This is a genomic window from Streptomyces sp. NPDC006458, assembly GCF_040612135.1.
Lineage (GTDB): Bacteria > Actinomycetota > Actinomycetes > Streptomycetales > Streptomycetaceae > Streptomyces.
Genome location: NZ_JBEXPR010000001.1, coordinates 492,479 through 550,149, shown reverse-complemented (window position 1 = coordinate 550,149; position 57,671 = coordinate 492,479). Strand labels below are relative to the sequence as shown.

Below are 57,671 nucleotides of genomic sequence, written 5' to 3'. Positions count from 1 at the left end.
CCTGCTCCAGCTGTCCCGGTACCTCGACGACGGACTGCGCTCCCGGTCCCGGGACGCGGCCGGGCATCTCGGCCACGCGCCCGACCGGGCCGAGGCCCTGGCCGCCGCCGTGGCGCTCCTGGCCGCCGTCGAGACCCGGCGGCTCCACCCCGACTGCGAGGGCAACGGCTCCGCGGACACCGCGTATCTGATGCGCGAGATCCAGTCCGTGTCGCTGGCCCTGCGCCGCCCCGAGGAGATCGAGGCGGTCCGCGTCCGTGCGACCGCCCCGGCAGAAAGTGCCCCTGCATGACCGAACGCGCCACCCCCGACGGCAGAACGGCCGTGGTTCTCGGGGGGTCCCACTCCGGCATGCTCGCCGCCCGCGCCCTGACCGCCGTCGCGGACCGGGTCGTCGTCGTCGAGCGTGACACCCTGCCGACCGGCCCCGCCCCCCGCAAGGGGCTGCCCCAGGCCCGGCACGCCCACATGCTGTGGTCGGGCGGTGCCCGGGCGGTGGAGGAACTGCTGCCGGGCATCACCGGCGTTCTGCGCGCCGCCGGGGCCCATCGCATGCCGGTGACCACGGGCATCGTGGCGCTGTCCGCCTGGGGCTGGTTCCGCCGCTGGCCCGAGTCGCACCATGTGATCCTGGCCGGCCGCGACCTGCTGGACGCCACGGTCCGCGCGCGGGTCCTCGCCGACGAGCGCGTCCGACTCCTGGACGGCACCGAGGTGTCGGGCCTGACCGGCACGGCCGCGGCAATCACCGGGGTACGGGTCCGGCCGCGCGACGGAGGCGAGGAGCGGGTCCTGGAGGCGGGCCTGGTCGTCGACGCCACCGGGCGCGGCTCGGCGCTGCCGGGCTGGCTGCGGTCCCTCGGGCTGCCCGCCCCCGAGCGCCGCGAGGTCGACTCCGGTCTCGCCTACGCCAGCCGCCTCTTCCGGGCCCCCGAGCAGGCACGCACCGGCTTCCCCATCGTCAACGTGCAGCCCGACCCGCGCGCCCAGGGCCCCGGCCGGGCCGGGTTCCTGCTGCCCATCGAGGACGGCAACTGGATCGTCACCCTCTCCGGCACCCGCGGCGGCACGCCCTCCCCCGACACGGCCGACTTCGCCCGCTTCGCCCGCGAGGAGCTGCGCCACCCGCTGATCGCCGACCTCGTCGAACGCGCCGAGCCGCTCACCGACGTGTCCTTCACCCGGACGACCGTCAACCGCCGCCAGTTCTACGAGCGCATGCCGCGCTGGCCCGAGGGCCTGGTCGTCCTCGGCGACGCGCTCGCCGCGTTCAACCCGGTCTACGGCCACGGGCTCGCCGCCGCCGCGCAGAGCGCGCTGGTCCTGCGGGACGTGACACGCCGTCACGGCTGGGGCACGCCGGGCGTCGCCCGCCGCGTCCAGCGGGCGGTGGCCCGGCCGGTGGGCGCGGCGTGGGACCTCGCCATCAGCCAGGACGTCTTCTACCCGGGCGCCACCGACCGCGGGCCCACACTGCGGGAGCGGCTGGTGGCCGAATACGTGGGGCGGCTGATGCTCACGGCCACGGGCAACGGCCGGATCGCGCGCCGGGTGACGGATGTGACGTCCCTGGAGCGCGGCGGTGCGGTGCTGCTGACGCCCGGTGTGCTGCTGGCGGCGGCGGTCGGCCCGCTCAGACCGGCGCTGAACGGGCCGCCGTTGACCGTGGCGGAGCGGAAGGCGGCGGGGCTGCCGTAGCCCGGCGGGCGGGTGTCGTGTACGGCGCCCGGCTCACCCCGCGAACGCGGGCTGCGCGATCCCCTTCCCCGCGCCCGGGACGACCAGCAGCGACCCCGAGAACGGGCTCGGCGCCGTGAGCCCCGTGCGGGCCGTGGTGATGTACAGGTCGGTCAGGTCCGCACCGCCGAACGCGCACGCGGTGGGCCTGCGCACCGGCAGCGCGAGGACCCGGTCCAGGACGCCGTCCGGCGTGTACCGGCGTACGGCACCCCCGTCCCACAGGGCGACCCACACACAGCCCTCGGCGTCGACGGTCAGCCCGTCCGGGAAGCCCGCGTCCTCCTCGATCGCGGCGAGGGTACGGCGGCCGGAGACCCGGCCGTCGGCGTGGTCGAAGACGTCGACGCGCCGGGCGTGCGAGTCGATGTAGTACATCAGGCGCCCGTCCGGGCTCCACCCCGTGCCGTTGCTGACGGTGACCGGGTCGAGGACGACGGACTGCCGCCCCTCGCCGGTCAGCCGGGACAGGGTGCCGCCGCCCGGAGCCTCGTCGTAGCGCATGGTGCCCGCCCACAGGGAGCCGTCGGGCGCCACGGCCGCGTCGTTGCCGCGGCGGCCGGGGACGGCCTCGCGGTGCAGCCAGCGGAAGGAGTCGTCGGGGTCGAGCAGGCCCACGCCGTCGCGCAGGTTCAGCACCAGGCCGCCGCCGGCCCGCGGCTTGGCAGCGCCCACGTGCTGCTCGGTGCGCCGCACGGTGCGCACGCCGGTGCGGGGGTCGTACGTGTGGACCCGGGAGCCCAGGATGTCGACCCAGATCAGCCGGCCGGCCGCGGCGTCCCAGGTCGGGCCCTCGCCGAGCTCGGCCTCCCCGCGTACCGCGATCTCGTACGCGCTCACGCCGCGCTCCGGTGGCCGAGCCGCTCGGACAGCTCGGCGGCGCCCTTGACGGCGAGCTGCTCCAGCTCGGCGCGGCGGTCCTCGCTCCAGCGGATCATCGGCACGGAGATGGACAGGGCGGCGACGACCTGGCCGGTGCGGTCGCGGACGGGGGCGGCCACGCAGGAGACGTCCGGGTTGGACTCGCGGCTCTCGACGGCGAGGCCGCGGGCCCTGATCCCGGCCAGGGCCTCGCGCAGCGCGGCCGGGTCGGTGATGCTGTTCGGGGTCATGGCGGCCAGCTCGGCGCCGTCGGGGACGCGCGCGGCGAGCTCCTGCTCGGGAAGGGAGGCGAGCAGCATCTTGCCCCCGGAGGTGCAGTGCGCGGGCAGCCTGCGGCCGGCCGCGGACACCATCCGCACGGCGTGCGTGGAGTCGACCTTGGCGATGTGGATGACGTCGGTGCCCTCCAGGATCGCCACGTGCACCGTCTCGTCGCAGGTCTCGGCGACCGAGCGGGCCACCTGCCGGCCCTCGGCGGCGAGGTCGAGCTGTTCGGCGTAGCGGCTGCCGAGCTGGTAGGGGCGTACGCCGAGCCGGTAGCGTCCGGGCCGGCCGGGCACGGGGACGATGTACGAGCGCGCGGCGAGCGTGGTCACCAGCTCGTGCACGGTGGTGCGCGGCAGTTGGAGCCTGCGCACGATGTCGGGGGCGGAGAGCGTGCCGTCCCCGTCGAGGAAGAGCTCGAGTATGTCGAGAGCCCGGGTCACGGCAGGCACGAGGCGTCCCACGTCGGCCCCCCTCCCTTGACGAGGCTGTGTTCGAAATTTCAACAGCCGATCGGAATGACGAACACAGGCTACGCAGAGGGCCTTTCGCCCGGCAATGCCCCCGCGCTCCGCGCACCGCCGGGCCCTCCAGCGCCTCCCCGACGGGCCCGGGCACCGCCGGCCCTGCCGCCTCGGCGGCGCACCGGGAGGACCGCGAGCCTCGGGATCTCGCCCGTGCCGCCCCGCCGGTCGGCCGCCACGACTGCGGACCTCGCCGTCACCACGGCAGGAACCGCCCGGCCCGAGGACCTTGCCGCCACGGCGGCCCCCGGGCCCGTTGCCATGGCGGCCCAACCACCGGATCGCGGAACCCCGCCGCCACGGTGCCCCGGGACCGCGGACCCGTCCGCCTTCGGCCGAACGCCGGGGACACACGGACGGCCGACGCCCGGGCGGGACACGGGTGCGCGACGATGGAGGGCATGCCTAGCCCCTTCACGCCGCTCGACTTCCAGCTGGTGCTGCTGCGCCGCATGGCCGACCACAACCCCGATCTGGTGGAGCACGCCCGGCGCGAGCTCGGGGTGTCGACGGGCGAGATGCGCGAGGCCAACAAGCGCTGGCAGGCGATGGCCCGTTCACCCCGCGCGCGAGGGGCCGCCGCGCGCTACCGCTCCGTCCTCGGCACTCCGGAGTCCTCGGCCGCGCGCCGCGTCGGGGACCTGGACTGCGAGGCCTGGCTGTGGCCCCTCCCGCTCTGGCCCGAGCTGCGCTTCGAGGTGCTGCTCGCCCCGAACGGCGAGGTGTGGAACGGGTGGCTGGTCCGCGCCCCGGGAGCCCCGGCACCCCGGCTGCGGACGCTGGAGGACCTCACCCCCTGGTCCTGCACGGTCGACGAGGCCGCCCGCGCCTTCGCCCCGGCCCGCCCGCTCCAGGGCACGGCCCCCACCCGCTGGGGCCTCGCCTTCACCGCCCCCGACGCGCACGCTGTGCGCCATGAGGTGGCGGCCGAGTTCACCTGGGGCCTGCTGCAGCGGACCGGGGTCAGGCAGCCGTAGCGGCGGCCAGGATCGCCCGCACCACCCGCGGCAGCGAGCCGGGGTGCAGCCACAGGAAGAGATTGGGCTCGACGAGTTCCAGCTCCATCAGCCGCGGCTCGCCGTCCTCCCCGTCGACCAGGTCCACGCGCGCGTACAGCAGATCCGGCCCGCCCGGCACGGCCGCCAGCGCCGCGTGCGCCACGGCGAGTTCGGCCTCGGTGGGCCGCCAGGGCGTGAGGCCCGGGTGCGGGTTGCGGTCGGCGTCGTACGGCGTGCCGGGCGCGAGGACGGCCTGCTTGCGGCTGGCGTGCAGCAGCTCACCGCCGAAGAACTGCAGCGCCCGCTCCCCCTCGGCGTCGATGCCCCGCATGTACGGCTGCACCATCGCGGTCAGCCCCTCGGCGTGCATGCGCTCCAGATGCCGTACGGCCGTCTCGTGCTCGGCGGGCGTGTACCGGGCGGCGTAGCGGGCGCCCGCGCCGGAGGCCGGCTTGAGGACGTACTCGCCGGTGCCGGGCAGGTCCGCGCTCTCGCCGGGCGCCAGGTACCGGGTGGGGACGGTGGGCACCCCGGCCGCGGCGAGCAGGCCGAGGTAGCGCTTGTCGGCGTTCCAGCGGACGACGTCCACCGGGTTGGCGAGCCGGGTGGCCTTGCCGCAGCGCTCCAGCCAGGCCGCGAACTCCTCGGCGCGCCAGCTGTAGTCCCAGGTGGAGCGGATGACCGTGAGGTCGTAGGAGGCCCAGTCCACGGCCGGGTCGTCCCAGGGCACGGCGTCCGCCCACGCGCCCGCCGCCCGCAGCCGCTCCACCAGCACGGGCAGATCCCGGTCGTTGCTCGGCTCCGGCCGGGGGTCGTAGGTGGCGAGGGCGATGCGGGGCACGTCGATGACTCCTCGGGCTCGGACCGCTGTGCGATGTCCGGGCAGGCTGACCGGCCGGGCGGGAACCGCGACACGCCATTTGACCTTCACCTTCGGGGAAGCCCCAGCATCGGTGGCGCAAGGACGAGGACGAGGCGAGGTGCTCATGGACATGCTGACGATCGGCGCCTTCGCGAAGGCGTGCCGGCTGACGCCGAAGGCGCTGCGGCTGTACGACGAACTGGAGCTGCTGCGCCCGGCGCGGGTGGACCCGGACACCGGGTACCGCTACTACGCGGCCGGGCAGCTGGAGCGGGCCCGGCTCGTGGCGTGGCTGCGGCGGCTCGGGATGCCGCTGGCGGCGATCCGCGAGGTGTGTGCCCTCCACGAGCACGACCCGGCGGCCGCCGCGGTGGAGATCCGCGCCCACTGGGCGCGCGTCGAGGCCGAGACGGCGGTACGGCGGGACCTCGCCGCGTTCCTCGTCGGTCATCTGTCGGCACCTTCACGGGAGGACACCGTCATGCTGGAACTCCGTTACGCCGCCCACTCCGACCGGGGCCTTGTGCGCCCCGCCAACCAGGACACCGCCTACGCGGGCCGCCGGCTGCTCGCGGTGGCCGACGGGTACGGGCCAGGCGGCGAGGGCGCGAGCGGCGCCGCGGTGCGCGCCCTGACCGCTCTGGACACGGCCGAGGTGCCGGCCGGGGGCGTCCTGGGGCTGCTGGAGGACGCGGTGCGCGGCGCCTCCGAGGCCGTCCGGGAGGCGTCCGGCTCCGGGGACGCGGGCACGACCCTGACGGCCATGCTCTGGACGGGCTCGGCCCTGGCCCTGGCCCACATCGGCGACTCGCGGGCGTATGTGCTGCGCGAGGGCGAACTGTTCCACATCACCCACGACCACACCCTCGTGCAGTCCCTGCTGGACGAGGGCCGGCTGACGCCGGAGGAGGCGGAGACCCACCCGCAGCGCCTGCTGCTGCTGAAGTCCCTCTCCGCCGGGAGCGAGCCGCTGCCGGATCTACGGCTGCACGAGGCCCGAGGGGGCGACCGCTATCTGCTGTGCTCCGACGGCCTGCCCACCTGCGTGTCCGACGACCGCATCCGGGAGCTGCTGGCCTCCGCTCCCACCCCCGACGACGCCGTCCGTGCCCTGACCTCCGAGGCGAACGCGGCGGGCGGCGCGGACAACGTCAGCTGTGTGGTGGCGGACGTGGTGGAGGCCGCGGCCTGAGCGAAGGCGACCGTGTGAGGGAGGCCGCGGCCTGAGCGAAAGGGACAAGGGAGGCCGCGGTCTGCGTGACAGCGCCCGTGTGATGGAGGCCGCGGTCCGAACCCGGCAGGATCGGGGCATGTCGCTGACCGGAACTGCCGCGCACGCCTCGGCGGGCGCCCTGCCCCCGCTGGTCGACCGGGCCGTGGCCACCGCCCGCGCCCACGGCTTCCCGTACTCCTGCCGTCCCGAACAGGGCCGCCTGCTGCACGCACTGGCGGGCGGCGCCCGGCGGGTCGTCGGGGAGACCGGGACCGGGCTCGGGGTCGGGCTGGCCTGGCTCGCCTCGGGGGCGGCGGCGCCGGTGCGGCTGGTGAGCGTGGAGCGGGATCCGGAGCGGGCCGGGGCGGCGAGGGCCGTGTTCTCGGACCGGCCGGGTGTCGAGGTGCTGACCGGGGACTGGCGGCGCATCGAGGAGCATGGGCCGTTCGACCTGCTGGTCCTGGACGGCGGCGGGCAGGGCAAGACGGACGGGGACCCGCCCGCCGATGTGGAGCGGCTGCTCGTGCCGGGCGGCACGGTCGTCGTGGATGACTTCACGCCTGCCACCGCCTGGCCGCCGCTGCACGGCGGCCGCCCGGACCGGGCCCGGCTGCACTGGCTGCGGCACCCGGCGCTGGACGCCGTGGAGCTACGGCTCGCGGCGGATCTGGCCGTGGTGGTGGGGACCCGGCGGCTGCCGGAGCGGGCGGGCGTCACGGCCGGTCGGTGACCGGGGTCACGGCTCGGGTGCGCCGCGCCGGGGCGGGCGTCGGGTAGGAAGTGGGTGTTGTCTCCCACGGTGTCCGACGGTCAAGGAGTGCCCGCGTGTCCTCCCTCTTTCCCGCACTCGCCCAGGGACCGGGCGAGCGCGTCGCGCTCCGGTTCGGTGAGCGGTCGCTGACGTACGCCCGGCTCGCCGCCGCGGCCGGTGCCCTGGCGGAACGGGTGCGCGGCGCGGACCGGGTCGCGGTGTGGGCGACGCCCGAGCTGGAGACGGCGGTCGGCGCGGTGGGCGTACTGCTCGCCGGGCTGCCGCTGGTGCCGCTGAACCCGAAGTCCGGCGAGAAGGAGCTGGGGCACATCCTGGCCGACAGCCGGCCGGAGATCGTGCTCGCCGCCCCGGGCGCCGAACTCCCCGCCGACCTCAGGAACCTGACGCGGATCGACGTCGACGTGCACGCCTCCGGAACACTCCCGGAGGAGACGGCCGAGGACGGCGACCCCGCGCTCGTCGTCTACACCTCGGGCACCACCGGCCCGCCCAAGGGCGCCGTCCTGCCGCGCCGGGCCGTCGCCTCGACGCTGGACGCGCTGGCCGACGCCTGGCAGTGGACGGACGCCGACGTACTGGTGCACGGGCTGCCGCTGTTCCATGTGCACGGGCTGGTGCTCGGCGTGCTGGGCCCGCTGCGGCGCGGCGGCGGCGTGCGGCATCTGGGCCGGTTCGACACCGGCGGCGTGGCGCGGGAGCTGGCCTCGGGCGCCACGATGCTGTTCGGGGTGCCGACGATGTACCACCGCATCGCCGAGACCCTGCCCGGGGACCCGGAGCTGGCGAAGGCCCTGGCCGGGGCGCGGCTGCTGGTGTCGGGGTCGGCCGCGCTGCCGGTGCACGACCACGAGCGGATCGCGGCGGCGACCGGACGCCGGGTCATCGAGCGGTACGGCATGACGGAGACCCTGATGAACACCAGCGTCCGGGCCGACGGCGAGGCCCGCGCCGGGACCGTCGGTGTGCCGCTGCCGGGCGTGACGCTGCGGCTGGTGGAGGAGGACGGCTCCGAGATCACGGCGTACGACGGGGAGAGCGTCGGGGAGATCCAGGTGCGCGGGCCCAACCTGTTCACCGAGTACCTCAACCGGCCCGACGCCACCGCCGCCGCGTTCACCGAGGACGGTTTCTTCCGCACCGGCGACATGGCGGTGCGCGAGCCGGACGGCTATGTCAGGATCGTCGGCCGCAAGGCCACCGACCTGATCAAGAGCGGCGGTTACAAGATCGGGGCCGGGGAGATCGAGAACGCGCTGCTGGAGCATCCGGGGGTGCGGGAGGCCGCCGTCACCGGGGAGCCGGACCCCGACCTCGGCGAGCGGATCGTGGCCTGGGTGGTGCCCGCCGATCCCCAGGCGCCGCCCGCGCTGGAGGAGTTGGCCGAGCACGTGGCCCGGCGGCTCGCCCCGCACAAGCGGCCCCGGGTGCTGCACCACCTGGACGCGCTGCCACGCAACGACATGGGCAAGATCATGAAGCGGGCGCTGACCCCGTGACCGGCCGTCTCACCGCGCGGCGGGCGATCGGGCTGGTCGCCGACGACTCGTCCTTCACCGAACTGCCGCCGCCCGGCCGCAGGTCCGCGCCCGACGGCCCGCTCGGCTGGCAGGGCTACGACGCCGCGCACGCGCGGGCCGCCGAGCGCACCGGGGAGTCCGAGTCCGTGGTCTGCGGCACCGCCCGCGTCGAGGGCACCCTCGCGGTGCTGGTCTCCTTCGAGTTCGGCTTCCTCGGCGGGTCGCTGGGCGAGCGCACCGGGGACCGGCTGGAGGCGGCCTACGTCCACGCCCGGAAACACCGGCTGCCGGTCGTGCCGTTGATCGCCACGGGCGGCAGCCGGATGCAGGAGGGCATGATCGCGCTCACCCAGCTCCAGCGCGTGGCCCGGCAGTCGGTGCTCACCCGTGAGGCCGGGCTGCCGCAGATCGCCGTGCTGCGCGACCCGACGACCGGCGGCGGCTGGGCCACCCTGGGCGCGGGCGCCGATGTGGTGCTGGCCCTGCCCGGCGCGCAGGTGGGCTTCGCCGGGTCCCGGGTGCGCCCGGCGGACGCCGACCCGGCCGCGTACACCGCCGAGGCGCAGGTGGCGGCGGGCGCGGCCGACGCGGTCGTCCGCCCCGAGGAGCTGCGCGGGGTGCTGGGGCGCTGGCTGCGGCTGCTGAGCCGGCCGTCCCGGGAAGACCCGCCTCACGGGGTCGCGCTCACCCCCGCGCCCCCGCCGGCGCCTCTCGGCGCGCGCGACCTGCCCGCGTCCGGCTGGGACGCCGTACGCCGTGCCCGCGCCACCGGGCGGCCGCGCGCTCGGGCCTATCTGGACGCCTACTTCACCGACCGGGCGGCGATCAGCGGCGACCGCTGCGGCGGCACCGACGAGGGCATGCTGTGCGGCTTCGGCGAGCACGACGGACGTACGGTCGCCTACGCCGCCCAGTGCGGCACCGCCACCCGCCCGGCCGGCTACCGCACGGCCACCCGGCTGATCCGGCTCGCGGACCGGCTGGGCGTCCCGGTGCTGACGCTGGTGGACACCCCGGGCGCGGCGAACGACGCGGAGGCGGAGCGGCAGGGGGCGGGCGCGGCGATCGCGGAGCTGTTCGCGGCGGTGGCGGGCGCCCGGACCCCGGTGACCACACTGGTGATCGGCGAGGGCGGCTCGGGCGGCGCGCTGGCGCTGGCCGCGCCCGGCAACACCTGGGCCACGCCGGACAGTTACTTCTCGGTGATCGCCCCGGAGCTCGCGGCCGCGATCCTCAAGCGGCCGGCGGCGGAGGTCGAGGCAACCGCCGGTCAACTCCGGCTGCGGCCACAGGACTTGGCGGAACTGGGCCTGATCCGGACAGCGGACGGGTTGTCCCCTGGAACAGGTGATCGTCACCCGTGAGGGCCACGTGGGGTCCGTGGGGCGGGAGACGCTCACCGTGCGCGAGCGACGGGCCGCAGACCATGGCTGAGGCGCAGGTCCCCCACGTGATACCGCAAGGAGTGAGCCGATCACGAACCTTCTCACCGACGCCCTCGCCCGCCTCGTCCAGGTCATCGGCCGGCTGGCCCGGGGGCCGGCTGGGGCGGCTGGGGCGAGGACGTCCGGGAAACGTCCGTGACCGCACGGCGGCGCCGTCTCCCCGTCCCGGGGAGGCGGCGCCGTCCGCGTCGCGGCCCCGGTTCTACCGCACACCCACCGCCCGGATGATCTCCTGGCGCACGGAACCGCCCCTGTCGTCCCGCGCCGACGCCCGCAGCGAGACGTACCGCGCGTCCGGCGGGACGCCCAGCGCGCCGCGCCCCGCGCGATCGAGCGCGACCTCCCGCCACGTCTGACCGTCGTCGTACGACACCTCCAACTCGGGCCCGCCGAGCGTCCCGGTGCCCTCCGCCCCCGCCACGTACGCGGCGCCGATCCCGACCGGCACCCGCCGCCCGCCCGGCACCTCGCCCGCCAGGTCGGTGGCGAGGTCGAAGGAGAGGTTGATCAGCGGCAGCAGGGTCTCCCGGTCCCCGTCGGCGGCCGCCGAGCGGAAGGTCCACTCGGTGTGGCCACGGACGGCCAGTTCCCAGCGGCCGGGGTCCAGCGCGGTGTCGGTGACGAGCCGGTAGGCGTGCTCGTCGGCGGGCGCGTCCCAGAGGTGCACGGCGGAGCCCCGCGCCCGGTCTACCTGTTCGCCGTCCAGGTACAGCCCGGTGTCCTGGCGCATGCCGCTCTCCTCGCTCCACACGTCGCCGACACCGGTGTGGTCGGGCCCGGAGTCGCCCCAGCCGGGGGCGTCCAGCGCCAGCACACCGCCGCGCCGCCGCTGGTCCGTGTCCAGCGCGGTGCCGAGCCAGGGGTGCCAGACCGGCCGGAACCACGCCAGGTCCCGGTGCGTGCCGCCCCGGTACCGGACGGCTCCCCCACGCTGTTCCAGCGCCCCGTCCGCCAGGGTCACCGACTCCTGCCAGCGCTGTCCGGGGCCCGTGGAGACGTGGTCGGTCCGCCGGGCCGGGAGGTCGACGCTCTCCTGGAAGCCGAGCCCGAGGGGGAAGGCGTCGGTGAGCGAGTACCGGAACTCGCCGCCGCGCACCGGCCGCACCGCGTGGAAGGAGGTGTCCAGCACGGCCAGTTCCCGCTCACCGGGCCGGTAGGTCAGATCCCGGTCGGGGATCGCGCCCCGGTGGCCCTGCGAAAGGTCGTACACATAGGGCGTGTTGCGGGTGCCGGTCAGGTCGACGACGGCGGTCTCCCGCAGCCGGGCCGCGTCGGCGGCGTCGAGCGTGGCGATCGGGAAGGGCCGGTCGGTGCCGTCGTCCGCGCCCCACCACGCGGTGAGCCGGCCGGGCCGGTCGTCGGTGACGAACAGGGCGGCCACGCCCGCGTCCTGGGCGGCTCGGGCCAGCTCGGCGGGGTCCGCGCCCTCGGTGAGACGGACCAGCACCGCCTTGCCGCGCACCCCGGTGAACGGCCCGGCCCCGGCATCGGCCAGCGGCAGCCGCCTGCGGCCCTCGGGCAGCGTGCCGCCGGGCTGCACGACCGCGTCGGCGACGCCCCGCACCAGAAGCTGCGGCCTGCCGAGCCGCCACACCGTGCGGTACTCGAACAGGCCCTGGGCGACCCGCGCGGTGGGCGCGGCGAACACGCTGTCGTACTTCACCGGCACCATCACCGCGCCGGACGCCCGCGAGCCGTTCGCCTCCCGGGCGTACTCCATGACGAGCTGGCGCCGCTCGGTACGCCGGTCGACCTCCGCGCGCAGCTCCCGCAACCGCCTCCCGTCCAGGGTGACTTCCCGGTCGCGGTCGAGGACGACCTCGGGCGCGGCGAGGAAGCCGAGGCCGAGCGAGTCGGCACCGCCGCTCCCGCGCACGTCGAGGAACGAGGTGAGGCCGTAGGTGCCCGGCGCGAGCCGCAGCCGGACCGTGCCCGAGTCGCCGACCCGCGCCGGGAACGGGTCGGTGCCCTCGGTGAGTCGCTGCACGGTGAGGTCGGCGGCACTCGCGTCACCGGCCCGGTCCCTGACATGCACGGTGAGGGTGTACCGCTCGTCCTCCTTGACCAGGCCGAACGCGGTGCGGGCGAGGGGCGTGCCGTCGTCCGCCGAGGCGACGATCCGGCCGCTGGTGGCGCCGATGGGTGCCGCGTCGCCGTCGCGGGTGACCGTGGTGGCGGCGGTGCCGTGGGCGGGCACGGTGAGAGTGGAGTCGGCGAGCACCGCGGCCCCGCCGGTGGCGGACAGCCGCAGCCGTACGTCATGGTCGGAGGAGTTGGCGTAGGTGACGGTCCGGGTCACCGGCTCGTTCGCCGGGTACGGCCAGCGCAGGAAGCCCAGATCGACGCCGCCGGTCGCGGTGACCACCGAGCCGACCGCGTCCGGCACGCTCACCCGGCCCGCGCCCAGTTCGTAGGCGGAGGCGTCGAGCGGCTTCGCCGTCGACATCAGCGCGTCCTTGAGACGGGCGCCGCTCCAGTCGGGGTGCCGCTCGGCCAGCAGCGCGGCGGCGCCCGCGACGTGCGGGGCCGCCATCGACGTACCGCTTAGGGTGGTGTACGGGCCGCTGCCGGGGGTGAGCCGTGAGCGCGCGGCGAGGATGTCGACGCCGGGTGCGGCGAGGTCGGGCTTGAGGGCGTTGTCGCCGAGGCGGGGGCCCGCGCTGGTGAACCAGGCGGCCCGGTCGGCGGAGTCGACGGCGCCGACGGTGAGCGCGGCGTCGGCGGCGCCGGGCGAACCGATGGAGGACGGGGCGCCGGTGTTGCCCGCCGAGACGACGAACAGGGCGCCGGTCTCGGCGGTGAGGGTGTTCACGGCCTGCGCCATGGGGTCGGTGCCGTCGCTGGGCTCGGTGGTGCCGAGGCTCATGGACACGATGTCCGCGCCCACCTCGCGGGCCGCCCACTCCATTCCGGCGATGATCTGCGACTCGCTGCCGGTGCCCTGGTCGCCGAGCACCTTTCCGACGGCGAGCGCGGCCCCGGGCGCGACGCCCTGCTCGGCGCCGTCGGAGGCGGCCCCGCTGCCGCCGAGCGTGGAGGCGACGTGGGTGCCGTGGCCGTAGCGGTCCTCGATGTCCTCGCCCTCGACGAAGCTGCGGCTCGCGGTGACGCGTCCGGCGAGGTCGGGGTGGCCGGTGTCGACGCCGGAGTCGAGGACGGCGACGGTGACGCCCCTGCCGGTGAGCCCGGCCGCCCGAGCGGCGGCAGTGCCGATCTGGGCGTTGCTTTCGGCCATGTCGGCGCGGACCCGCCCGTCGAGCCACACGGCACGGATGCCGTCCTGCCGGGTGAACGACCGCCAGAACTCACGTCCCTTGTCCGCCGCCACGGCGGCCCCGCGCACACTCGTCAGGCTCCGCGTCCGCTCGGCCCCGCGCGGCACGGCGGTCCGCGCGCCCCGGTCGTAGGTCACGATCAGCGGCAGCTCGCCCGCCCGGTCGTCGCCGAGCCCCTGGCGGATCAGCCCGCTGACGTCGAACAGCCGCTCGTCCAGGGTGTGCGCACGCAGATACGGCAGGGCTTCGTCCGGCACGACGGTGATGCGGCCCTCGTCCGTGCGGGTGCGCACCGCCCCGTCCGCGCCCCGGGGCCTGCGCACCGTGACCGTCCTGCGGCCGTGGCCGAGATCGGTGACGGTCACCCGGTCGCCGGTGACGAGCGTGACGGTGTGCGCGGCGTGCGCGGGTGCCGGGGCGCTCGTCGCGGCCGGGGGGCCCGCCTTGGCGGGGGCACTCGTCGCGGCCGGCCTTGCGGCCGCCGATGCCGGGGTTCCTTCCGCCGCGCCCCCGTCCGGCGCGGGCGTCAGCGTGAGCACGATTCCGGCCGCGACCACCGCGGCCGCGCGCCCGACTGGTCCTGTGGTCATCCCCACCTCTCTCGGTCGAGTGGTGGGAGAAGTGTCATGCGCCTTGTGCCGCCGGTGAGTTGCCCGGGAGAGATCGGTCCTCGTGATGGCGGGTTTCCGCCACTGCGACTCGCCGCCCGGCGTTTGCCGCGCGACAACGCCAAGTGTCCTCCGCAACAATGGAGTTCTTCGAGGTCACGCACAACACGGGGGAGCGGACGGCACCATGGACGGCCTGGTGGAGTTCAAGACCGAGGACGGCGCCGTGGTCGTCGTGGAAGGAGCCGACGACGACGAGTCCGGCGCCCGGCTGGTCTCGCGCGGAGACGGACCCGCGCAGGCGGCCCGCACCTTCGAGGGAGCGCTCGGCGGGGTGCGCGCGGCGGCGGAGTCGGCGCTGCGGGTGTTCCGCGACGGCTCGCTGCGGCCGGACGCGGTGGAGCTGGAGTTCGGTGTGAAGCTCAGCGCGGAGACGGGCGCGGTCATCGCCAAGGGCGCGGCCGAGGGCCATCTGGTCGTCAGGCTCAGCTGGTCACCGGGCCAGGTGTCACCGGGCCGGACAGCACACGGCCAGGCGTCAGCGGATCAGGCATCACCCGGCCAGGCGTCACCGGACGGGACGGCGCCGGACCCGGCCGACGGGCGCGCATGAGCAAGGACGCCTGGCACGCCCGGGTCGAGTGCGGCAGGGAGGTCGGAGCGGGCTTCCTCGTCTCCTCGCGCCGGGTGCTCACCTGCGCCCATGTCGTGCGCTTCGGCGACACCGCGGAGATCACCGTGTCCTTCCCGGGCCGCCGGGACCTCGGCGGCATCACCGCCTCCGTCGCCGTCCACGGCGGCTGGCGGGGCGGCGTCACCGACCCCGGCGACCTGGCCGTCCTGGAGCTGGCGCGCGAAGTGCCGCTCGCCCCGGCCGTGTTCGCCCCGCCCGACGCCGAGTACGGCGGCGAACTGGTGGCGTACGGCTTCCCCAAGGGCTACGACGAAGGCATGCTCGCGTCCTACCGCGCCCTGCCCGGCCCGCGCATCTCGGACGAGTGGGTCCAGCTGGAGGCCACCGCCGCGCACGGGCAGCCGCTGGTGGCCGGGTTCAGCGGGGCCGCGGTCACGCTGGCGGACGGTGGCGTGGTCGGCATGGTCTCGGCGGTCGCGGGCGCCCGGGGCGTGCACGCGGGCCGCATGCTGCCGAGCGAGGTCATGGCCCGCTACTGGCCCGGCCTGGGCGCGCTCGTGCCGACCGACGGCCACGCCGCCGAGGCGCGCGGGCAGTTGTACGAACTGGTGCGCCGGGCCGGGCGTACGGCTAGCCCGGAGCTCGCCCCCGACCGGCTCTACGTCGACGCGGTGGGCCTGTTCGGGCCGCCGCTGCCGCCCGGCGGATTCGCCTCGCTGGAGCAGGCGGCGCGCTATGTGCAGTGGGAGGTGCCGGACCCCGACGCGGTGCCCCGGTTCGCCGACCGGCTGGCGGAGCTGCTGGACGGGACACCGGCGGCCCCCTCCCCGGCGGCGGCCTCGCCCGGGGACACACCCTGGTCGCCGATCGTCGTGGAGATAGAGCACAGCGGCGCCGGTGCCGACCAGGTCACCGTGGAGGTCTCCGCCTACCGCGACGGCCACCGCCGCCCGGTGGGCACCCGCCGCCTGCCCCGCTCCGCGGTGCGCGCCTACGTCCAGGAACGCATCGACGAGGCGTTCACCCAGCTCGCGCCCGACGCCGAGGAGCTGATCACCTTCGTACTGCCGAGGGAGTGGCTGAACGAGCCCGTCGCCCACTGGGAGTGCAGCGACGACGACCCCACCCCGCTGGGCTGCGCCTACCCGCTGGTGGTGGCCGACCGGTCGCGGCACCGCAGCGGGCGCCAGCGCCACCAGCTCGCCCGCAAGTGGCAGAAGCTGGACGCCGGGGGCACGGCCGTGCACCGCGTCGACTGCGGCAGCCAGGAGCGCCCGCCGAGCCTGCGCCGCCGGCTGCGCGAGCAGGACGCGGGCGTGGCCGCCTACGCCGCCCCGCCGACCGCCGCGCGCGAACGGTTCGACGTCGGGGTGAACGTCCCCGTGCCCGTCCTGCTGTGGTCCCGCACCGGCTGCCCCGGCCCGGACACCGACCACGACGGCCCGTGCCCCGGCCGCTCCTTCCTCGACGAACTCGACCGGGCCGTCGCCGGGATCCCGCCCGCCGAACTGCCCCGCCACATCCTGACCCTGCGCGAGACCGCGGAGGCCGAGGACGAACCCGACCGGCACTGGGCGCACGGCATCCAGCTGCTGTGGGACGATCCGCGCTGCTTCCCCGAGCCGACCGCCTGTCTGCACTCGCCCGTCGCCTGAGCCCCCACGGAGAAGACCCCCCATGCCCCTGTGGCCCGTCTACACCGGCACGAACGCGCCGCACGACGGCATCACCGAGCTGCCCGCACCCCCGCCCTGGCGGGCCTTCGACGGCGGCCCGCCGCTCCCGCCGCCGCGTGAGACGGACGACGCCTCCCCCGACCGCGTCCACCGCGCCGAGACCTACCGGGCCACCGAGCAGACGGTCCAACTGGTCAACGCCGCCCTGTACCTGCGCCGCCCGCTGCTGGTCACCGGCCCGCCGGGCACCGGCAAGTCCTCCCTGGCCCACGCGGTGGCCCGCGAGCTGCGCCTCGGCCCGGTGCTGCGCTGGAACATCACCAGCCGCAGCACCCTGCACGACGGCCTCTACCAGTACGACCCGCTGTCCCGGCTCTACGCGGCCCGCCGCTCCGCCGAGTCGGACCCGGTGGACACCTCCGGCATCGAGAACCATCTGCGCCTCGGTCCGCTCGGCACCGCGCTCCTGCCCTACGAACGCCCCCGCGCGCTGCTGGTCGACGAGATCGACAAGAGCGACCTCGACCTGCCCAACGACCTGCTGCACGTGCTGGAGGAGGGCGAGTACGAGATTCCCGAACTCGTGCGCGCCGCCCGGCACACCCCGAAGGCCGAGGTCCTCGCGGACGGCACCGACGAGCACGTCACGGTCGAGCGCGGCCGGGTCCGCTGCCGGGCGTTCCCGTTCGTCGTGCTCACCAGCAACGGCGAGCGCGAGTTCCCGCCCGCGTTCCTGCGCCGCTGCGTCACGCTGCGGCTGCGCCAGCCCGACGACCGCCATCTCGCCGGGATCGTCCGCGCCCACCTGGGCGAACCCGACAGCTACGCCGAGCAGTTGATCGAACGCTTCCTGTCCCGGGTCGGCGGCGGCGACCTGGCCACCGACCAGCTCCTGAACGCCATCTACCTCGCCCAGTCCTCCGACCTCGCCGCCGAGTCGCTGGACGAACTGGCCACCCTGCTCATGCCGTACCTGGGCCAGGCCCCGCAGCCCGACGCCTTCTGACACCCACCGTGCCCACCGACGCCCTCCCGCCCCCGGACCCGCTGGCCCGCCTCGCCGACCTGCTCGCCGAGGCGTCCTCCGGCGTCCGCCCGACCGCCCGCGAGCTGGCCGAACTGCTGTGGCTGGCCGGGCGGATGGACGGCGGGCGCGAGCAGACGCGGCCGGCTGCGGAGCCGGTGGAACCGCAGGAACGGGCGAGGCCCCCGCAGGACCGCCCGCAGCGGACGCCCACGCCGCCCCGTGAACCCGAGCCCGGCTCAGCCGAGACCCCGGCGCGCGCCCCGCTGCACCTGCCCGCGCCCCGCCGGGCACCCGCCCCGGCGGCGCCCCGGCACACCGCCCTGCTGGCCCCCGTCCCGCCGATGCTGCGCCACCCCCTCGGTCTGCAACGCGCCCTGCGCCCGCTCAAGCGCCGCATCGACGCGCCCACGGGCCACGAGCTGGACGAGCGGGCCACCGCAGAGCGCATCGCCCGCGCGGACGCCCACCCGCGGTGGTGGCTGCCGGTCCTGCGCCCGGCACGGGAACGCTGGCTGCGGCTGAACCTCGTCCACGACACGGGCCCGACCATGCCGGTCTGGCGGCCCCTGATCGACGAACTGCACACCGCGCTCGCCCAGTCCGGCGTCTTCCGCACGGTCACCGTGCACCGCGCCGAGCCCGACGGCACGGTCCACGGCCCCGCCGCGCACGCCCCCGCCGACGGGCGCACCCTCACCCTGCTGGTCAGCGACTGCATGGGCCCGCAGTGGCGCAAGGGCCCGGCGGGCACCCGCTGGTACGGCACCCTGCGCCGCTGGGCCCGGCACATGCCGCTCGCCCTCGTGCAGCCGCTGCCCGAACACCTCTGGCGCGACACGGCGTTGCCGGCCGCGGCGGGACGGCTGTCGGCCCCCCACCCGGCGGCCCCCTCCGCCGCGCTGTCGTTCACCCCGTACGACGACGTCCCGGAAGGAGACCTCGCCGGACTCCCCCTCCCGGTCCTGGAACCCGAACCCGCCTGGCTGGCGAACTGGGCCTCGCTGGTCGCGGCCCCCGGCGGCACGCGGTACCCGGCGGCCGTGGCCCGCCTCGGCGGCGCGCCCCCGGGCGCGCACGACCGCACCGACCTGACCCGGCTGGGCCCCGAGGACCTGGTCCTGCGCTTCCGTGCCACCGCCTCCCCCGAGGCCTACCGCCTGGCCGGCCATGTCGCGCTGGGCCGCCCCGACCTGCCGGTGATGCGGCTGGTCCAGGCGGTCCTGGAGCCCGATCCACGCCCTCAGCACCTCGCCGAGGTCATCCTCGGCGGCCTCCTGACGGCCGTGGACGGGCCGCCCGGCTCCTACGCCTTCCGGCCCGGCGTGCGCGAGCTGCTGCTGCGGGGCGTTCCGCGCACGGCCCGGCTGCGCACGGCCGATCTGCTGGAGCGGGTGGGCGGCCTGATCGACAGCCGGGTGGGGCGGGCCCGCGGCGAGTTCACGGCGTCGACGCCGGCGGAGAGCGGAACGGAGGCGGGCGCGGACGGGGAGGCGTTCGCGACGGTCAGCGCGGAGAGCCTGCGGCGGCTGGCGGGAACGGACGGGGCGGGGCGGGACAACCGGGACGGGGCGGGGCGGGACAACCGGGGCGGCATCCGGCTGTACGACCTGGCCGCGCCCAACGGGTACCGGCTCCCGCCACCCCTGCTGGTGTCGGTCGGCGCCCGGCTCGCCCGCTTCTTCAAGGACATGCACGAGGCCGGGGGCGCCCTCGACGGCCTCGACATGCGCCAGGTGGTGCTGCTGCCGGACGGCAGGATCCTGCTCGACGCCGAACTGGTCCCGGAGACGGGCACGCGGGCGGGCGAGAATCTGCGGGCGCTCGGCCGGCTGCTGACGCGGCTGGCCTCGGACCCCCGCCGTCAGACCCGCCGCCCCGTCGATCCCGCCGTGCTCGACCGGTTGCCGGAGCCCGCGCGGCGGACGTACGCGCGAGCGCTGAACCAGTTGTCCTGGGCCCGGCCACAGGCCCTGGACCTGCTCATGGACCCCGAGCTGGAACGGGCCGTGCAAGCGACGTACACACCACGCCGCCACTACCTGATGCGGCAACAGCACGCTGCCGGACTCCAGCCCACGGCACGGGCGATGCTGGTCCTGCTGCTTCTGGAACACGGCACCTTCGTCACCGCCGACGCACTCCGTGCGGGCCTGTGGCACCCGGCCGACGAGCCGCACGACGCCCCGCAGGTGCTGGCCGCGACCTGGACCGCGCTCCGCACCCACCTCGGCCCCGACGCCGCCCTCGCGTCCTCCCCCGACGGCTACGCCCTGCACACCAGCGCGGACTACGTGGACCTCGTGCACGGCGAGGAGCTGGCCCGGCGGGCCGAGGAGGCCCGCCGGGAGGGCGACTCGGCCCTGGCGCGCGAACTGGTCGACGAGGCCCTGGACCTGTGGCGCACCGACACGCCCATGTCGAACGTCCCCGGCCCCGCCGCCCGGATCGCCCGGGACCGTCTCCACCGGCTCCGCGACACCCTCCTGCGCGCCCGCTCCGAACTCGGCGGCGACACGAGCCCGGCCCCCTCGATCGTCTTCGCCGCCGACAGCCTGGCCGGCAACCCCGAGGCACGGATCGCCCTGGAGTACGCCGTGCACGAGACGCTGGCCCGGGGCGCGCTCCCGGCCGACCGGTACGAGGTGACCGTGCGGACGGACGGGTACGAGGTGCGCACCGCCCCCGACGCCTACCTCCTGCCCGTCCTGGTCGCCGCCCTGCGCACGCTCCCCGAGGCCCTGGCGGAGCTGCGGGACGCGCCGCGGGTGCGGGTGACGTTCCAGGAGGCGTGGCAGCCGCCCGTGCAGGCGCCCCTGCTGATCGCCGTACCGCCCGCCCTGTACGCGCAGTTCGCCGCCAGCTCGGCGGCCCAGGGCCCGCAGCGGTTCCTGCCCTGGTACGGCGAGGTCGACGCCCCGCCCTTCGGCTGGTACTGCGCGCTGTCGCCCGGCAGCCCACCGCCGTCCTGGACCCGGGAGCTGGTGCGCGGCCCGCTGATCACGCGAGACCCGCGCGAACTCGGCATCCCCGACGCGGGCCGTACCGCTGTCGTCCACGCGCCGCCGGACGGCCCGCCGGCCCTGCTGACCCCCGCCCAGTCGGGCGTCACGACGTACTACGAGGTCGACCTCACCCCGCACGGGGCGCGGTCGGAACTCCGGCTGCCCAGCTCCGGGAAGGAGCCCTTCCCGGCCACTGTCGAGCTGACCTGGCACGTCACGGACCCGGTGGCGTTCGTACACGGCAGGACCACGCGGGTGCTGCCGCTGCTGCTCGACAGGCTCACCGAGGTCGCCTCGCGGATCACCGGCCATCACTCACTGCGCCACGCGGCGGGCGCCGAGCGCGCGATCGACGCGGCGCTGGGCGAATGGCCGGTGCCCGGCCTGGCGGTGAGCTGCTCGGTGCGGCTCGCACCCCGGGCCAGAACCGCCCAGGCCCCGGTCGCGCCCCGGCCCGCCGCCACGGCGCCGCCCACCCTTCCCGGTCTGCTCTCCGCCGCCGAAACCGTCCTGTTCGGCTTCGACGGCCCGCTGACCCGGCTGTACTCCGCCCGGGGCGCGCGCGAGGCGGCGCTGGAGCTGCTGTCCCTGGTCGCCGAACACCGTGACCCGCGGGACGCCTTGAGCGGCCGGCCGCTGGCACGCCAGGTGCCGCGCGAGGCGTCGCCGCATCCGTTGGACGTCCTGCGCACGTTCGCGCGCGACCGGTTCGGCCCCGTCCTGCGCGAGCGGCTCGACGCGCTCGAACTGCGGGCCGCCCCGGACGCGCCCGCCACCCACCGGTCGGCTGCGCTGGTCCGCGCCCTGCACGAGTCGGGCCGCCGGCTCGGGGTCGTCACCGACGTGTCGGCACCGGCGGTCCACCGCTGCCTGGAGCCGTACCGCCTGCCCCTGACGGCCGGCGTCCACGGGCGCGCCGACGACCTGACCCGGCTGATGCCCGAGCCGAGCTGTCTGCTGCGCGCGCTGGACAGCCCCGGCCGCCCCGCGTCCGACGGACTGCTGGTCACCTCCTCCCCCGCCGAGGTGACCGCCGCCCGCCGCATCGGTCTGCCGTGCGTGGGCCTGGCCCGCAACCCCACCACCGAGCAGCGGCTGCGCGAGGCGGGCTGTGAGCTCACGGTGGCCTCGCTGGGGCCCGTGCTCGACGCGGTCTCCACCCTGTAGACCACCTTCACCTGACACTTATTCAGGAGACAAGGGGCAAATCAACCGTTCGGCGGCGCCCCGCCCGGCGCATCCCAGAAGGCGCCCGCCCCCGAGGCCCCCGCACCATGCGAGTACGGCCCGCCGCCCGGCGGCCGGCACAGCGAGGCCCGCCCCCCGGCGGCCCCACGGTCTGCGCTCTCGGGAGGACCAGCCAATGACCGCCAGTCTGGAGCAGTTGCGCCGCTGCCATTTCGCCGTCGACCTCGGCGCGGCGCGGACGCGGGTGTACGTGAAGGGCGCCGGGCTCGTCGTCGACCAGCCGTCCGCCGCCGCCGTCAACACCCGCACCGGCGCGCTGATCGCGGTCGGCGAGTTCGCGGAGAAGATGACGGGCCGCACCCCCAGCTACATCCGCGTCGTACGCCCCGTCTCCGGCGGCACGGTCGTCGACATCGAGATGGCCCAGCGGATGCTGCGCCACCTGCTGGGCGACAAGATCCGCCGCTCGCTGCGCCGCAAGCCCCGGCTGCGGGCGGCCGCGTGCACCCCGCACGACGCGGACCCGCTGGCCCGGCGCGCCACCATCGAGACCCTGGTCGGCCTCGGGGCGCGCCGCGTGGAACTGGTCGACACCCTCATCGCCACCGCCGTGGGCTGCGGCCTCCCGGTCGAGCAGCCGGAGGCGACCATGGTGCTGGACTGCGGGGCCGCCGCCACGCAGGTCGCCGTGCTCTCCCTCGGCTCGCTCGTCACCGCCGAGCGCATCCCGGTCGGCGGCGAGGCCGTGGACCACGCGATCGTGCAGCACCTGCGGCACGAGCACGAGCTGATGCTGCCCAGCCAGTCGGTCCGGCCGCTCCAGCTCGCCCTGTCCGGCAACGGCCTGACCGCACAGGGCCCGGCCTCCACGGAGATCCACGGCCGCGACGTCGCCACCGGCCTCGCCCGCTCGGTCCAGGTCGACACCGCCGCCGTGCGCGACGCGATCCAGACCCTGCTGACGGCCGTCCTCGACGGCATCGGCAAGGTACTGCGCGCCTGCCCGCCCGACCTGGTGGCCGACCTCGCCGACCGGGGCATCATGATGGTCGGCGGCAGCGCCCTGCTCCCCGGGCTCGACCAGATGCTCCGCCAGGCCACCGGCATGCCGGTGCACATCGCGGAACGCCCCGACGTGTGCGCGGTGCAGGGCCTCGGCACCATGCTGGAGGGCCGGATCCAGCCCCTGGTGCTGGATCCGCTGAGCAGCTGAGGGCCGTCACAGGGCGTTGAGCAGCCGGTCGGCCACCGTCGCGGCCTGCCCGGTGTCGCCCCGGTCGGCCGCGTCCCGGGCCTGCTCCACAGCGGCGGACACGGCGGGGTCGTCCCCGTCGAGCCGCTGCCACACCAGCTCCAGGCCCGTCACGTCCCCGGCCACCGAACCCTCGTCCCCGGCCCGTGCGTCGACGCCCAGCTGCCGTGCCCACAGCGCCAGCCGGGCCCGGTCCACGGTGTCCGCTCCCTCGTACGGCAGCCGCAGGTCGGACACGTCCTGGGCGAGGCGCAGCGCGGCCGCCCGGTCGGCGGGCGAGGCGCTCAGCGCGTCGAGGTCCCGGCTCGTCTGCGTGCGCAGCAGCTCGGGCACGGCGTCGGAGACCCGATAGGCCTCCCAGGCGTCCCGGGCCGCCCGCGCGGTGGGGGCTCCGGGGTCGGCGTACAGGGCGTCGACCGCTTGGTCCAGCTCGACCAGCCGCCGGGGCACCGGACCCGTCCGCGCGTCGGCCGGCACCGCCAGCGACACGGCCTCCAGCTCGTCCGGCGTGCCGGTGGAGAACTCCCCGTAGCCGGGCGCGAAGACCTTGTCCTCGGTCGAGGCGTCCATGTGCAGCTCCCGCACGGTGATCGCCCCGGTGACGTCCCCGTACGGCCCGTCCACCGTCCGGTCCACGGCCTTGACCCGGACCTCCTCGAAGACCACGCCCGGCTGGTTCTCCGGCCGGTACACGTCCCCCTTCGCCGGATCGGCGGGCATGATCATCGCCGCGGGTGCCCCGTCCCGGCCGGCCTGCCAGGTGCCTTCGGTGTCGGCGACGACGCCGTCCTCGTAGTTGAGGACGTCCTCGCCGAGGTACCACACGGAGCCGTCGTCGGCCTGCGCGTACCAGTCCAGGGCGACCTCGGCGATCCGCCCGCCGGAGAAGGCGACGTACTGCGAGGTCAGCGCGTGGACGGTACGGCCGTCGAAGGTGATCTCCTTGGTACCGGGCATCAGGGTGACCTCGCTGCGGAAGGGCCGGCCGTCCACTTGGCCGCCGTAGACCGTCTGGTCGAGCTCGGCGGTGGGGTGCAGCGGGTTGTCGATGTCGGTGGGGTGCGTGAAGCGCGGTTCGGCGAGGTCGACGCGGTCGGCCCGCGGGGCGAGCGGCAGACAGGTGTCGCCGGTCCTGCCGGTGTCCTCGTCGACGGCCTTCACGCACTCGCCGTCGCGGCCGCTGCCCTCGGCGCTCCCGGAGTCCCCGGCGCAGCCTCCCGCCAGCAGAACGGCGGCGCCGAGCGCGGGCCACACGATCCGGTGACTCATGACGGCCTCCTCAGCTCTCCCCCGGCCCTGCCTCACCGGTGCTGAACGCGCCCCCCGAACGGGCCTGACGGACGGTTCAGCCCGCTCCCCCCGACGGCAGCACCGCCGTGAACCGCGCCCCGCTCCCCGTCCTCGACGACCGGCACGCGCACGCTTTCACGCTACGCGCGCCGGACACCCCCCGTCCCGGTCAGCCGAAGCGGCCCTCCACGTAGTCCGCGGTGCGCGGGTCCTGCGGGGTGGAGAACATCGCCCCGGTGGCGCCGTGCTCGACGATCGCGCCGGGCGTGCCCTGTTCGGCGAGGAAGAAGGCGCACTGGTCGGAGACGCGGGCGGCCTGCTGCATGTTGTGGGTGACGATGACGATGGTCACCTCGTGGGCCAGTTCCCGGATGGTCTCCTCGATCCGGCGGGTCGAGGTCGGGTCCAGGGCCGAGCAGGGCTCGTCCATCAGCAGCACCTTGGGGCGCACCGCGAGGGAGCGGGCGATGCACAGGCGCTGCTGCTGGCCGCCGGACAGGGCGCCGCCGGGCTGGCGGAGCCGGTCCCTGACCTCCCGCCACAGGCCGCCCTTGGTCAGGCACTCCTCCACCAGGTCGTCCTTGGCCGCGGAGCCGAGCCGGATGCCGGTGAGCTTCAGGCCGGAGGTGACGTTGTCGTAGATCGACATCGCGGGGAACGGGTTCGGCTTCTGGAACACCATGCCGACCTTGCGCCGGGCCTCGGTGAGCCGCTGGCCCGCGGCGTAGATGTCCTGGCCTTCGACCAGGACCTCGCCGGACAGGGAGGCCGCCGGGACGAGCTCGTGCATGCGGTTGAGGATGCGCAGGAACGTCGACTTGCCGCAGCCGGAGGGGCCGATGAGGGCCGTGACCAGGCCGGCGGGCATGGTCAGCGACACCCGGTCGAGCACCTTGTGGTCGCCGAACCAGGCCGAGATGCGACGGGCGTCGAGCGTCGCGCCGGTCACCGCGGGCGCCGGGACCGGCGGGACCGGTGGGACCGGTGGGAGGGGCAGCGTGGTCTCGGTCTGGGTTGTCTGGTCGGTCACGGCGTGTCCTTCATCGGCGAGTGATCTCACAGGTCGTCACAGCAGGTTGGGCAGGAGCATGAGCGCCTGGTCGGCGACCGCCAGGCCGAGCGCGCCGAGCAGCGGCACGCCGACGACCCAGGTGTGCGGCCTGCCCCAGCGGGCGTGCGCCCAGGCGAGGGCGGCGGCGGCCAGCACGAGCGCCTGTCCCCACAGCACGAGCGCCAGCCAGGCGGACTCTCCGCCGGCCATCGGCTTCTCGTCCTGTGGCAGCGCGCCGGCGGCGACGGCCGGGGCCGGGGTGGGCTGTACGTCCGACACCAGGTCGGCGTCCACGCGCAGGATGCCGCGGGGCATGAACGGGGTGCCGTCGGCCGTGACGAGCGTGATGCGGCCGCGGCCGTTCTCGGGCGCGGGCGGCTGCGGGTCGCCGGCCCGGCGCGGGCCGATCACCCGGTACGTGTGCCTGCCCTGGCCGGTGGTGACGGTGAACGTGTCGCCGGTGTTCAGCTCGTCGATGTGGCGGAAGGGCCCGCCGTAGGTGGCCTGGCGGCCCAGGACGACGCTGGTGCCGGACTGGCCGGGCAGCGGGGTGTCCCGGCGGTGGCCGGGGCCGCGGGCCAGGTCGCCGGCGGTGGTGCCCTCGCGGACGACCTCGCGCAGATGCAGCGCGGGGATCTCCAGGAGCGCCACCGGCTCACCGGGCGTGGGGGCCTTGCTGCCGCCCGCCGACTGCCCGATCGGCGCGGTGCCGTTGGCCAGGGCGAGGCGCAGGGCGGCGTGGTCCACCTGCCGGTCCCGGGACTGGCGCAGGTCGCTGACCAGGCCGGCGTCGGCGACGAGACCGAGGAGCAGCGCGGCCAGGATGCTCAGCGCGGCCCCGGCGACGCGCAGGCCGGGGCCGGCCGCCGAGGGGCGTTCGGGCCGTGCCCGGCCGGGCACGGGAGCCGACGTGCGGTCGGCTGCCTCGGGCCCGGCCGGGGCGGCGGTGGGTGCCGTCATCCGATCTTCACCGCGGCGGAGGTGGCGGTGCCGGTGGAGTATCCGGTGCGCTTGGCCTTCACCCTGACGGTGAGCTTGTGGCCGCGGTCGGAGCGGGTGGCCGTGTAGGTGGAGCGGGTGGCGCCGCTGATCGCCCGGCCGTCGCGCAGCCACTGGTAGCTGTACGAGGTGGCGCTGGGCGACCAGCTGCCCGGCCTGGCGGTCTGCTTGTAGCCGGCCCGGTGGGTGCCGGAGATCGACGGCTTGGCGGTGTTCTTCAGCGCGGGGCCGACGGCGACGGGGCCGGCCTGGGGGCTGGTGGAGGTGGTGCTGCCGGTGCTGTTGGTGCCCTTGGCCCGGCAGGCGATCTTGTGCTTGTAGTCGGTGGAGGTCAGCTTGCGGGTGCGCGCGGTGGCGCCGCTGATGGTGGAGCCGTCCCGCAGCCAGGAGTACGCCACCGAGCTCGCGCCGTTGAAGGTCACCTCGCAGGTGACCGTGGAGGCGACCTTCACCGTGCCGGTCACCTTGGCCGCCGAGACGACCGCCGGGGGCTTGATCTTGACCTTGTAGGTCAGCTCCGCGGACCCCGAGGCGCCGTGGGCCGCGTCGGCCGGGGTGAAGGCGGCCGTCAGCTTGTGGGTGCCGACGGAGAGGGTGCCGGTGGTCAGGGTGGCCTGGCCGCCGGCGACGGTGACGGGGCTGCCGAGCGCCTGGCCGTTGTCCCGGAACTGGACCGTGCCGGACGCGGCGGCCGGGGCGACGGTCGCGGTGAACGTGACCGGCTTGCCCTCGACGACCTCATTGGCGGGGCTCGCGGTGAGGGTGGTGGTCGTGGCCGTGGAGGGCGCGGAGTCCTGGTACGTGGTGTCGGTGGTGAACCAGATCGGCGCGGTGAACTCGCCGTAGGTCGTCGACCCGAAGGCGCCGCGGCAGGTGAGTGTGAAGTCGTAGCGGCCCGTCAGGGTGTCGAACCCGGCGGTGCTGGCGTAGTCCCGCATGGTCGAGGTCAGCGGCACGACGATGCCGCCGCTCGGGGACGGGGCGTAGGCGCTGATCGGGGAGTTGCCCACCACGATCTGGCCGGTGGCGGGGAAGCCCTGGCCCTTGACGCCGACGATGATGTTGGTGGCCGGGGCGGGGCAGGCCGCGGACGTGGTCAGCGCCATGCCCTGGGTGTCCGAACCGGCGTGCGGGGTCACCTCCATCGAGCCGATGGGGTCCGCCTCGGCGCCGCTCGTGCCGAGCGCGAGCGCACCGGCGGCGAGCACGGACACGAGGGTGGCCGCCAGGGGGCGGCGTGCAGCCTTGGCATGCATGGTGTGTCGTTTCTCCAGTGGTTGTCTGTGCGTTGTCGCGGTGCCGGGCCCCGGCTCACCGGTGTGCCTGGTGAGCCGGGGGCCCGGACTCACAGGTGCGCGCCCTCGGTGCTGTGGAAGTCCTCGCGCGGGCGGGAGCGGCGGACCAGGTAGAGGCCGCCCAGGACCATCGCGGCCGACAGCGCGCCCAGGCCGACCGCGTTGCTGCCGGTCGCCGCGAGCGAACCGCCGCCGCCCGAACCGCCGCCGTCGGCACCGCCGTTGACCTCGGTGGAGATGTCCTGGGAGCCGTCGCCGCCCGAGGTGCCGTCGTCGGTGGCCGTGGTGTCGTCGGTGGGCGTGGTGGTGTCGTCGGTCGGGAGGCCGGTGTCGGTCGGCTCACCGGTGTCGGTGGGCTCGCCGGTGTCCGTGGGCTCGGCCGTGCCGGTCGGCGTGGCCGAGTCGGACGGGGTCGTGCTGACGGAGTCCGACGGCGTGGGGCTGGTGGTCGCCCCGGTCGGGTCGGTGTCCTGGTAGGTGGTGTTCGAGGTGAACCAGATGGACCCGGTGAAGTCGCCGAAGGTGGTGGAACCGAACGCCTTGCGGCAGGTCAGGGTGAACTCGTAGCGGCCCGTCAGGGTCTCGAACCCGGCGGTGCTGGCGTAGTCCCGCATGCTCGACGTCAGCGGCACCTGGTGGCCGCCCGCCTCGTTCGCCGGGTAGGCGGTGATCGGGGAGTTGCCGACCACGTTCATGCCTTCCGCGGGGAAGCCCGCTCCCTTCACCGCGACGATCACGTTCGTCGCCTCGGCCGGGCAGGCCGCCGAGGTGTTCAGTGCGATGCCCGAGGCGTCCGTGCCGGTCTCGGGAGTCACGCTCAGGGTGCCGAGGGAGACCTGGGCCTCGGCGGCCGAGGCCTGCACGGCGGTCGCGGCCGTGCCGAGCAGCCCGGCCGTGCCGACGGCGGCGATCAGCGAGCCGACGCGGGTCGTGGCCGCCCTGGACATCCGGGGTGTGCGAGCTGTGAGGGACACGGGGCTTCTCTCCTAGGCAGTGATTCGGTCGGTACGGGGTGGGCGCGCGGTCACTCGGACGGGGTTCGGCGCCCGCGCAGCCACAGGGCGGCGCCCGCCGCCAGGGCCAGCGCGAACAGGCCGAATCCCGCCAGGGACCAGGCGCTGGGCCCGCTGTCGGAGGCCGAGGCCGCGACCTGGGGCCGTGCGCCGCCCTGCGGGACGGCGCCGCCGGGCGGGACGGAGCCGGGCACCGGGATGCCGTTGGGCTCCTGGGGCTGCTGCCCCTGCGCGCCGGATGCGCCGGCGCCCGGGGCCGGGGTGGTGCCCGCCGGGCCGCCGGTGCCGCCTGCCGGACGGCCCGGCGCGGGGGCCTTGGGCGGCGCCGCCTTGGTGCCGTCCTGGTAGGCCTTCTCCTGCCGGAAGTTCAGCGAACCGGTGAAGTCCTGGATGCTGTCCAGGTCGAAGGGGGCCCGCAGGCAGCTGACGGTGAAGGTGTAGGTGCCGCGCAGGTCGGTGAACCCGGCCGTGGTGGCGTAGTCCCGCATGGTGAAGGTGAGCGGGATGGCCGGGCCGCCGCCGACGGCCTGGCCGTAGGTGCTCAGCGGGGCGTTGCCGACGACGATCTGGCCCTCGCGCGGGAAGCCGGCGCCCTTGACCCGGGCGATGACGTTCTGGGTCCTGGCGGGGCAGGGCGAGTCCGCGGTGAGGGTGATGGGCTGGGTGTCGCTGCCCTTGGCGGGGGTGACGCCGAGCTTGCCGCCGTCCGCGGCCCGCGCGTCGGTGGGCGTGCCGGCGACGACCGTGCTCGCGGCCAGCAGACCGGCGGCGGCCAGGCCGACGGCCTCCCGGACGCGGGTGCGGGCGGGCGCGAGCGGCACCCGCGCGGCCCGGCGGCGCCGGCTCCGGCGGATCAGCAGCGCGGCGGTGAGCAGCGCCAGCGCGAGCAGCAGGCCGAGCAGGGCCCAGGGCACGGCGGTGAAGGCCTCGGTGCGGGTGACACGGGGCAGGATGCGGTGCTTGATGTCGCCGCGCACGGGCTGCGGGTCGACGGTGACCGTGGCCCTGTCCCGGAAGGCGGGCAGCACCCCGGTGGCGGTCGTGCGGTACGTCACGGAGTCGCCGGGCAGCAGTTCGGGCAGGGCGGGCATCCTGGCGACCGTCGCCGTGCCGCCCAGTCCGTCGCGGACCTCGACCTTCTGACGGGCCGCCAGCCGTACGTTGCCGGTGTTGCGGACGGTGTACGTCACCGTCGCCTCGCCCGTGCCGAAGGGGTTGGCGCTGCCGTGGTACTCGGTGCGCAGGTTCTCGACGGACAGCCGGGGCGACAGCTCGCCGGCCACCCGGAGGTAGATGCGCGCGCCGACGCGCTGGTCGAGGGCGACGTCGTTGCCCTTGGCGTCCTTGCCGGGCGCGGAGAGCGAGGCGACGATGCCGCCGGTGTGGTCGCCCGGGGTGGCCTTCGCCGGGACGGTCATGGTGAACGGCACGATGACGCGGCCACGGGCGGGGACCTTCACGCGGTTGGTGCGCAGGTCGATCCAGGAGCCGACGTCGGTGGGCTCGTGCCGGGCGGCGAAGAGGTCGAAACCGCCGTCGGCGGTGGTGAACGCGTCCTGGGCGTACACCCGCAGCGTCACGGGCCGCTTGCTGTAGTTGATGACCGCGATGTGGTCCTGGACGCGGGCGCCGGGGGTGGCGCCGTAGGAGAAGTTGGGCCGGGCGTCGGGCTTCCTGGCGGCCGAGGGCTGGACGCCGAACGTGACGCGTCCGTCGCCCGCACGTCCCGCCTCGCCCGGTACGGCGTCCGGTGCGGTGGCCGACGCGGTGGTGGCCGGCAGGACGGCGAGGACGCAGGCGGCCAGGACGGCGGCGATGCGGCGGGCAGGGCTGGTGATCATGTCGGGTCGTCCGTTCTCGGGCCAGAACCTGTTCCGAACCCGGAGCAGGCCCCGGGGCCTGACCGGTGGGGCGTTGGAGCGGGGGTGGGCCGGGACGGATGAGCCGTCCGTCCCGGCCCGGGGCGATCCTCGGGGGGTGAGGCGTTCGCCCCTCGGCCATCACATGAAGGTCAGATGGCCGTCAGGGTGAGCGTGGCGGTGTAGGTGCCGGCCACGGTCGAGGTCGGCGCGCTCAGGGTCAGGTCGGCGCCGAGGTGGGCGGTGCCCAGACCGGTGCCGCCCGCCAGCGAACGCGAGGACTTCAGACCGGCCGCGCCGGAGTCGGCGGGGGCGACACCGTGGGCCGCCGCGACCGCACCGCCGGCGGTGACCGTCTGGGACGCGCCCTTGTCGATCACCTTCGGGGTCCAGCCGAGGTTCTGGCCGTTGATCCGGTGCGAGCCACCGTCGGAGAAGTCGGTCACCTGGCCGCTGACGTTCCAGCCCGGGTTGCCGGCGCGGGTGTCGGTGAGGGTGACCGGGTTGATGGCGCCCGCGGTGGCGAGCAGGTCACCGTTGGTGTTCAGCTGCGGCGAGGGCAGCGTCACGTGCGGGTTGTCGACGCTGATGACCAGCGCGCCGGCCTCGACCGTGGTGGTGATGTCCTCGGACGCGGTGACGCCCTGGAAGGCGCCGATCACGTAGGGGACGGCACCGGAGGTGGAGCCGGTGTAGGCGGCGGAGTCCGCCGGGACGAACTCGGCCGTGAAGGAGTGGTCGCCCTCACCGAGGCTGCTGGTGGTGAAGGAGGCCTGGCCGCCCACGACCTGGACGGTGCCCAGCGTGGTGGTGCTGCCGCCCACGGTGTCCTGGAACTTGACGGAGCCGGCCGCCGAGGCGGGCGACACGGAGGCCGTCATGGCGACGGGGCTGAACTTGGTCGCCGTGCCGGCCGGGGAGACCGCGAGCGCCGTGGTGGTCTGGGTCGCCGGAGCGGCCTGGACGGTGTAGGCGACCGCGCTGGAGGTGGAGCCGTTGTAGCCGCTGCCGGACGGGGTGAAGGCCGCCGTCAGGGAGTGGCTGCCCGCGCCCAGGGCACTGGTGGTGAGCTGGGCCTGGCCGGCGGAGACGGTGACCGGGCCGCCCAGGGGCTGGCCGTTGTCACGGAACTGGACCTGGCCGCCCGCCGCCGCCGGGGCGACGGTCGCGGTCAGGGTGACCGGGGTGCCCGCGGTGACCGGCGAGGCCGGGGAGACCGCGAGGGCGGTGGTGGTGTCGGTGACCGCGGCCGGGTCCGAGTCCTGGTACGCCGTGTTCGACGTGAACCAGACCGAGGCCGGGAAGTCGCCGAGGCTGGTGGCGTTGAACGCGGTGCGGCAGGTGACCTTGAAGGTGTACTTGCCGGTCAGGTTGGTGAAGCCCGCCGTGTTGGCGTAGTCCCGCATGGTCGAGGTCAGCGGGATGATCAGACCGCCGCTGGGCGCGGTGGAGTAGCTGGCGATCGGCGAGTTGCCCACCACGTTCTGGCCGGCGGCCGGGAAGCCGGAGCCGGTGACCGAGACGATGATGTTGGTGGCGTTGGCCGGACAGGCCGCCGACGTGGTGAGGGACATACCGGAGGTGTCGGCGCCCGTGGCCGGGGTGACCGAGGCGGTGCCGATCTCGGCAGCCTGCGCGGCGGGAGCCGCGACGAGGCCGCCGGCCAGGATGGCGACGGCACCCGCGATGCCACCCGCCAGCGCCCGCGAGAGGGTCTTCTTCAGCACTGTCGTGCTCTCCTTCAGGTTCTCAGGAAGAAATCAGGAGCGTCAGGGGGTCTGCTTGCTGGTGTCGCCGCACTGCGCGTTGGTCGCGAAGCCGTAGGTGTTGATCACCGTCGGCTGCTGGCAGATCAGGGAGTTGGCCCCGACGAAGACCGTGCTCCACGGCGCGGTGGAGAGCTTGCTGGTCGGGATGACGTTGTAGACATCGCGCTTGATGGCGAAGTTGCTGTTCAGCACGTTCGGCGCGAGGTCGTCGATGGTGCCGAGGATCGCGCGGCCGCGGAGGTCGGCGATCGTCTGCGAGGCCTGCGAGTTGTACTGCGCGATGGAGAACGGGACGATCGACTTGTCGTCGAGGACACGGCCGTCGTGCTCCTGGACCGGCGAGCCGTTCTTGGCGTCCTTGATGCACGGGTAGTTGCCGGCGGTCACGTCGGCCTCGGTGATGCCGACCTGGCCCATCCAGAAGCTGCGGGTGCCGGAACCGGCCTGCGGCAGGAGCGGGGTCACGTCGTAGTTCGGAGCGGAACCCACGTAGTTGGGGTCGCAGTGGTAGATGGCCGTGAGGTCGGCCTTGCTGAGCTTGCGGGGCACCACCGAGGACGGCGTGAGCGCGTAGGAGACCGCGTCCACGGCGAACGGCACGTAGGTCAGACCGTTCTGGGTGGCGGCCAGGTTCAGGCTGGAGGAGCGGGAGAAGTCCAGGCAGCCGTTGTTGGCGCCCAGCGAGTTCACCAGGGCGGTACGGCCCGCACCCGAGCCGTTCGGGCGGGCGATGGTGCAGCCCGTGGCCTTGGTGGTGATGTTGGCGGAGCCCGTGGCGTCGTAGGAGCCGATGACCTTCTGACCGCCGATGGTGATCACGTTGGCCAGGCCGTTCATGACGTCCTGCGTGGTGTCGGAGCCGACACCGGCCAGCTGACGGTACTGCGGCGGGCCGGACGGGTCGGCGGAGGCCTGCGTGACACTGAGGGTGCCGGTGACGAGGCCGGCGAGGCCCACGGCGGCAACTGCGGCCATTCTCTTGTTCACTTGCTTGATACCTCTCGACTAGGCTTTTGCCGGGCGGTGATGCCCGGCGCGGTGTTTCAGGACAGTTCGTTGGCGCGGACCTGTCGGTGGATCGGGCCGGGCATCACCTCCTCGGGCTCGGTGACCGTCGGTCCCTGGCCCGCCGGTCGGCTATGGCCACGGCCAGTCGCGGTACGGCCCTCGGCAGGACGGGACCGCAGACGGCGGCGGCGACGCCGGTGACCAGGGCGATCAGAAGGGCGTAGCGCACGGCGCCGAGCGCCCAGGAAGGTGTGCGCAGCAGCGGCCCGCTCGCGGCCGCCGCCGGTGTGGTGGACGGATTCCCGGAGGGGTCGCCGCTCGCGGCGCTCTCGGTCGCGGACGCGGAGCTGCTCGGAGCCCCGGCACCGCCGGTCGTGGCGCCGCCGCCCGTTCCGCCGCCGGTGCCGCCCCCGCCACTGGTGCCGCCGCCCGGACCGGCGTTGCCACCGGAGGAGTCGCTGCCGGTCGTCGGGTCGCCGGGCGTCCTGGGGCCGGCCCTTCGCACGATGGCGTCGGCGGCCTCGCGGGTCTGGGTGCGCAGCGCGGTGGGCAGGGGAGCGTAGCCCTCGGGCAGGGTGCCCGCCGCCACGCCGGGTGTCTGTCCGCCGGCTACCGCGTACTTGAGCAGGGCGGCGTACTCGCTGCCCGCCTTCGTGTCGAGGAGTTCGGGGACGGTCGCGGCGTAGGCGAGCTGGGTGAGCGGGTAGGCCGCCCGGCTCCTGGTGGCCGGGTCGGCGACCAGGAACCCGGGGATGTCACTGGGTTTCATGGCCGCCTGGCCGGCCAGCAGCCCGCGGCTGTCGGGGGCGACGAAGTCACCGGCCGCGTTCTGGAGCTTCGCCGTGACCAGGCCGTAGCGGGCCGCGGTCGCCGAGTCGGTGATGGCCAGCATGGCCCGCTGGCCGGCCGGCTGGAGCGGGTCCTTCTTGTAGCCGGGCGGGGTCGAGGTGGCGTCCCAGGTGGTGCGCGCCAGGGTGTCGCCGCGGGCGGCGGAGCGGGCCGCGACGTGCAGGTCGCCGGCGTAGGGGTGCTTGTCCTGGATGCACAGCGGTTGCTCGGGGTGGTCCTCGAACCGCTGGCAGAACGGGTCGCTCTTGGGGAACTCGCTGCGCGGCAGCGCCAGGTCCGTGTAGGCGGGGTTGACCTTCATGCCCGAGAAGGCGGGGTCGCCGTGGCTGCCCTCGTTGTCGGCGGTGCCGGCGAGGAACTCGGCGGCGGCCGGGTCGCTCCTGACCCAGTTCCACAGCGCCCACGTCGCGTCGGACACGGGCTGGGAGACCAGCGCGTCACCGAGGGCGCCGCGGAAGAGGAGGTCCTTGTAGTCCGGGTTGTACTTCAGGAACTCGGGGTCGTGGCCGAGGTTGAAGGGGTTCTTCTCGGTGCTCGGCGCGCGGCGCGAGTTGCCGTCCTGGTAGGACTCGGTGAGCAGCTTGGCGACGAGGCGCGCGGTGAGGTTCAGCGAACGCAGCCGGGTGCCGTTGCGGGCCTTGACCTCGGCGGGCGCGTTGAACCCCGCCTGGCTCTCGATGAAGAAGCCGAAGGTCAGGCCCGACAGGGCGACGGGGGCGTAGACGGGGCGCCGGTCGGCGGGCACCGTGTCGCGGGCGGGCGGGCGGCCGATGAACACCAGACCCGGCTCGTCGCTCTGCAACAGCTGCCCGCGGGCGGTGTCGTCGGTGACGGACGAGTAGGAGTAGATGGTCCTGCCCGCGGTCGTGCACATCGCGGGCTGCCAGCGCTCCACGGCCTCACGGACGATCTCGGTGCCGATCGTGCTGCGCTCCTGGGCGCCGAGCGGGCAGAAGGTGCCGATCCGCTCGAACTGAAGGGGTACGACGAGACGGTGCTTCCAGTTGCTGGCGCTGAGCGGCGACGACTGGAGCATGCCGCCGGACTGGGTGGTGTACGCGGTGCCGTCGACCTCCTTGTCGTCCCGCGGCACGACGATCAGCCAGCATCTGCGTCCGGCGGTGGACCCGTCGACCTTCTCGCCGCAGCCGAGACCGGGGGCCTCCAGGCCGGTCTGGGTCTCGAACCACACCTCGCCCTTGCCGTTGGGGCCGGTGCGGGCGTAGGGGATCTCGTTGGTGGTGTTGCCGTCGTAGAAGTCGTTCGAGTTGCCCTTCTCGAACACGTCCCCGGAGACCGAGCGGAACGGCATGTAGGAGATGCCCGTCTCGCCGGGGGGCGGCAGCTCCTGCTCGGGGTCCTCCAGCCCTCTGTAGTAGCTGAGCTGGCGGGTGTTGGTGTAGGCGCCGGCCGCCTGGCCGCCGGCGCCCGCGCCGAACGCGGAGGAGCCGCCGAACTGGCACTGCCTGGGGTCGGGGCCACTGCGGTCGTCGCCCCAGCACTGCATGACCTGGAGGTAGTTCGCGGAGTAGTCGGAGGCGGAGACCGTGGGGGCGGCGCCCTTCCAGGACACCTTGACGACCTGGTTGACCAGGTTGCGGGTCTGGCTGACCGTCACCTTCAGGTCGGCGAAGTCGTCCTTGCCGGAGACGGTCACCTCGGAGGAGGTGCCGGCCGCCTCGGCGGGGGCGGGCGCCGAGACCAGCGCGGTGACGCCGATCACGGAGCACAGGGTGACCGCCACCGCCGTGGACGTGGTGAGGAACCGGCGCACCGCGCCGACGGGTGACCTGCGGAGTTCGGAGATCATGCGCGGCCGCTCCGCCTCAGACGCCGGCCGAGCAGCGGGGGCCCGACCGTGAGGGCCACCAGCAGGACGCCGGCCACCGCCATGAGCGCGGTACGGGTGCCCGAGCCGATGCTGCGGGAGGTGCTGACGGGCAGGGCGAAGGCGTCCACGCCGGTGCCGCCGCTCACGCCGCCGTCGGCGCCGACGACCTGGCCGGTGTCGGGGTCGACGGTCCCGCCGCCCGTACCGCCCGGGCCGCCGGAGGCCGCGGCGCCGCCGGTGCCCGCGCCGGTGCCGCCGCTGCCCGTGGTGCCCGCGCCGCCGCCCGTACCGCCCCCACCGCCGCTGGCGGAACCGCCGCCGGAGCCGGAGCCGTTGCCGCCGCCCGTGCCGCCGGTCGAGCCCGTCGAGCCCGTCGTGCCACCGAAGCCGCCGGAGCCGCCGCCGACCTGGGTCGGGGCCGTGTCACCGCCCGTGCCGGTCGCGCACTGGCTGGAACCGCGCTTGTCACACGGTTTCGGGTACGGGGCCGTCTTGGCGAGGGTGTTGCTGCCGTCGGCGGAGAAGGTGGGGTTGTTGCACTTCTTGATGTCGATGCGCTGTGTGTCGACGCCGGGGATCTTGCGGACCTGGTCCAGACCCGCCGTCACCAGGTTGATCGGCAGCGGCGAGTAGCCGAGGCTGTCCACCCGCCGCTGGCCCTCGCACAGGAAGTAGTACGCGAAGGCGCCGAGGGTCTTGCCCTTCTGGGCGTTGAAGTTCTGCTCGACCTTGGTCGGGACGATCATGTAGCTGTAGCTGGACAGCGGGTACGAGCGCGGGTCGGCGCTGTTGTAGACGTCGTCGAGGATCTGCGTCAGATACCGCGGCGAGCGGGGGTTCTGGTCGATGCGCGCCTTCAGCAGCGCCACGGCCACGTTCTTCGCGGTCGGCTCGACGTAGTACCCGCTCCTGTTGAGCACCTTGGCGACCGGGAACTTGGTCGTGTAGACGGCGTAGGAGTACTCGACGTAGGTGATGGTGCCGACGTTGCCGGGCTGGGAGACGTAACCGGAGACGCCGTTGGAGCCGGACTGGCCGACGAAGCCGCTGCCGGAGACGACCGGGTAGTTGGAGGTGGCGCCGCAGGGGGTGGTGCGGCCCGCGCGGCGGCAGTAGTCGTCCCACAGGCCCTGGTACTGCTTGCTCATCCAGGTGGTGAACTGCGCGGTCGTGCCGGAGCCGTCGGAGCGGACCACGGGCACCACCCGGCGGGCGGGCAGCGCGGCGGCGAGCGCCGGGTTGTCCGCCTTGATGGCCGGGTCGTTCCAGGTCTTGATCTGCCCGGTGAAGATCTTGGCGATCACGTCGCCGGACAGCCGCAGGTTGGTGACCCGCCGGTTGCCGATGGTCAGGTTGTACATGAACGACGTACCGCCGGCCACGATCGGCATGTAGGCGTACTTGCGCGCGGGCGGGTTGTCGACGACACCGGAGTCCTTGATGCCGTACGGGATCTCGGAGACGGCGTAGTCCACGGTGCCGTTGCGGAACTGGTTGCGGCCGTCGGAGGAGCCCGTGCCGTTGTAGGTCACGGTCATGCCGTACTGCTTGACGTTGGCCCGCCACTGGTCCAGCGAGTTCTGGCTCCAGGTGGAGCCCGCCCCCGAGATCGGCACATAGGTCGCCGCGTGCGCGGGGAGGGCGCCGAGGAGCAGGGCGGCGAACAGGACGAGCGCGGTGAGGGCCCGCGCCGGGACGCGGCTGGACGTGGCCGGAGGTGATCCGGGCATAACGGGGAACTCCTGGTCGGTGAAGTCGCTGGTGTGTGCGGCGGGTTACGCGGGGTTCGGTCCGGACCGGTCGGCGGCCGGCCGGTGCCGTGCGCCGGTGGGCGGGTGGTGGCGCCGGGCGCGCGCGGACATCCGCTCGACGTCGCGCCGGGAGGCCAGCACGCGGCGGTGGCGCTGACCGCAGGTCAGCTCGCCGGGACCGCGCCCGCCGACCACACGGGCCAGCACGAACAGCAGCAGGACGAGGGCCATGAGGAGGGCGGCGGTGCCGAACCCCCGGACGATGTAGGTGGGCTGCGGCGAGCGCACCAGGTCGAAGGTGGCCAGCGGCAGCGAGATCTGCGGGCCGTTCAGCGGGTCGGCGTTCAGCCCGGCGTTGACGCCGGAGGTGAGCAGCACGGGCGAGGTCTCGCCGATGCCGCGGGCGGTGCCGAGGATCACGGCGGTGGTCAGGCCGGAGCGGGCGGTGGGCAGCACCACCGTCCACACCGTGCGCCAGCGGCTCGCGCCGAGGGCGTAGGAGGCCTCCCGCAGGGAGCCGGGCACCAGCCTGAGCACCACGTCGGCGGCGCGGATGATGATCGGCAGCATCATCACGCTGAGCGCGAGCGAGGCGGCGAAGCCGGACTTGTCGATGCCCAGCATCAGGATGACGGTGGCGTAGATGAACAGACCCGCGACGATCGAGGGCAGCGCGGTCATCGCCTCGACGATGGTGCGCACGAAACGCGCGTAGCGGCCGGGCACCTCGTTGAGGAACACCGCGCAGGCGAGCCCGAGCGGGACGGTGACCAGCAGCGAGATGGTGATCTGCTCCAGCGTGCCGACGATCGCGTGGACCATGCCGCCCCTGGTGAGCGGCTCCAGCGGGCCGGTGCTGGACATGTCCTCGGTGAAGAAGTTGAGGTGCACCAGCGCCGAGCGGCCGCGCCACAGGGTGAAGGCGACCACCATCACCAGCGCGCTGAGCAGCAGCAGGGCGAGGCTCTGCCAGACGACGGCGGCGACCTTGTCGCGCACGGCCGGCCCGTCCTCGTCGAAGGAGACGAGGGTGGCGTACAGGCCGAGGAAGCTCAGGTACGCGACGACGACGAAACCGAGGGCCGAGTCGAACGGGGCGACCCAGACGAACAGCAGCGCGGTCAGCGCGAGCGAGCCCGCGGCGGCGCCGGCGAGGGCGAGCAGGTCGGAGCCGTGCACGGTCGAGGTGCTGCGGCGCGCCTCCGGGCCGTCTTCGGCGACCGGCAGCACGGTCCGGGGCTTGTCGAGGAGGTCGGTGGTCATGTTCAGGCCTCCGCGCCGGCGCCCGAGCGGCTGCGGGCCGCGATCGAGGACGCGATGAAGTTGACGATGAGGGTCAGGACGAACAGCGCGAGGCCCGCGGCCATCAGGGCCGACATGCCGAAGCTGCTCGCGGAGCCGTAGCGCAGGGCGATCAGTGAGGAGACGGAGTTGGCGCCGTTCTCCAGGACGTGCCACTGGACCTTGAACACCGGAGAGATGATCATGAAGATGGCGATCGTCTCGCCCAGCGCCCGGCCGAGGCCGAGCATGGTGCCGCCGATGATGCCGCCGCGGCCGTAGGGCAGGACCACCGCGCGGATCATGCCCCACCGCGTCGCGCCCAGCGCCAGCGCGCCCTCCCGCTCGCCCTGGGGCGCCTGGGAGAACGTCTCGCGCATCACCGAGCAGGCGATCGGCGTGACCATCAGCGCCACGACCAGGCCGGCGATGAAGGTCGAGGAGGTGTAGGCGGTGGCCGTCTGGAGCGGGTCGCCCGGGTCGGCCCCGTCCACCTCGAAGACCGGGATCCAGGCGAAGTAGGTGGAGATCCAGCGGGAGACCCCGGTCACCTCCCCCTGGAACAGGAACAGGCCCCACAGGCCGAACACCACGCTGGGCACGGCGGCCATCAGGTCGACCAGGCTGATCAGGGTCCGCTTCAGCTTCCGCGGCGCGTACTCCGAGATGTACAGCGCGGTGCCGAGCGCCAGCGGCAGCGCGAAGCAGATCGCCGTCACACCGATCAGTACCGTGCCGATCAGGACGGCGGCGATGCCGAAGTTGTGCGAGTCCGGCTCCCACGCCTCGGTGGTGATGAAGTCCCACCTGGCCACGCGCAGCGCCTGGGCCGCGCGGTAGGTGAGGAAGACACCGACCAGCAGCATGATCGCCAGTACCCCGGCCCCGCTGCCGCGCAGCAGGCCCTGGAAGACGCGGTCCACCGGCTCGACGCGGCCGCGCGACACCCGCCGCGCGTCGTCGGGGTGACCGCCCTCCGGTCCAGGCTCGGGCGAGGACCCAAGCCTGGGCATGACAACGCTCATTTCACACCCGATCCGGTGCGGCCCGTGACGCCGCGGTCCTCGGCGGCGGTCCGGACCCGGACCGCGCGCTCTTCCTTCGCCCGGGGCAGCGTCGGCTCGGTGAGCTCCGCCACCGGGACCGCGTTCACGAACTGCCCGAGGTTGTACTGGCAGTCCCGCTGCCGCTGGTACGGCCGTCCGGCGACCGCGGCGGCGCGGCCGTCGATCTCCAGCCGCCAACTCCAGCCACCGGCCGACTCCGTGGTCGTCAGCAGCACCCGGGCGTCCCCGATCCGCTCCCGCAGCCTCAGCAGCGCGGCGCGGCACTCGGCGAAGCCCGCGTACATCTCGGCGCTGCGGCCCAGCTCACGATGGTTGGAGCCGACGAGCCGCCAGCCGACGCACCCGCCCTCCGCCGCCCCCGCGGGTCTTCGCTGCGCCCCGCGCACGACGTACAGAAAACGCGACGGAACCATGGAAACCACCCCCTCCCTGTCGCCCCAGGGACTGTTTTCCGCCAGCGGCGGAGAACAGCCCAAAGCGCACTGAGAGTCCCGGACCTGTGTACGAGCTGGGCCCACAGTTGAGTGAAGGCCGAACGCAGGTGAGATGAACGAGAGGGTTCGGTGCTTGTGGAGGTTCTGAGGAGAGCTGACAGGATGTCACCAGGCGCGCCCGGCAGCGGCCGGACATGGGAAATCCCCCGGCGCGGACGTGCCGCACCGGGGGACCGTGACGAGACGGCGAGGCCGGGGCCCCTGGGACGGGCCCCGCGACAGGCCCTAGTGTCCCGGCAGGCAGCGTTTGCCCGTCAAGGAGCGGCGTCCGGCGCGTGCTCTCGGTGTGCCGGGTGCAGGCCCTCGTACTGGATGTACTTGGGTCTGTGCCCGGTGCGGCGAGAGGGCGTGCCGGGCGTCGCGACGGGGCGAACGTTGCCTGTCGGGGCACTAGTCGACCTCTGCCACCGCCTCCGCGAACTGGGCCTTGTACAGCCGCGCGTACGCGCCCTCGGCCGCCAGCAGCTCGGCGTGGGCGCCCTGTTCGACGATCGAGCCGTTCTCCATGACCAGGATCGTGTCGGCGTCCCGGATGGTCGACAGCCGGTGGGCGATCACGAACGAGGTGCGGCCGTGCGCGAGCTTGGCCATCGCCTTCTGGATCAGCACCTCCGTGCGGGTGTCCACCGAACTCGTCGCCTCGTCCAGCACCAGGATCACCGGGTCGGACAGGAACGCGCGGGCGATGGTGATGAGCTGCTTCTCGCCGGCGCTCACCCCCGTGCCCTCGTCGTCGATCACGGTGTCGTAGCCGTCGGGCAGGGTGCGGATGAAACGGTCCGCGTGCGCCGCCCGCGCGGCCTCCTCGATGTCCCCGCGGGTGACCTCGCGTGAGGCCCCGTAGGCGATGTTCTCCGCGATCGTGCCGCCGAACAGCCAGGTGTCCTGGAGCACCATGCCGATCCCCGAACGCAGCTCGTCGCGGGACATCCCCGCGATGTCGGCCCCGTCGAGGGTGATCCGCCCGCCGGACACCTCGTAGAACCGCATCAGCAGATTGACCAGCGTGGTCTTGCCCGCGCCGGTCGGCCCGACGATCGCCACCGTCTGCCCCGGCTCGACCTTCAGCGACAGGTCCTCGATGAGCGGCTTGTCGGGGTCGTAGCGGAAGGACACCTCCTCCAGCGCGACCCGCCCGCGCAGCTGCTTCGGCCGCCCGCCCGCCGCCGGCTCCGCGGACTGCTCCGGGGCGTCCAGCAGCTCGAAGACCCGCTCGGCGGAGGCGACTCCCGACTGCACGAGGTTCGCCATCGACGCGATCTGCGTCAGCGGCATGGAGAACTGCCGCGAGTACTGGATGAACGCCTGCACATCACCGATCGAGAGCGTGCCGGAGGCCACGCGCAGCCCGCCGACCACCGCCACCAGGACGTAGTTGATATTCGACACGAACATCATCAGCGGCTGCATGATCCCGCTGTTGAACTGCGCCTTGAACCCGGCCTCGTACAGCGCCTCGTTCTGCTCGGCGAACTGCCGCGCCGACTCCTGCTGCCGCCCGAACACCTTCACCAGCGTGTGGCCGGTGTACATCTCCTCGATGTGCGCGTTCAGCTGACCGGTGACCCGCCACTGCTGCACGAAGTGCGGCTGGGACCTCTTGCCGACCCGGGTCGCCACGACGAACGACAGCGGCACGGTGACCAGCGCGACCAGCGCCAGCAGCCAGGACACCCAGAACATCATCGCCAGCACGCCGATGACCGTCAGCACCGAGTTGATCAGCTGGCCCATCGACTGCTGAAGGGTCTGCCCGATGTTGTCGATGTCGTTGGTGGCCCGGCTGAGCACCTCACCGCGCTGGCGCTTGTCGAAGTACGACAGCGGCAGCCGGGACAGCTTCGTCTGCACGTCCTCGCGCATCCGGAACATGGTGTTGTTGACCGACCGGTTCACCAGCCGCGTCGCCACCGCCATCAGCAGACCGGCGGCCAGGAACACCCCGAGCGCGATCAGCAGCACATGCCCGACGGCGGTGAAGTCGATGCCCTCGCCGGGGGTGAAGTCGGTGCCCCGCAGCATGTCGGCGACGTCGCCGTCGCCGCGCTCGCGCATGCCGTCGAGGACCTGCTCCTTGCTCTGGCCGGGCTCCATCTGCCGCCCGACGAGCCCCGCGAACACCAGGTCGGTGGCCTCGCCCAGGATCTTCGGCCCGGCCACCGACAGACCCACGCTGACGACCACGCACAGCAGCAGCGCGCCGATGGTCAGCCGCTCCGGCCGGAACTGCGCGACGAGCCGTTTGAACGACCCCTTGAAGTCCAGCGAGCGCTGGTCCGGGCCGCCCCCGGCCATCATCCGCCCCATGGGCCCGGCCATCAGGCGGCCTCCGCTTCCGTCAGCTGGGAGAGCACGATCTCCCGGTAGGTCTCGTTGTCCGCCATCAGCTCGTGGTGGCGGCCCTCGCCGACCACCCGGCCCTCGTCGAGCACGACGATCCGGTCCGCGTCACGGATGGTCGCCACCCGCTGCGCCACGATCACCACGGTCGCCTCGGCCGTCTCCCGCGCCAGCGCGGCCCGCAGGGCGGCGTCGGTGGAGTAGTCGAGCGCCGAGAAGGAGTCGTCGAACAGATAGATCTCCGGGCGCTGCACCAGCGTGCGCGCGATGGCCAGGCGCTGGCGCTGACCGCCGGAGACATTGGTGCCTCCCTGCGCGATGGGCGCGTCCAGACCGCCCTCCAGCGCCTGAACGAAGTCCTTGGCCTGCGCCACCTCCAGCGCGTGCCACAGATCCGCGTCGGTGGCGTCCGGATCGCCGTAGCGCAGATTGGTCGCGACCGTCCCCGCGAACAGATACGGCCTCTGCGGCACGAACCCGACCACCCGTGCCAGCACCTGCGGGTCCACCGCGGCCACGTCCTCCCCGTCGACCAGCACCCGGCCGTCGGTGGCGTCGAACAGCCGCGGCACCAGCCCCAGCAGGGTGGACTTGCCGCTGCCGGTCGAACCGATCACGGCCGTGGTCTCCCCCGGGCGGGCCACCAGGTCGACGTGCCTGAGCACCGGCTCCTCGGCACCCGGGTAGCGGAACCCGGCGCCGCGGATCTCCAGATGCCCGTGGCGGCGCAGCTCGCGCACCGGGTTCGCCGGCGGCACCACGCTGCTCTCGGTGTCCAGGACCTCCTGGATGCGCTCGGCGCACACCTCGGCGCGCGGCACCATCATGAACATGAAGGTGGCCATCATCACGGACATCACGATCTGCATCAGATAGGCGAGGAACGCCGTCAGATCGCCGATCTGCATGCCGCCGCTGTCGATGCGGTGGGCGCCGAACCACACCACCGCGATCGACGACAGGTTCACCACCGTCATGACGATGGGGAACATCAGCGCGAGCAGCCGGCCGGTGCCCAGCGACATCTCGGTCAGCTCGGTGTTGGACTTCCGGAACCGCTGCTGCTCGTACTCGTCGCGGACGAAGGCGCGGATGACGCGGTTGCCGGTGATCTGCTCGCGCAGCACCCGGTTCACCGTGTCCAGGCGCTCCTGCATGGCCCGGAACAGCGGCCGCAGGGCCCGCACGATCAGCGTCACGCAGATGCCGAGCACCGGCACCACCGCGATCAGCACGGCGGACAGCGGCACATCCAGGCCGAGGGCCATCACGATGCCGCCGACGCACATGATCGGCGCCGACGCGAGCAGCGTGAACGCCATCAGGGCCAGCATCTGCACCTGCTGGACGTCGTTGGTCGTCCGGGTGATCAGCGACGGGGCGCCGAAGTGGCCGAGCTCACGGGAGGAGAAGGACTGGACGCGCTCGAAGACGGCGGCGCGCACGTCCCGGCCGAGCGCGGAGGCCGTGCGGGCGCCGTAGTGGACGGCGCCGACGTTGCACACGATCTGGACCATGGAGATCGCGATCATCAGTGCGCCGAAGGTGAGGATGTAGCCCGTGTCCCCGTGCACGACACCGTTGTCGATGATGTCCGCGTTCAGGGTGGGCAGGTAGAGGGTGGCGCAGGTCTGCAGGAACTGGAGCAGCATCAGCAGGGCGATGGGTTTGCGGTAGGGACTGAGGTGGGCCCGCAGAAGTCGTATGAGCACGTCGCTTCTCTCGGAGTCGGCGGCGGGTCGGCGATGGGGGCGGTCGGTTGCCCTTGGCCCCTATCGTCGGACACCGCACCCGCGTTACCTCAACCGATTAACCCATCGGCACGTAAAGATCTGCCTCTTACAGCCGGAACGCCCCGGGATGCGTCTGTTCGCGCACGGACACGAACTGCTGGCGCACGGCCTGTCCCACGGCCAGTTCCTCGCCGGGGTCGAGCACCTGGGCGGCCGCGCCCTGCCAGGCGGGCGGGGTGCGCGGGTCGAGTGTGCCCTGCGACACACCGAGGGCCCAGGCGGCCTGCCGGGCGGCGCCGATCGCGGCGTAGTCGGCCGGCTGCGGCACCACGACCCGGGCCCCGAACAGCGCGGGCGCGGCCGCCTGCACCGCGGGCAGCTCGGCGGCCGGGCCCAGCAGGAAGATCCGCCGCACCTCCACGCCCCGGCCGCGCAGTACGTCCAGGGCGTCGGCGAGCCCGCACAGCATGCCCTCGAAGGCGGCCCGCGCCAGATGCTCCGGGCGCATCGCCTCGCGCCTGAGGCCCGCCAGGGTCCCGGCGGTGTGCGGCAGGTGCGGGGTGCGCTCGCCCTCCAGATAGGGCAGCAGCACCAGCCCGTGCGCGCCCGGCGTCGACTTCATCGCCAGGTCGGACAGCGCCTCCAGATCGGGCAGCCCGAGCAGTTCGGCGGTGCCGCGCAGGGCCCGTACGGCGTTCAGCGTGGTCACCACCGGCAGATGCATGCCCGTCGCGTCGGCCAGCGAGGTGATCATCCCGGTGCCGTCGTGCAGCGGCTCGGGGTGCACGGCCATCACCGAGCCGGACGCGCCCAGCGACACGACCGCGTCGCCGAGCCCCACCCCCAGCCCGAACGCGGCGGCCATGGTCTCGCCGGTCCCGGCCGAGATCAGCAGGCCCTCCGGCGTCGTGCCAGCCGCCTCGGAGGGCCCGATCACCTCGGGCAGCATCACCTGGTGACCGAGCGCCAGTTCGATCAGATCAGGCCGGTAGGCGCCGGTCGCCGCCGACCAGTAGCCGGTCCCGGACGCCCCGCCCCGGTCGGTCGTACGGCGCACCGGGCGGCCCAGCAGCTGCCAGACCAGCCAGTCGTGGGCCTGCATCAGCACGGCCGTGCGCCGGGCGTTGTCCGGCTCGTTCTTCTGCAGCCAGCGCAGCTTGGTGACCGCCTGCGCGGCGGTGGGCACACAGCCCACCGCCTGCGACCATGCCTCGCGGCCGCCGAGCGCGTCGAGAAGGTCCGCGGCGGCGACCTGGGCGCGCTTGTCGCCGCCGACCATCGCCGGGCGCACGGTGCCGCCCTGCGCGTCCAGCGGGACCACGGCGTTGGCCTGCGAGGAGACACCGATGGCCTGCACGCCCTCCAGGAGCCCGCCGCCGGCCGCCTCCCCGAGGGAGAGCAGCCAGGCCTGCGGGTCCACGTCACTGGGGCGTGCGTCGTCGGCGCCCTCCACCGGATGAGGGGCGTACCCCTGCCTCAGTACCGACCCGGTGTCCGTGTCACAGACGACGATGCGCGTGAAATCGGGTGAGCTGTCCAGCCCGGCGACTATCCCCATGAGAGAGATTTTGCCGTACGCGGCCCGCATCGGCGTTCGCAGGCTCAGGTGTTGCTCGTGCCCCAGTCGTCGTCCTCCGGGAAGCTGCCGTTGCGGTCCCGCAGATGACGGACCCGATCCGCCACGGACGCCGGGATCCGGTCACCGACCTTGGCGCCCACCGCGTGCAACGCCTTGCCGGTGAACTCGCGGCTCTGGTGCGCGGCGGTCTCCGCGGTGTTGCGGACGGCGGGGTTCTCGGCGATCTGCCGGGCGGACTTCTTCAGCTGTTCGTAGCGCTCTCGCCCGGCACGCGTGCCCAGGACGTAACCCAGAGCCAGTCCGGCGACGAACGTGAGCTTGTAGCGCATTGCAGAGCCACCCTTCCGTGGTGGTGGAGAACCGATTGGCGGAGCACCCCCCTGCTTGCGCTAATGTATGTGTCGCAGCGAGCGAGCGCCCCCTGGCGAATACCCAGGTAGGTACGTTCGATGCAACGAGGCATTCCTCCGTAGCTCAATTGGCAGAGCAGCCGGCTGTTAACCGGCAGGTTACTGGTTCGAGTCCAGTCGGGGGAGCTCGGTCCTCCGTAGCTCAATTGGCAGAGCAGCCGGCTGTTAACCGGCAGGTTACTGGTTCGAGTCCAGTCGGGGGAGCATCGTGAACGAGGACCCTTCGGGGTCCTTTTTCATGTCCGGTTCGGGCCGGGTGGAACCGCCGCAACCAGGGCGGAGTCTCCAAGGTCACCGAGGGCCGCGGGAAGCCGACCATCCGGAGCAGGAGATCGTATGAGCGGCTATGCTGCGGCAGACGGCGCGCACACATGTACGCGACACGCCGCTATGGGGCGGTAGCTCAGCCGGTTAGAGCAGCGGACTCATAATCCGTCGGCCGTGGGTTCGAGTCCCACCCGCCCCACTGCGAGCCGCAGGTGAAGAAACGATCTCACCTGCGGCTTTGGCGTGTCCAGGGTCTGTCGTGCCATCAGGCGAGCCGAGCTCAAGCCTTTGGCTGGGAACCACCTGGGAACGAGAGTCCCCGGGTTGGACCTGCTCGTGCCGCCGACGCGGCACGAGGGCCGCCGCCTTCTCGCCGCGTCGCGCCCGACTCCACCCAGCTGTGAGTACAGGTCTGCGGTGATCGTCACCGTGGAGTGCCCGAGGCGCTTCGACACGATCGCCGTGTCGACCCCGGCGGCGAGCATCGGTGACGCCTGCCCGTGCCGTGCAGCCGTAAGGTCTGCCCGTCGTCGTGGGTGTAGCCGCCCTCACTGATCCGGGCGAGGACCGTGCTCGGCTCGCGCTCGGCCTCGTCGGACGTGGCGAAACCGCCCTTCCCGGCGTCTTGATCAGTGACGGCCCGGTCGGCACCGGTCCTGCCCGCCGCCTCGCCAGTGATCCGCTGAGCCGCTTCGAAGACCTGCGCCTGGACTCCTGGAAGTGGCTCGACGGTCTCCTCGTATCCCACGGGGACGATCAGTGCGACAGGCGGCACGCGCGGGGCCTGCGAGACGACCACGATGTCCGCAACGGAAAGGTACGGGCGCCGACCGCTCTCGAAGTTGGCCAGGCACGGATCGCGCAAAGGGGAATTTCGGCCAACCTGTCTCAGTGATAATGACATGGTCATATCAATGATGCCAGGCTGGCGGGCGCACGACGCAGACCCGCGCCCCTCACCTCGATGCCCTACGCCGCAGCGGTCCACACCGCTGTTTCCGTAGCTCTTCCCGGACAGCACCCCCCTGTTCGGGCTGTCACCGGCCGGGATCCCGGCCGTCGCAGAAGGAGTTCCGTTGAGACGTTCCCCCCGCAAGGCAGCGCGCCGGTGCGCGCTGCTCGTCGGCGCCGCGATGGTCGCCGTCGCGCTTCCAGGCCAGGCCATCGCCGGCACCCCGGCCCAGGCCCCGGCCGCCCAGGCCCGCTCCGGCGCGCTGCCGGCCCAGCTCAGCCCGGCCGAGCGCGCCGCGCTGCTGGCCGACGCCCAGGCGCACCGGGCCGCCACCGCCCAGGCCCTGGGCCTGGGCGGGCAGGAGGCGCTGGTGGCGAAGTCGGTGACCAAGGACGCCGACGGCAGCGTGCACACCCGCTACGAGCGCACCTTCGCCGGGCTGCCGGTGCTCGGCGGTGACCTGGTGGTGCACGCGGGGGCCAACGGCGCCGCCAGGAGCGTCACCAAGAACACCAAGGCCACCATCACCGTCGCCTCCACCACCGCGGTCAAGACCGCCGACTCGGCGAAGTCCTTCGCGCTGGGCCGGGCGAAGGCCGAGGGCGCCAAGGCTCCCACGGCCGACTCGGTGCGCAAGGTCGTCTGGGCCGGCTCCGGCAGGCCCACCCTGGCCTGGGAGTCCGTCATCGGCGGCGTGCAGCACGACGGCACCCCCTCGCAGCTGCACGTGATCACCGACGCGAGAACCGGCGCCGAGCTCTTCGAGTACCAGGGCATCAGGACCGGCGTCGGCAACAGCATGTACAGCGGCCAGGTCGCCATCGGCACCTCACCGGCGGGCTCGACCTACGAGATGAGCGACCCCACCCGCGGCGGGAACAAGACCTACGACCTGGGCGGTGGCTCCTCCGACCCCGGCACGCTGTTCACCGACGCCGACGACACCTGGGGCGACGGCACTCCTTCCAACGCCCAGACCGCCGGCGTGGACGCGCACTACGGCGCCCAGCTGACCTGGGACTACTACAAGAACGTGCACGCCCGCAACGGCATCAAGAACGACGGCGTGGCCGCCTATTCCCGCGTCCACTTCGGCGACTCCTACGTCAACGCCTTCTGGGACGACTCCTGCTTCTGCATGACCTACGGCGACGGTGACGGCAACGCCCGGCCGCTCACCTCCATCGACGTCGGCGCCCACGAGATGACCCACGGCGTCACCGCCAACACCGCCAACCTCGTCTACAGCGGCGAGTCCGGCGGCCTCAACGAGGCCACCTCCGACATCTTCGCCGCCGCGGTGGAGTTCTGGGCGAACAACGCCAACGACGCCGGCGACTACCTGGTCGGCGAGAAGATCAACATCTTCGGCGACGGTACCCCGCTGCGCTACATGGACAAGCCCTCCAAGGACGGCGGCTCCAAGGACTCCTGGTACCCCGGTATCGGCGGCATCGACGTCCACTACTCCTCCGGACCGGCCAACCACTGGTTCTACCTGGCCTCCGAGGGCAGCGGCGCCAAGACGATCAACGGGGTGAGCTACGACTCCCCGACCTCCGACGGGCAGCCGGTCACCGCGATCGGCCGCGACGCCGCCGCGAAGATCTGGTACCGGGCGCTGAGCACGTACATGACCTCCTCCACCACCTACGCCGGCGCCCGCACCGCGACGCTGCAGGCCGCCGCCGACCTGTACGGCCCGTACAGCTCCACCTACATCAACGCCACCAACGCCTGGGCCGCGATCAACGTCGGCCCCCGCGTCGTCCTGGGCGTGACGGTCACCAGCCCGGACACGCAGTACGGCCTGGTCGGCGCCGCCGCGAGCCTGCAGGTCCAGGCCACCAGCACCAACCCGGGCCCGCTGACCTACACCGCCACCGGCCTGCCGGCGGGCCTGTCGATCAACTCCTCCACCGGCCTGATCTCCGGCACCCCCACCACCGCGGGTAGCCGCAAGGTCAAGCTCACGGTGAAGGACTCCACGGGCGCCACCGGCACAGCCTCCTTCACCTGGAACGTCTACAGGCCCGGCCCCTGCAACCCCACGCAGTTGCTCGGCAACGCCGGCTTCGAGTCCGGTAACACCGTGTGGGCCGCCAGCGCCGATGTCATCGACAACGGCACCGGCCGGCCGGCGCGCACCGGTTCGTGGAAGGCGTGGCTGAACGGCTACGGCAACCTGCACATCGACACCGTCTCGCAGACGGTGACCATCCCGGCCGGATGTCACGCGATCCTGACGTACTGGCAGAGCATCGACACCGCCGAGAACACGACCACGGCCCGGGTCGACCATCTGGATGTCCAGGCGAACTCGACCTACCTGGCCTCGTTCTCCAACCTGGACGCGAGCTCCGGCTACGTGCAGAAGACCTACGACCTCTCCTCCTTCGCCGGGCAGAGCGTCACCCTGAAGTTCACGGGCACGGAGGACTTCCACCGGCAGACCTCCTTCGTGATCGACGACGTCTCGATCATCGTCACCCCCTGAAACCCCGCCTGCGCCTGAGGTCCTGACGGGCCGCGGCACGGCACGCGGGTGAAGGACGAGGTCCGCTCCCCTCCGGGGGCGGGCCTCGTCGCCGTTGCCGGCGCCCGCCGGGGCCGGCGAGGTCGTAGCCGCCGCCTGCTGGATCCGCGGAATTCGGCTCCGGATCGGGCCGTTGATCAGACTCATCATCCGTCGGCCGTGGGTTCGAGTCCCACCCGCCCCACCACGGCAGTGCCGTGCCGGAACGTCAGTCCAGATATCCCCGCAGCTGGTCCGCGAACGCGTGGTCCCTCAGCTTGTTCAGGGTCTTCGACTCGATCTGGCGGATGCGCTCCCGGGTCACCCCGAAGATGCGGCCTATCTCCTCCAGAGTACGCGGGCGTCCGTCCGCCAGCCCGTAGCGCAGCTGGACCACCTTGCGCTCCCGCTCCCCCAGCGTCGACAGCACCGCCTCCAGGTGCTCCCTCAGCAGCAGGAACGCGGCTGACTCGACCGGGGACGCGGCGTCGCCGTCCTCGATGAGGTCGCCGAGCGCCACGTCGTCCTCCTCGCCGACCGGCGCGTGCAGCGAGACCGGCTCCTGGGCCAGGCGCAGGACCTCGCCCACCCGCTCGGGCGCGAGGTCCAGTTGGCCGGCCACCTCCTCCGGGGTCGGCTCGTAGCCGCGCTCCTGGAGCATGCGGCGCTGGACGCGCACCACGCGGTTGATGAGCTCGACGACATGGACGGGCACCCGGATGGTGCGGGCCTGGTCGGCGAGGGCGCGGGACATGGCCTGGCGGATCCACCAGGTGGCGTAGGTGGAGAACTTGTAGCCGCGGGCGTAGTCGAACTTCTCCACCGCCCGGATCAGTCCGAGGTTGCCCTCCTGGACCAGGTCGAGCATGGTCAGACCGCGGCCGACGTACCGCTTGGCGACCGACACCACCAGGCGCAGATTCGCCTCGATGAGACGGCGTTTGGCCATCCGGCCCATGACGACCAGCCGGTCGAGGTCGAGCGCGAGCCGGGTGTCCAGGTCGGGGCTGTTGAGCAGCTTCTCCTCGGCGAACAGGCCGGCCTCGACGCGGCGGGCGAGGTCGACCTCCTCGGCGGCGGTGAGCAGCGGGATGCGCCCGATCTCCCGCAGGTACTGGCGGAACAGGTCCGAGGACGGCCCGCCGGTGTCGGCGCGGGCGGGAGCCGGTTCGGCCGGCTCGGCGGGCTCCGTCTCCAGCGCCTCGGCGGGCGGTTCGGCCGGCTCGGGCGCGGACTCCGGGTCTGCCTCGGGACGGAGCGCGGCACGGCCCTGCGGCGGTACGGCGACGAGCACCCCGCTGTCGGGGTCGGGCTCCGGGCCGTTGGTGTCGGTGTCGTTCTGGACGAGGGTCTGGGTCTGCACGGGGGCGACCTCCAGGGTGATCGCTGCGGAGTCGTACGGCAGCGCTGCTTCGGGGGCGGAGTCGGCGGCCTCGCCGCAGTCCGTCCCGTCCGCGATGAGCGGAATCGCGGGGGTGGGGGACCCGTCGGGGACGGATCGGCCGCGCTCCGGGGACTCAGGCACCGGAACCCAGTGTGGGGTAAGACACATCGCCGCCACGAGGGGCGTGCGAGGACTTTTTGGGACCGGTCCGTGACCGCGCGATTACCGTCACGGCTAACGGAGGCGCCGCCGCCGTGCTGATCTGGCACGATCCCCGGGTGTCCGGATCCCTGTACGAAACCCATGTCACGGTCCGCTGCGACGGCCCGGCCGAGTCCGAGCGGCTCGACCGCTGGGCGGCCGCGGCCGGTCTGAAGCTCACCCGCATCGAACTGGCCCGTGGCCGGATGCGGGTGCAGCCCATGCTGACCCTGACCGGCTCGCCGACCCGTGCCGCCGCCGCGGCGGACGCCGGGCGCGTGGTGGCACGGCTGCGGGCGGACGGGTTCGTGCCGGTCCGGGTCAAGACCGAGTCGGCGCCGTGGGCGCCCGAGGTGCCTCGGGAACCGTGCGCCGCCCCGCAGTACTTCGAGCATCACGTGAAGCTGCGGCCGGCCGCCGACGCCGGTCTCGACGCGCTGGCCGCCGTGGTCGTGCCGCACGGCGCCCATCTGTCGTGGAACGCGCGGCGGGTCCTCGGCGGGGGCCGGCACGAGCGGTTCGTCACCCAGCGGTGCCGGGGCGTGGACGCCGAGGGCGCGCGGCGGGCGCTCGACGCTCTGCTCGCCGAGCTGGACGGGTTCGAAGTGGTCGAGGTGGAACGGGAGTTCGTGCTCCACGACAGCGACCTGTCGGTCGACGACGGATGGATCGAGGACGCGCCGGTCGCCTTCGAGGAGGCGAGGAGGTCACAGGGCGCCGGCCCCGTGCTCCCGTAGCGCCTGGTCGTACTGCTGGAGCACCCACAACTCGTTCTGTACGGCGGCCAGTTCGGCCGGGTCGCCGCCGGCGGCCAGCCGGGTCAGCCGGGACTGGACGTCCCGGATGCGCCGCTCCACCGCGCGGCGGCGGACCTGGACCAGCACCATGCCCGCGTACACCTCGTCGGCCGTGCGGCGCATGATCGCCTCGACGGCCAGCTCGGTCACCATCGCGCGGACGGTGTCGTCGGGGGCGGCCTCGCGGACCTGGACCAGATACTGCTGCGGGTCCGGGATGCCGTACTCGGCGCCGCCCGCCTCCAGGATCGCCAGGCGCACGGCCGCGTAGGGCGCGGCGGTGAACTCGTCCACCCCGTAGGCGTCGAAGGCCGGGGAGACCAGCTCCGGGCGCTGGAGGGCGAGCTTGAGCAGCTCGCGCTCGGTGGCGTAGACGGGATTGCGCAGGTTCAGCGCCGGGCCGGAGGGCGCGGCGGGGGCCGTCTGATGGAGCCGGCCGCCGCGCTGCCGCTCGGGGGCCGGGCCCCGGCCGCCGCGGTCGCGGGCCCAGCGGGCCAGCTGGGCCACCCGCTTGACGACGAACTGCGTGTCCAGGATGCCGAGCATCCCGGCGAGCTGGACGGCGACCTCGTGCTGGGCGCCGCTGTTCTTGATCCGGGCGACGATCGGCGCGGCCTCGTCCAGGGCGGCGGCGCGGCCGGCCGGGGTGTTCAGGTCGTAGCGGGCGACGATCTGGCGCAGCGCGAACTCGAACAGCGGGGTGCGCGGCTCGGCCAGGTCGGCCACCGCGTCGTCGCCCTTGGCCAGGCGCAGCTCACAGGGGTCCATGCCGTCGGGGGCGATGGCGATGTACGTCTCGGCGGCGAACTTCTGGTCGTCCTCGAAGGCCCGCAGGGCGGCCTTCTGGCCGGCGGCGTCGCCGTCGAAGGTGAAGATCACCCGGGCCGAGCCGTTGTCCATGAGCAGGCGCCGCAGGATGCGGATGTGTTCGCCGCCGAAGGCCGTGCCGCAGGTGGCGATGGCCGTGGTGACCCCGGCGAGGTGGCAGGCCATGACGTCGGTGTAGCCCTCGACGACGACGGCCCGGCTGGACTTGGCGATGGGCTGCTTGGCCAGGTCGATGCCGTAGAGGACCTGCGACTTCTTGTAGATCGGCGTCTCGGGGGTGTTGAGGTACTTCGGGCCGTTGTCGGCCTCGTACAGCTTGCGCGCGCCGAAGCCGACGACCTCTCCGCCGATGTCCCGGATGGGCCACATCAGCCGGCCGCGGAAGCGGTCGATGGGTCCGCGGCGGCCCTCCTGCGACAGGCCCGACAGGATCAGCTCCTTGTCGGTGAAGCCCTTGCCGCGCAGGAAGCGGGTGAGGTGGTCCCAGCCCTGGGGGCTGTAGCCCACGCTGAAGTGCACGGCCGCGGCCTGGTCGAAGCCGCGCTCGGCGAGGAAGATCCGGCCGGTGTCGGCCTCGGGGCTGGTGGCGAGCTGCTCCGCGTACCAGTCGGCCGCGATCTTGTGCGCCTCGACCAGGCGGATGCGCTCGCCGCGCTGGTGGGCGGGGTTGTAGCCGCCCTCCTCGTAGCGCAGGGTGATGCCCGCCTGGCCGGCCAGCCGTTCGACCGCCTCGGAGAAGGTGAGGTGGTCGATCTTCATCACGAACGTGATGGTGTCGCCGCCCTCCTGGCAGCCGAAGCAGTGGAAGAAACCCTTGCTCGGGCTGACCTGGAAGGACGGCGACTTCTCGTCGTGGAACGGGCACAGCCCCTTGAGGTTGCCGCCACCCGCGTTGCGCAGCTGGAGGTACTCGGACACGACGGCGTCGATCGGAACCGCGTCCCGTACCGCCTTCACGTCCTCGTCATTGATCCGTCCTGCCACGAGGAGATTCTACGGTGAGGGACTGACAGACCGACGCCCCCGAAAGGGGCGCGGGGCCGTATCGATGTGCGGCTCCGCCGCGTGGGCGCGAGAAGCGGCCACGCGGCGGAGGACGACGCGGACCGGGCGGACGCTCAGGTGCCCAGCTCCTCCAACGCCACATGAGGATCGGCCAGCGCGTCGGAGGAGACCCGGGCCTTGGTCCGGATCAACCGCTGAATCGGCTCTGTGACGTCCCACACGTTCACATTCATCCCGGCCAGCACCCTCCCCTCCTTCATCCAGAAGGCGATGAACTCCCGCTTGCCCGCGTCCCCCCGGATCACCACCTCGTCGTACGACCCCGGCGGCGCCCACCCGCTGTACTCCATGCCCAGGTCGTACTGGTCGGAGAAGAAGTAGGGCACCCGGTCGTAGACGACGTCCTGCCCGAGCATGGCCCGCGCGGCCGCGGGTCCCCCGTTGAGCGCGTTGGCCCAGTGCTCCACCCGCAGCCGGGTGCCGAACAGCTCGTGCGGGAAGGAGACCACGTCACCGGCGGCGTAGATGTCCGGGTCTGAGGTGCGCAGCCGTTCGTCGGCGACGATGCCGCCCCCGTACGCCCGGTCGGCGATCTCCAGCCCGGCCGCCTCGGCGAGCGCGGTGCGCGGGGCCGCGCCGATCGCGGCGAGGACGGCGTGCGCGGGGTGCTCCTCACCGTCGGAGGTGTGGGCCGCGAGGACCATGCCGTCCTGCCCGGTGATCTCCGTGAGCCGCGCGCCGAAGTGGAAGCGGACGCCGTGCTCGCGGTGCAGCTCGGCGAAGAGGTTGCCGAGCTCGGGCCCGAGGACGCCGTGCAGCGGGGTGGGCTCCGGCTCGACGACGGTGACCTCGGCGCCGTAGCCGCGGGCCGCCGCCGCGACCTCCAGGCCGATCCAGCCGGCCCCGGCGATCACCAGGTGGCCGTTGTCGCGGCCGAGCGCGGTCAGGGCCTGCTTGAGCCGCTCGGCGTGGGCGAGGCGGCGCAGATGGTGGACGCCGACGAGGTCCGTGCCGGGGATGTCCAGGCGGCGCGGCTCGGCCCCGGTCACGATCAGCAGCTTGTCATAGTGGACGAGGGTGCCGTCGTCGCCGAAGCGGACCGTCCTCGCCGTGCGGTCGATCGCGTCGACCGTCTGGCCGAGGTGCAGTTCGACGTCGTTGCGCGCGTACCAGGCCGGTTCGTGCACGAAGACGCTGTCGCGGCCCTCCTTGCCGAGCAGGAACCCCTTGGACAGCGGGGGCCGCTCGTAAGGGTGGTCGCGTTCGTCGCAGATCAGTATCACCCGCCCCGAGAAGCCCTCCGCGCGGAGCGTCTCGGCCGCCTTGGCTCCCGCGAGACCGCCACCGACGATGACGAATGTCTGATCCGCGTCGACCACTTGATGCCTCCTCGTTGACGTAGCGCCACATGCGAGCCTCCCGCACGCAGCGTGATGGGGGAAGAGGGAGTGACCCGATCAGGCCACGCAGGGTTACGTTCCTACGGTGTATGCCCCTGTCACGGGTACCCCGTCAGACGGGTGTGCAGTGACCGGGCCGACGCGTCGGTGAGGGACGCGATCTGGTCGACGATCACCCGCTTGCGGGCGCGGTCGTCGCCGGCCCGGTCGAACAGGGCACGGAACTGCGGGTCGAGGCCGTCGGGCGCGCGCAGGGTGAGCGCGTCGGCGAGTCCGGCGACGACGATCCGCTGGTCGGCGCGGAGCCGGGTCTGCTCGTCGCGCTGCATGACGTACCGGTCGGCGACCGCCTTCAGCACCGCGCACTCCATCCGTGTCTCGCGCGGCACGACCAGTTCGGCGGAGTAGCGGGTGAGCCGCCCGCCGCCGTACGCGGCCCGGGTGGCGGCCTCGGCCGCCAGGCAGAACCGGCCGATGAGCTGGCTGGTGGCGTCCTTCAGCCGGGCCTGGGCGAGGGCTGTGCCGTCGTAGCCGTGCGGCCACCACTCCTGGTCCTGGAGCCGGTCGAGGGCCTCGGCGAGTTCGGCCGGGTCGGTGTCCGCGGGCACATAGCGGCCGACGGCCACCGCGAACACGTCCTGCCGTTCGGGTTCGGCGTGCAGGACGTTGGGGTCGATGTGCCCGGCGTGCAGCCCGTCCTCCACGTCGTGCACCGAGTACGCCACGTCGTCCGACCAGTCCATCACCTGCGCCTCGAAACAGGTGCGGGTGCCGGGGGCGTCCTTGCGGGCCCAGTCGAAGACCGGGCGGTCGTCCTCGTACACGCCGAACTTCGGGGAGCCGGGGGTGTCGGGGTGGGCGCCGCGCGGCCAGGGGTACTTGGTCGACGCGTCCAGGACGGCGCGGGTGAGGTTCAGTCCGACCGAGCCCTCCTCGGTGAACCGCTTGGGCTCGATGCGGGTGAGGAGCCGGAGCGACTGCGCGTTGCCCTCGAAGCCGCCGCAGTCCGCGGCGAATTCGTTGAGGGCCTGTTCGCCGTTGTGGCCGAAGGGCGGGTGGCCGAGGTCGTGGGACAGACAGGCGGCCTCGACCAGGTCGGGGTCGCAGCCGAGGGCCGCGCCGAGCTCCCGGCCCACCTGGGCGCATTCCAGGGAGTGGGTGAGGCGGGTGCGGGGGCTGGCGTCCCAGACGCTGCTGCTGGTGCCGGGGGTGACGACCTGGGTCTTTCCGGCGAGCCTTCTGAGCGCCGAGGAGTGCAGGACGCGTGCGCGGTCGCGCTGGAAGGCGGTGCGGCCCGGGCGTTTGTCGGGCTCGGGGGCCCAGCGTTCAGCTGCTGTGTCGTCGTAGGGGGTGCCTGCCATGGTTCGACAGTACGGGGCGGCAGTGACAATTGCGCCCAGCCGTCCGCCTGGTCATGTTTCGGGTGCGTCTGCGAGTCGCCCGTGGTCCACGCGGCTACGCGCCCGCAGAGTGCCGCCGTGGTGCGCGCGGATCAGCCGTGGTCCTCGCGCCCACGCGTCCGCCGAGTGCAGTCGTCGTCCGCGCGGATCGGCCGTGGCCGGTCGCGCCCACGCGTCCACCGAGTGCCGCCGTGGTGCGCGCGGATCAGCCGTGGTTCCCGCGCCCACGCGTCCACCGAGTGCAGTCGTCGTGCGCCCGGATCGGCCGTGGCCGGTCGCGCCCACGCGTCCACCGAGTGCCGCCGTGGTGCGCGCGGATCAGCCGTGGTCCTCGCGCCCACGCGTCCACCGAGTGCAGTCGTCGTGCGCCCGGATCGGCCGTGGCCGGTCGCGCCCACGCGTCCACCGAGTGCCGCCGTGGTGCGCG

Annotated in this window: 40 protein-coding genes and 3 tRNA genes (1 of these 43 cut by a window edge); 18 read left to right on the top strand and 25 right to left on the bottom strand. The window is 73.7% G+C overall.

The window, feature by feature from the left end; translation table 11 throughout:
• Both ABZZ79_RS02575 and ABZZ79_RS02570 read left to right on the top strand, forming a co-directional pair.
• Nucleotides 1–292, top strand: partial view of an MAB_1171c family putative transporter gene (locus ABZZ79_RS02575; RefSeq protein ID WP_356685865.1) — the 3' end only. 896 nt of this gene lie to the left of the window's left edge; the window shows 292 of its 1,188 coding nt (coding positions 897–1,188); the start codon falls outside the window, past its left edge; its stop codon occupies nt 290–292.
• Complete coding sequence (locus tag ABZZ79_RS02570; protein WP_356685619.1) at nt 289–1,698, top strand: FAD-dependent oxidoreductase; 1,410 nt, start codon at nt 289–291, stop codon at nt 1,696–1,698. The genes ABZZ79_RS02575 and ABZZ79_RS02570 overlap by 4 nt, the downstream gene beginning before the upstream one ends.
• A gap of 33 nt (nt 1,699–1,731) precedes the next feature.
• On the opposite strand, the gene ABZZ79_RS02565 is transcribed toward ABZZ79_RS02570, so the two are convergent.
• Together ABZZ79_RS02565 and ABZZ79_RS02560 are read right to left on the bottom strand one after the other, a co-directional pair.
• A complete protein-coding gene (locus ABZZ79_RS02565; protein WP_356685617.1) occupies nt 1,732–2,577 on the bottom strand; it encodes an SMP-30/gluconolactonase/LRE family protein in 846 nt (281 codons plus the stop codon).
• A complete protein-coding gene (locus ABZZ79_RS02560; protein WP_356685615.1) occupies nt 2,574–3,347 on the bottom strand; it encodes an IclR family transcriptional regulator in 774 nt (257 codons plus the stop codon). Before ABZZ79_RS02560 ends, ABZZ79_RS02565 begins: the two co-directional genes overlap by 4 nt.
• A gap of 461 nt (nt 3,348–3,808) precedes the next feature.
• Here ABZZ79_RS02560 and ABZZ79_RS02555 point away from each other — a divergent pair, with 461 nt between their 5' ends.
• Nucleotides 3,809–4,384, top strand: a complete 576-nt coding sequence (locus ABZZ79_RS02555; protein ID WP_356685613.1) for a hypothetical protein — start codon at nt 3,809–3,811, stop codon at nt 4,382–4,384.
• Here ABZZ79_RS02555 and ABZZ79_RS02550 read toward each other — a convergent pair.
• Nucleotides 4,371–5,246, bottom strand: a complete 876-nt coding sequence (locus ABZZ79_RS02550) for a hypothetical protein (protein WP_356685611.1) — start codon at nt 5,244–5,246, stop codon at nt 4,371–4,373. The genes ABZZ79_RS02555 and ABZZ79_RS02550 overlap by 14 nt on opposite strands.
• Nucleotides 5,247–5,391: 145 nt before the next feature.
• On the opposite strand from ABZZ79_RS02550, the gene ABZZ79_RS02545 reads away from it, so the two are divergent.
• The 4 genes from ABZZ79_RS02545 to ABZZ79_RS02530 all read left to right on the top strand — a co-directional run bounded on the left by ABZZ79_RS02545 (nt 5,392) and on the right by ABZZ79_RS02530 (nt 10,133).
• Complete coding sequence (locus ABZZ79_RS02545; RefSeq protein WP_356685609.1) at nt 5,392–6,459, top strand: MerR family transcriptional regulator; 1,068 nt, start codon at nt 5,392–5,394, stop codon at nt 6,457–6,459.
• A 118-nt stretch (nt 6,460–6,577) separates the two neighbouring features.
• Nucleotides 6,578–7,210 carry a class I SAM-dependent methyltransferase gene (locus ABZZ79_RS02540; protein WP_356685607.1) on the top strand — a complete coding sequence of 211 codons (633 nt, stop codon included), beginning with the start codon at nt 6,578–6,580 and terminating at the stop codon, nt 7,208–7,210.
• 95 nt (nt 7,211–7,305) lie between these two features.
• Complete coding sequence (locus ABZZ79_RS02535; protein WP_356685605.1) at nt 7,306–8,748, top strand: acyl-CoA synthetase; 1,443 nt, start codon at nt 7,306–7,308, stop codon at nt 8,746–8,748.
• Nucleotides 8,745–10,133: a carboxyl transferase domain-containing protein gene (locus ABZZ79_RS02530; protein WP_356685603.1), complete on the top strand. Its 1,389-nt coding sequence runs from the start codon at nt 8,745–8,747 to the stop codon at nt 10,131–10,133. The genes ABZZ79_RS02535 and ABZZ79_RS02530 overlap by 4 nt, the downstream gene beginning before the upstream one ends.
• Before the next feature lie 283 nt (nt 10,134–10,416).
• On the opposite strand, the gene ABZZ79_RS02525 is transcribed toward ABZZ79_RS02530, so the two are convergent.
• Nucleotides 10,417–14,079 (bottom strand): S8 family serine peptidase, encoded by a 3,663-nt coding sequence (locus ABZZ79_RS02525; RefSeq protein ID WP_356685602.1) that lies wholly within the window; start codon nt 14,077–14,079, stop codon nt 10,417–10,419.
• A 205-nt stretch (nt 14,080–14,284) separates the two neighbouring features.
• On the opposite strand from ABZZ79_RS02525, the gene ABZZ79_RS02520 reads away from it, so the two are divergent.
• From ABZZ79_RS02520 to ABZZ79_RS02500, 5 genes are all read left to right on the top strand, one after another.
• On the top strand, nt 14,285–14,710 hold the full coding sequence (locus ABZZ79_RS02520; protein ID WP_356685600.1) for a CU044_2847 family protein: 426 nt from the start codon (nt 14,285–14,287) through the stop codon (nt 14,708–14,710).
• Nucleotides 14,707–16,386: a trypsin-like peptidase domain-containing protein gene (locus tag ABZZ79_RS02515; RefSeq protein ID WP_356685598.1), complete on the top strand. Its 1,680-nt coding sequence runs from the start codon at nt 14,707–14,709 to the stop codon at nt 16,384–16,386. Before ABZZ79_RS02520 ends, ABZZ79_RS02515 begins: the two co-directional genes overlap by 4 nt.
• 22 nt (nt 16,387–16,408) lie before the next feature.
• The gene (locus tag ABZZ79_RS02510) at nt 16,409–17,413 is read left to right on the top strand and encodes a MoxR family ATPase (RefSeq protein WP_356685596.1); all 1,005 of its coding nucleotides are present in this window, start codon (nt 16,409–16,411) and stop codon (nt 17,411–17,413) included.
• Between the two features lie 8 nt (nt 17,414–17,421).
• Nucleotides 17,422–21,603, top strand: coding sequence for an SAV_2336 N-terminal domain-related protein (locus ABZZ79_RS02505; protein ID WP_356685595.1), 4,182 nt, complete (start codon nt 17,422–17,424; stop codon nt 21,601–21,603).
• A 196-nt stretch (nt 21,604–21,799) separates the two neighbouring features.
• On the top strand, nt 21,800–22,837 hold the full coding sequence (locus ABZZ79_RS02500) for a rod shape-determining protein (protein ID WP_356685593.1): 1,038 nt from the start codon (nt 21,800–21,802) through the stop codon (nt 22,835–22,837).
• A 6-nt stretch (nt 22,838–22,843) separates the two neighbouring features.
• On the opposite strand, the gene ABZZ79_RS02495 is transcribed toward ABZZ79_RS02500, so the two are convergent.
• The 17 genes from ABZZ79_RS02495 to ABZZ79_RS02415 form a co-directional block, all read right to left on the bottom strand.
• Entirely contained in the window at nt 22,844–24,145 is a 1,302-nt protein-coding gene (locus ABZZ79_RS02495; protein ID WP_356685592.1) for a hypothetical protein, read from the bottom strand.
• 190 nt (nt 24,146–24,335) lie between these two features.
• Nucleotides 24,336–25,115 carry a phosphate ABC transporter ATP-binding protein gene (locus tag ABZZ79_RS02490; protein ID WP_356685863.1) on the bottom strand — a complete coding sequence of 260 codons (780 nt, stop codon included), beginning with the start codon at nt 25,113–25,115 and terminating at the stop codon, nt 24,336–24,338.
• A 117-nt stretch (nt 25,116–25,232) separates the two neighbouring features.
• The gene (locus ABZZ79_RS02485; protein ID WP_356685590.1) at nt 25,233–26,177 is read right to left on the bottom strand and encodes a class E sortase; all 945 of its coding nucleotides are present in this window, start codon (nt 26,175–26,177) and stop codon (nt 25,233–25,235) included.
• A complete protein-coding gene (locus tag ABZZ79_RS02480; protein ID WP_356685588.1) occupies nt 26,174–27,472 on the bottom strand; it encodes an Ig-like domain-containing protein in 1,299 nt (432 codons plus the stop codon). The genes ABZZ79_RS02485 and ABZZ79_RS02480 overlap by 4 nt, the downstream gene beginning before the upstream one ends.
• 89 nt (nt 27,473–27,561) lie before the next feature.
• Nucleotides 27,562–28,485, bottom strand: a complete 924-nt coding sequence (locus tag ABZZ79_RS02475; protein WP_356685586.1) for a hypothetical protein — start codon at nt 28,483–28,485, stop codon at nt 27,562–27,564.
• A 50-nt stretch (nt 28,486–28,535) separates the two neighbouring features.
• Complete coding sequence (locus ABZZ79_RS02470) at nt 28,536–30,365, bottom strand: DUF916 domain-containing protein (RefSeq protein ID WP_356685584.1); 1,830 nt, start codon at nt 30,363–30,365, stop codon at nt 28,536–28,538.
• Nucleotides 30,366–30,535: 170 nt separating this feature from the next.
• Nucleotides 30,536–32,110, bottom strand: a complete 1,575-nt coding sequence (locus ABZZ79_RS02465; RefSeq protein ID WP_356685582.1) for an Ig-like domain-containing protein — start codon at nt 32,108–32,110, stop codon at nt 30,536–30,538.
• Between the two features lie 42 nt (nt 32,111–32,152).
• Nucleotides 32,153–33,139, bottom strand: a complete 987-nt coding sequence (locus tag ABZZ79_RS02460) for a hypothetical protein (RefSeq protein ID WP_356685580.1) — start codon at nt 33,137–33,139, stop codon at nt 32,153–32,155.
• Nucleotides 33,140–33,242: 103 nt separating this feature from the next.
• On the bottom strand, nt 33,243–35,819 hold the full coding sequence (locus tag ABZZ79_RS02455; protein ID WP_356685578.1) for a hypothetical protein: 2,577 nt from the start codon (nt 35,817–35,819) through the stop codon (nt 33,243–33,245).
• Nucleotides 35,816–37,570 carry a phosphate ABC transporter substrate-binding protein PstS gene (gene pstS / locus ABZZ79_RS02450; RefSeq protein WP_356685576.1) on the bottom strand — a complete coding sequence of 585 codons (1,755 nt, stop codon included), beginning with the start codon at nt 37,568–37,570 and terminating at the stop codon, nt 35,816–35,818. The genes ABZZ79_RS02455 and pstS overlap by 4 nt, the downstream gene beginning before the upstream one ends.
• A 45-nt stretch (nt 37,571–37,615) precedes the next feature.
• A complete protein-coding gene (gene pstA / locus ABZZ79_RS02445) occupies nt 37,616–38,854 on the bottom strand; it encodes a phosphate ABC transporter permease PstA (RefSeq protein ID WP_356685574.1) in 1,239 nt (412 codons plus the stop codon).
• A gap of 2 nt (nt 38,855–38,856) precedes the next feature.
• A complete protein-coding gene (pstC, locus tag ABZZ79_RS02440; protein WP_356685572.1) occupies nt 38,857–39,885 on the bottom strand; it encodes a phosphate ABC transporter permease subunit PstC in 1,029 nt (342 codons plus the stop codon).
• A gap of 8 nt (nt 39,886–39,893) precedes the next feature.
• Entirely contained in the window at nt 39,894–40,352 is a 459-nt protein-coding gene (locus tag ABZZ79_RS02435) for a hypothetical protein (RefSeq protein WP_356685570.1), read from the bottom strand.
• Between the two features lie 471 nt (nt 40,353–40,823).
• Nucleotides 40,824–42,752, bottom strand: a complete 1,929-nt coding sequence (locus ABZZ79_RS02430; RefSeq protein ID WP_356685568.1) for an ABC transporter ATP-binding protein — start codon at nt 42,750–42,752, stop codon at nt 40,824–40,826.
• Nucleotides 42,752–44,485, bottom strand: coding sequence for an ABC transporter ATP-binding protein (locus ABZZ79_RS02425; RefSeq protein WP_356685567.1), 1,734 nt, complete (start codon nt 44,483–44,485; stop codon nt 42,752–42,754). Before ABZZ79_RS02425 ends, ABZZ79_RS02430 begins: the two co-directional genes overlap by 1 nt.
• A gap of 127 nt (nt 44,486–44,612) precedes the next feature.
• Nucleotides 44,613–46,064, bottom strand: a complete 1,452-nt coding sequence (locus ABZZ79_RS02420; protein WP_356685565.1) for an FGGY family carbohydrate kinase — start codon at nt 46,062–46,064, stop codon at nt 44,613–44,615.
• A 44-nt stretch (nt 46,065–46,108) separates the two neighbouring features.
• Nucleotides 46,109–46,414, bottom strand: a complete 306-nt coding sequence (locus ABZZ79_RS02415; protein WP_356685563.1) for a YtxH domain-containing protein — start codon at nt 46,412–46,414, stop codon at nt 46,109–46,111.
• 134 nt (nt 46,415–46,548) lie between these two features.
• Here ABZZ79_RS02415 and ABZZ79_RS02410 point away from each other — a divergent pair.
• The 5 genes from ABZZ79_RS02410 to ABZZ79_RS02390 all read left to right on the top strand — a co-directional run bounded on the left by ABZZ79_RS02410 (nt 46,549) and on the right by ABZZ79_RS02390 (nt 50,211).
• A tRNA-Asn gene (locus tag ABZZ79_RS02410) sits at nt 46,549–46,621 on the top strand.
• A gap of 5 nt (nt 46,622–46,626) precedes the next feature.
• Nucleotides 46,627–46,699: transfer RNA gene (locus ABZZ79_RS02405), tRNA-Asn, on the top strand.
• A gap of 188 nt (nt 46,700–46,887) precedes the next feature.
• Nucleotides 46,888–46,961: transfer RNA gene (locus tag ABZZ79_RS02400), tRNA-Ile, on the top strand.
• A 333-nt stretch (nt 46,962–47,294) separates the two neighbouring features.
• Complete coding sequence (locus tag ABZZ79_RS02395; protein ID WP_356685561.1) at nt 47,295–47,657, top strand: hypothetical protein; 363 nt, start codon at nt 47,295–47,297, stop codon at nt 47,655–47,657.
• A gap of 238 nt (nt 47,658–47,895) precedes the next feature.
• The gene (locus ABZZ79_RS02390) at nt 47,896–50,211 is read left to right on the top strand and encodes a M4 family metallopeptidase (protein ID WP_356685861.1); all 2,316 of its coding nucleotides are present in this window, start codon (nt 47,896–47,898) and stop codon (nt 50,209–50,211) included.
• 247 nt (nt 50,212–50,458) lie between these two features.
• Here the strand turns inward: ABZZ79_RS02390 and ABZZ79_RS02385 are convergent, their stop codons facing one another.
• Nucleotides 50,459–51,754, bottom strand: coding sequence for an RNA polymerase sigma factor (locus ABZZ79_RS02385; protein WP_356685559.1), 1,296 nt, complete (start codon nt 51,752–51,754; stop codon nt 50,459–50,461).
• 137 nt (nt 51,755–51,891) lie between these two features.
• Here ABZZ79_RS02385 and ABZZ79_RS02380 point away from each other — a divergent pair, with 137 nt between their 5' ends.
• Nucleotides 51,892–52,551: a hypothetical protein gene (locus ABZZ79_RS02380; RefSeq protein WP_356685557.1), complete on the top strand. Its 660-nt coding sequence runs from the start codon at nt 51,892–51,894 to the stop codon at nt 52,549–52,551.
• Here ABZZ79_RS02380 and dnaG read toward each other — a convergent pair.
• The 3 genes from dnaG to ABZZ79_RS02365 form a co-directional block, all read right to left on the bottom strand.
• Nucleotides 52,522–54,423 carry a DNA primase gene (gene dnaG / locus ABZZ79_RS02375; RefSeq protein WP_356685555.1) on the bottom strand — a complete coding sequence of 634 codons (1,902 nt, stop codon included), beginning with the start codon at nt 54,421–54,423 and terminating at the stop codon, nt 52,522–52,524. The two genes, ABZZ79_RS02380 and dnaG, sit on opposite strands and share 30 nt — an antisense overlap.
• Nucleotides 54,424–54,557: 134 nt before the next feature.
• Nucleotides 54,558–55,823 (bottom strand): FAD-dependent oxidoreductase, encoded by a 1,266-nt coding sequence (locus tag ABZZ79_RS02370; RefSeq protein ID WP_356685553.1) that lies wholly within the window; start codon nt 55,821–55,823, stop codon nt 54,558–54,560.
• Between the two features lie 119 nt (nt 55,824–55,942).
• Nucleotides 55,943–57,205, bottom strand: a complete 1,263-nt coding sequence (locus tag ABZZ79_RS02365) for a deoxyguanosinetriphosphate triphosphohydrolase (RefSeq protein ID WP_356685551.1) — start codon at nt 57,203–57,205, stop codon at nt 55,943–55,945.
• Nucleotides 57,206–57,671 lie beyond the last annotated feature (466 nt).

Excerpts from the sequence above, each read along its gene's own strand:
- ABZZ79_RS02570 (WP_356685619.1), top strand. The coding sequence starts at position 289 with ATGACCGAACGCGCCACCCCCGACGGCAGAACGGCCGTGGTTCTCGGG.
- ABZZ79_RS02555 (WP_356685613.1), top strand. The coding sequence starts at position 3,809 with ATGCCTAGCCCCTTCACGCCGCTCGACTTCCAGCTGGTGCTGCTGCGC.
- ABZZ79_RS02545 (WP_356685609.1), top strand. The coding sequence starts at position 5,392 with ATGGACATGCTGACGATCGGCGCCTTCGCGAAGGCGTGCCGGCTGACG.
- ABZZ79_RS02540 (WP_356685607.1), top strand. The coding sequence starts at position 6,578 with ATGTCGCTGACCGGAACTGCCGCGCACGCCTCGGCGGGCGCCCTGCCC.
- ABZZ79_RS02525 (WP_356685602.1), bottom strand. The coding sequence starts at position 14,079 with ATGACCACAGGACCAGTCGGGCGCGCGGCCGCGGTGGTCGCGGCCGGA.
- ABZZ79_RS02520 (WP_356685600.1), top strand. The coding sequence starts at position 14,285 with ATGGACGGCCTGGTGGAGTTCAAGACCGAGGACGGCGCCGTGGTCGTC.
- ABZZ79_RS02515 (WP_356685598.1), top strand. The coding sequence starts at position 14,707 with ATGAGCAAGGACGCCTGGCACGCCCGGGTCGAGTGCGGCAGGGAGGTC.
- ABZZ79_RS02510 (WP_356685596.1), top strand. The coding sequence starts at position 16,409 with ATGCCCCTGTGGCCCGTCTACACCGGCACGAACGCGCCGCACGACGGC.
- ABZZ79_RS02500 (WP_356685593.1), top strand. The coding sequence starts at position 21,800 with ATGACCGCCAGTCTGGAGCAGTTGCGCCGCTGCCATTTCGCCGTCGAC.
- ABZZ79_RS02495 (WP_356685592.1), bottom strand. The coding sequence starts at position 24,145 with ATGAGTCACCGGATCGTGTGGCCCGCGCTCGGCGCCGCCGTTCTGCTG.
- ABZZ79_RS02485 (WP_356685590.1), bottom strand. The coding sequence starts at position 26,177 with ATGACGGCACCCACCGCCGCCCCGGCCGGGCCCGAGGCAGCCGACCGC.
- ABZZ79_RS02480 (WP_356685588.1), bottom strand. The coding sequence starts at position 27,472 with ATGCATGCCAAGGCTGCACGCCGCCCCCTGGCGGCCACCCTCGTGTCC.
- ABZZ79_RS02470 (WP_356685584.1), bottom strand. The coding sequence starts at position 30,365 with ATGATCACCAGCCCTGCCCGCCGCATCGCCGCCGTCCTGGCCGCCTGC.
- ABZZ79_RS02455 (WP_356685578.1), bottom strand. The coding sequence starts at position 35,819 with ATGATCTCCGAACTCCGCAGGTCACCCGTCGGCGCGGTGCGCCGGTTC.
- pstS (WP_356685576.1), bottom strand. The coding sequence starts at position 37,570 with ATGCCCGGATCACCTCCGGCCACGTCCAGCCGCGTCCCGGCGCGGGCC.
- pstA (WP_356685574.1), bottom strand. The coding sequence starts at position 38,854 with ATGACCACCGACCTCCTCGACAAGCCCCGGACCGTGCTGCCGGTCGCC.
- pstC (WP_356685572.1), bottom strand. The coding sequence starts at position 39,885 with ATGCCCAGGCTTGGGTCCTCGCCCGAGCCTGGACCGGAGGGCGGTCAC.
- ABZZ79_RS02435 (WP_356685570.1), bottom strand. The coding sequence starts at position 40,352 with ATGGTTCCGTCGCGTTTTCTGTACGTCGTGCGCGGGGCGCAGCGAAGA.
- ABZZ79_RS02430 (WP_356685568.1), bottom strand. The coding sequence starts at position 42,752 with ATGGCCGGGCCCATGGGGCGGATGATGGCCGGGGGCGGCCCGGACCAG.
- ABZZ79_RS02420 (WP_356685565.1), bottom strand. The coding sequence starts at position 46,064 with ATGGGGATAGTCGCCGGGCTGGACAGCTCACCCGATTTCACGCGCATC.
- ABZZ79_RS02415 (WP_356685563.1), bottom strand. The coding sequence starts at position 46,414 with ATGCGCTACAAGCTCACGTTCGTCGCCGGACTGGCTCTGGGTTACGTC.
- ABZZ79_RS02390 (WP_356685861.1), top strand. The coding sequence starts at position 47,896 with ATGGTCGCCGTCGCGCTTCCAGGCCAGGCCATCGCCGGCACCCCGGCC.
- ABZZ79_RS02365 (WP_356685551.1), bottom strand. The coding sequence starts at position 57,205 with ATGGCAGGCACCCCCTACGACGACACAGCAGCTGAACGCTGGGCCCCC.